This window comes from Marinobacter iranensis (assembly GCF_029207565.1).
Lineage (GTDB): Bacteria > Pseudomonadota > Gammaproteobacteria > Pseudomonadales > Oleiphilaceae > Marinobacter > Marinobacter iranensis.
The window spans coordinates 115,343-173,013 of record NZ_JANCMW010000009.1; the positions used below are offsets into that span (position 1 = coordinate 115,343).

Sequence of the window (57,671 nt, forward strand, 5' to 3'; positions counted from 1 at the left end):
TTATTCCCTCCATCATTCTTATGAAGCTGAGCGGCGATGAGTACCTGGGCAGTGTTATGGCCCTGGTGATCGGGCTCGCCTTTCCATTGGGTTGGGGGTTGTTCGAGTTGGTGCGCTATCGCAAGTACAATTTTATCGCGGTACTGGGCATCATCAGTGTCGGTCTCACCGGTGGTATCGGGCTGATGGAACTGGACGCCGGCTGGCTGGCCATCAAGGAAGCCGCGGTTCCCGCCGTGATTGGTATTGCAGTGCTGGTCTCTACGCGCACCAGGTATCCGCTGGTGCGAACGCTGCTATATAACCCGTCCGTGCTGAACGTGGACAAGATCCAGGCTGTTTTGAAAGAACGGGGAAGCGAGGACGAGTTCGAGGCGCGCCTGCTCAAGGCCAGCTATTTCTTCAGCCTGACCTTCCTGTTTTCCTCCATCATGAATTTCATACTGGCCAAATGGATTGTCACCAGTCCGTCCGGCACCCAGGCCTTCAATGAAGAGCTGGGAAGAATGACCCTGGTAAGCTATCCGATGATTGCCATCCCGTCGATGATCATGATGATCGCGATTTTCTATTACCTGTGGCGTACGATTCGCCGGTTGACTGGCTATACCCTTGAGGATGTCATGGCCCCGCACCTTGCAGACCAGCACGGTGGCAAATCCTCGGACTCGTCCTCAGGCAATCGTAATTAACCGTTCCCTGGAACCGGAAAATTCAATAAGATATTGAATTAAAAGAAAAAAGGCGACCATTTGGTCGCCTTTTTATTTGCCCTGATACCGGGCGCCAGGAGCATCTGTTTGGTCAGATGTCCAGGTTGGTCACTTCCAGCGCGTTGTTCTGGATAAACAACCGGCGAGGCTCCACATCGTCACCCATCAGCGTGGTAAAGATCTGGTCAGCCGCGATAGCGTCCTCGATGGTTACTTTCATCATGCGGCGGGTTTCCGGGTCCATGGTGGTTTCCCACAGCTGCTCCGGGTTCATCTCACCCAGCCCCTTGTAGCGCTGGATGTTCAGGCCACGCTGGGCTTCCTTCATCAGCCAGTCCAGGGCACCTTCGAACGACAGAACCGCCTGCTTGCGCTCACCACGCTGGATATAGGCACCGTCTTCAATCAGGCCATCCAGTGTCTCGCCCATCCGCGCAATGGCACCGTACGACGAAGATTCGAAGAAGTCGTGACTGAATACGTGATTATGGGGAATACCATGCACGTAAATCACAACCTTCGGCAGGTAGAGGTTACGCTCGGTGTCCTTCTCCACAGAGAAGGTGTACTTGGTGCCCGTGCGGGTATCCAGCTGCAGACCGTCACCCAGGCGGGCAACCCAACGGGCAACTTCCGCCTCTTCCTTCAGGTGTTCCGGCTTCAGGGTTACATTGTCCAGCATTTGCTGGAGTACCTTGGCCGGGTACGCACGCGAGAGCCGCTCAATCATCGACATCACCGCCTGGTAATCCTTGACCATGGTTTCCAGGGCGGAATCCTTGATCGCCGGTGCATCAGGGTTTACATAAAGCTGGGCACCTTCGAGAGCTGTCTGAGTCAGGTAGGCTTCCTTGGCTTTCTCGTCTTTCAGATACTGCTCCTGCTTGCCACGCTTGACCTTGTACAGGGGCGGCATGGCAATGAATACATGGCCCCGCTCAATGATTTCGCGCATCTGGCGGAACAGGAAGGTGAGCAACAGAGTACGGATGTGGGAACCGTCCACGTCCGCATCGGTCATGATGATCAGGGAGTGATAACGGAGTTTCTCCGGATTGAACTCTTCCCGTCCAATACCGCAACCAAGAGCGGTGATCAGGGTACCCACTTCCACTGACGACAACATCTTGTCGAAGCGCGCCTTCTCCACGTTCAGGATCTTACCCTTGAGGGGCAGGATAGCCTGGGTTTTACGATCACGGCCCTGTTTGGCGCTACCACCGGCGGAGTCACCCTCCACAATGAACAGTTCGGAAAGGGCGGGGTCCTTTTCCTGGCAGTCAGCCAGCTTTCCGGGCAAACCGGCAATATCCAGTGCGCCCTTGCGGCGGGTCATATCACGGGCCTTGCGTGCGGCTTCACGGGCACGGGCAGCTTCGATCATCTTGTTGACGATCAGCTTGGCCTCGTTCGGCTGCTCCTGAAGGAAATCCGCAAACGATTGGTAAAGCTCCTGCTCAACCGCAGTCTTCACTTCGGAAGAGACCAGTTTGTCCTTGGTCTGCGAGGAGAACTTGGGGTCCGGAACCTTCACACTGATAATGGCCGTCAGGCCTTCCCGGGCATCGTCACCGGATGTGCTGACTTTGGCTTTCTTGCCCAGGCCTTCATGCTCAATGTAGTTGTTGAGCGAGCGGGTCAGGGCCGCACGGAAGCCCGCCAGGTGAGTACCACCATCCCTCTGCGGGATGTTGTTGGTGAAGGTGTAGATGTTCTCCTGGAAGGCATCGTTCCACTGCATGGCCACTTCCACCACAATGCCGTCCTCGCGCTCTTTAATGAAGTGGAAGACCCGGTTGATCGGTGTCTTGTTGGCGTTCAGGTGCTCGACAAAGGCACGCAAGCCGCCTTCGTACTCAAACACCTCTTCCTTGCCGGAACGCTCGTCCTGCAGGCGAATACGCACGCCACTGTTCAGGAACGCCAGCTCCCTCAGTCGCTTGGCCAGGATATCCCAGTGGAATTCAATGCTGGTAAACGTATCGGGGGAAGGAATAAAGTGAACCTTCGTGCCACTGGCATCGGTGTCGCCCACAACATCGAGGGGCGCTTTGGGAACGCCATTGTTGTAGACCTGCTCGTAAACCTTGCCATCACGGCGGATGGTCAGGGTCAGCGAGGAGGAGAGGGCATTAACCACGGAAACACCGACACCGTGAAGCCCCCCGGATACCTTGTAGCTGTTGTCATCGAACTTACCGCCGGCGTGGAGCACGGTCATAATGACTTCCGCCGCAGATACACCTTCTTCCTGGTGCAGGTCAACCGGGATACCCCGCCCGTTGTCCTTCACGGTAACCGACTCATCCGGGTGGATGATCACCCCGATTTCGGAGCAGTGCCCGGCCAATGCCTCATCGATTGAATTATCCACCAATTCGAAGACCATATGATGCAGGCCGGTGCCATCGTCGGTATCGCCGATGTACATACCAGGCCGTTTGCGCACCGCATCCAGTCCTTTCAACACCTTGATACTGGACGAATTGTAGTTCGATTCACTCATTAGGGTACTCCTGAAGGGTGATTTCCCGGCCTGAAGCCATTGCCCTTGTTGCGTTAAAGGGATGAGGGTAGATCATCCGGGTTTTATTCTTCCGTCAATTTTCCATGTTCCACGTGGAACAATCTGTATTCCGGCATGGTATGCCGCCATAGTTCCTCAGGTTTGGGCGCCTCTATCGATGTCACGAACACCTGACATCGTAATTCGTAGAGTTTCTGGGCAAGCATTGCCCGGTGGCCCACGTCCAGTTCCGCATTAATATCATCAAGCAGAAAGGTAACCTGTTTGCCCTGATCACTCAGCACCATGCCTTGAGCAATTTTCATCAGTATGACCAATGTTTTCTGCTGGCCCCGGGAGAACGTCTCCGCAACCGGGCGCCCTTGAAACCGTAACCGGATATCCGCCCGGTTCGGGCCATAAAGTGTGTGGCCCATCTTCTGTTCCTGATCCCGGTGGGAGCGAAGTACCTCGAACAGTGGCTGTGATGAATCCCAGCCGACATAATAGTCAAGCTTGAGCCCATCGACCCAGGGCGCGTCGATCTCGCCGAGCAAGCTGTAAAAGGCCTTGGTGAACAGCTGAAAGGTGTCCTTCCGGGCTTGTGTCAGACGCTCTGCCAACTCCGTGTATTGTGAGTCCCAGACCTTCATCAGAGCGTCATCTATTCTACCATTTCTCAGGATCTGATTCCGCTGTGATGTCACTCTTTGACACTGTTGCCAGAGAGATGCAAAGGAAGGTTCCACGTGGAACACTGCCCAGTCGAGAAACTGTCGACGCTTGCCTGGCCCGCCGGCGACAATATCAAATACTCCAGGGTCGATGACTGAGACGGGAAGATGCCGGGCCAACGAGGACAAATTACGAACCGCTTCGCCGTCGACCCGCAGCGTGGTTTCCTTGGCAGTCACATCTCTGGCAATCCCCACCCGGTGACTGAGTTCATCCGCCGGTGAGGAGCCAACCGTGGCCATACCCTGATCGAGACCGCCAAACACCGTCAGTTTCTGTTGACCATGGCTGACCACGGCCTGGTGACGACTTACGCGAAATGAACGGCCAAGCCCAAGGTAACCAATGGCTTCCAACACGCTGGTTTTTCCACTTCCATTGGCGCCATACAACAAGTTTATAGAAGAAGAAAAGCTGACCGGCGCCGGTGAAAGATTGCGGAAGTGTTCCGTTTGAAGTTTAACGAGCGCCATAGGTCACAATAGGTTATCAGCCTGCCAAAGACGGGAACAAAAAAGGCAGCGTGCCGGATCGACGACGCTGCCCCAGTGTACAAAACCTTGTCGTTGAACGCGATTAATGCAGCATGTTCAGGCGCTCGTCCATAAACACGTCCATTTCTGGTGCCAGGATATGCACATAACGGTCAAAATACAGGAACTGCTTTAGCAGCAGCGCGAACTCCCGGGGGAAGTGCAGGCCGTGGCCCTCACCAATCCGCACCATATCCATCAGGATATTGTTTACGTCATCCTCGGCTTGCTCCGCCTGATAGGGAACGTGATCCGGAACCATAGTGTCCATCTGTTGGTAAAGGCGCCGCAGGTCATTCGCCAGTTCACTGACCTGGACTTTTTGGTGGGTGATCCCAATACGGATCATGGCATCCGCCATGCCGTCAAAGTTGCCCACCATTACCGCGGAAATAAAATCACTGACCGCCTGCCAGGTATCCGGGCGTATCCGCCCGACAATGCCAAAATCAATGAACCCGACACGGCCATCTTTCAACACCATAAGGTTGCCTGCGTGAACATCTGCGTGGAAAAACTCGCACTGGGTCAGGCTGGAGAACCAGGTATTCATCGCGGTGATCAACGTGCGCTCCGGATCCCGCGCGTAACCGCGAATACTCTCCAGGTCCGTCAGCGGCACACCGTGGAAGCGCTCCATGGTGAGGATACGGCGGGTGCTGCAGCTCTCGTAGACCCGGGGAACAGTGGCGTCCTCATTGTGGGTATTATGGAGAAACTCCCGGAACACCTTGAGATTGTTCGCCTCCTTGATGAAGTCGCATTCCTCCATCATGGTGCGCTGGATTTCTTCAACAATTCCGGACATCGACGTCCAGGACAGTTTTGGCGCCAGTGTCTCCAGAACTTTCGCGGACAGGTACAGGAAGTTGAGATCGGTCAGCAGGATGTTCTCCACGCCCGGCTTCTGTACCTTGATCACCACGTCCTCACCGGTAACCAGTTTCGCGGCATGCACCTGTGCGATGGATGCCGAGGCCAGTGCCACCGGGTCAATGTCGGAATACACCTCCTCGATAGGACGGCCGAGTTCATCCCGAATGATTTTCCTGATCACGCTGAATGGCAAACTGGGCGTACGGTCCAGGCAGTACTGGAATTCCTCAACGTACTCCTTGGGGAAAAACGTCGGGGAACTGGCAATGAACTGGCCCAGCTTGATGTAGGTGGCACCCAGGGACTCAAAGGTCTGCCGTAGCAGGCGCGGAGCCGGAGGGCGGTCGCCGCGAACCCAGTTCACCCCGGTTCGCCCGAGCACCGACAAGGTCTGACCGATTCGAAATGCACCCTTGAGGCTGTTTGTCACCGTTCCCATGAACATCTTCCTTTCTGAACCAGTAAATATCTACCCAGCGACCCTCCGTTTACAGCCGCATGGGCATGACCACATAAAGACAGCGATTGTCGTTCGGGGCTTCGATCAATGCACTGCTGTTGGGATTAGCGAGCGTGATCTTGACCTGATCCTCGTCCAGCGCATTCATCACGTCCACAAGATAGCCTACATTAAAGCCGATCTGCAGTGATTCGCCCTGGTACTCCACCGGAAGCGCGTCTTCGGCCTGTTCCTGGTCCGGGTTGTTGGCGAACACCTGGAGTTCGTTGGGCGCCAGGTTCAGGCGTACTCCGCGAATATTTTCATGGGACAGGATACCGGCGCGCTGAAGTGTGTTCTTCAATGTGGCGCGGTCTGCCAGTACGATCTTGTCGCCACCACGGGGAATCACCCGGTTGTAGTCGGGAAACTTGCCTTCGATCAGTTTGGAGGTAAACGTATAGGAACCGACCGTCGCACGCAGGTGATTGTCTCCGATCACCAGGGTGACTGGCGTTTCCACGTCGTCCAGCAACCGAGCCAGTTCCAGTACACCCTTACGGGGTACAATCACCTGGCGGGGCTCCGCGCACCCGGTTGGCAAATCAAAATGCGCCATGGCCAGGCGATGGCCGTCGGTAGCCACCGTACGCACATGATCCTTGTCCACTTCCAGCAACAGGCCATTCAGGTAGTAACGAACATCCTGTTGCGCCATGGCGAAGGCTGTAGCGTCGAACATACGGCTGAGTTCCTTCTGGGGCAGCTCGAGGCTGAAACTCTCGGCATCGTCCTCCACGTTGGGGAAGTGTTCCGCCGGCAACGTTGACAGGGTGAAATGGCTGGCTCCGCAACGCAGGTGCAGCCGATCACCTTCCAGGCCCAGTTCGATGGGGGCCTCATCACCCAGCGCCCGACAGATATCGGACAGCTTCCGGGCCGGTACCGTGATCCGCCCGGGCTGGTCCACATGTACCGGTGAAACCCGGCCAACCAGTTCCACTTCCATATTGGTTCCGGTCAGCGTGAGGGTATTATCCTCCGCGACCAGCAATACGTTGGACAGTACCGGCATTGTCTGTTTTCGCTCCACCACACCGGCAATGGACTGCAGGGGGGTAAGCAGAGATTCTCGGCTGATCGTCAGTTTCATGGCACTCAGCATTCTTTTTTGGAAGGTGAATGTTTATTGGCTGCCGCAACCCGGTCAGGTTGTCAGTAACCGCATAAAGTTCTGATAATCCTCACGGATACCCGGATCCGTTTCCTGCAGCTCTATAATCTTCTTGCAGGCATGCAATACCGTGGTGTGATCACGGCCACCAAACGCATCGCCGATTTCCGGCAGGCTGTGATTGGTCAGTTCCTTGGCCAGGGACATGGCAACCTGCCTTGGCCGGGTCACGGTGCGGGTGCGCCGTTTTGATAGCAGGTCGGCCACCTTGATCTTGTAATACTCCGCCACCGTGCGCTGGATATTGTCAATGCTGACTTGCTTCTCATGCAGTGCCAGCAGGTCCTTGAGGCTTTCGCGGATAAACGGCGGGGTGATCTCCGAGCCGGTGAAGTGAGCATTCGCTATCACCAAACGCAGCGCCCCTTCTAGTTCCCGGACGTTAGACCGAATCTTCTGGGCAATGAAAAACGCCGCCTCGCTGCTGAGTTTGACGTTCACCTGCTCCGCCTTTTTCATCAGGATGGCCACCCGGGTTTCCAGTTCCGGCGGCTCCACCATGACGGTCAGCCCCCAACCAAAACGGGACTTGAGGCGCTCTTCCATATCCACAATTTCTTTCGGAAAGCGATCACAGGTGACAATAACCTGCTGCCCACCCTCCAGCAATGCATTGAAGGTATGGAAAAATTCCTCTTGGGAGCGCTCCTTGCGGGCGAAGAACTGAATATCGTCGATCAGCAACGCATCCACTGAGCGATAATAGCGCTTGAACTCATTGATCGCGTTGAGCTGGAGCGCCTTGACCATATCGGCCACGAAACGTTCAGAACGCAGATAGGCCACTTTGGCCCTTGGGTTGCGGCGAACAATGTCATTGCCGATGGCATGCATCAGGTGGGTTTTACCCAGGCCAACGCCGCCATACAGAAACAGAGGGTTATAGGCGCCACCGGGATTCTCCGCCACCTGCATGGACGCCGCCCGGGCCAGCTGGTTGGATTTACCTTCAACAAAGGTATCAAAGGTAAAGCCCTCATTGAGAAAGCTCTGGTGCTTGATGTCACCTTCAACCTGGACCGACCGTCGCTCGCCCGAGTTCTTCGCCCTTACCGTTGGCGTCGTCGCAGCAACGCCCTTTTCCTCTTCCGTCACCCGGCTTCCAGTTTCTTCATGTTCAGCCGCCACACCGCTGACCGCATTTTCAGAACGAACCACCAGGTCGGAAGACCTCGGTGCCGAGCCTACCTTCATGTCGATCCGCGGCGCCTGGCCCCCGTGGAGATCTTTTAATACTTCTTCAATTCGTCTGAGGTATTTTTCATTGACCCAGTCCATCACGAAACGGTTGGGCGCAAACAGCATCAACTGGCCCTCGCGGTGATCAGATTGCAGGGGTCTCAGCCAGGTATTGAATTGCTGGGCGGGAAACTCGTCCCGGAGTACTTCCAGACACTGATGCCATATGTTGTTCGGCACGACAGTCTTGCCTCCGATGCCTCAGAAATTTCTCGTCACGGATCTCCATGACCCGACGAAAGAGATGACCAAGGATTCTAACCTGAGCACCTCCCAAGTGAAAGAGCCAAAACCATTTAATGAACAGCCTGTGGAAATTTATTTTCTTATATTTCAAATTTTTACAGACTTACCTACAGGCTTGTGTACAGAAAATAAGGCAACAGAAAGTTACCCACAGCCATGTGTGCACAAAGCGCCTTCAACCCTGTGGATGACACCCTAATCTTCCGTGGATAAGTCCCGCTCTGAGGACAACCTCAAGTTACCCACATTTCCTGCCTCGGATATACACAGGCCTCATGCCCACTTCTCAACCGCTTTGTACAGTCCGCAATTCCCTGTTTTCGAGCCAGTTTCATCAATTGTCCACAGAAAACAGCCTGCGTAATAACAGTAATAATAGTCTTTAAAGAGAATACAAAAAGACCTAATGAATTAGTTACTGAGACCTCACACCGCCCCTCCAGCAAATAACCCTGGCCCACACTGCGATAACCATTGAATTCCCTGGCCACATTGCATAGAATGCCGCTCCTGTTTTGGCTGTTCATTTTCCAGCCAACCATTGAATTTCCAATACCTGTAATGTGAGATCGACACCATGAAAAGAACGTTTCAACCAAGCGTACTGAAGCGTAAGCGCGTTCACGGATTTCGTGCCCGCATGGCTACTGCCAACGGCCGTAAGGTAATTTCCCGTCGTCGTGCGAAGGGCCGTGCCCGTCTGTCTGCATAAGACACTGACCGCCTGATGAAGGCTTTGACCTTTCCAAAATCGTCCCGGCTGCTCAAGCCCAGTGATTACGGCAAAGTCTTCGATGATGTACAGCTCAGGGTTCCACACCGGAATTTCCTGATTCTGGCGACGCCCAATTCTCTCGGGTACGCCAGGATCGGGCTGGTGTTTTCAAAGAAGAACCTCAAACTGGCGGTGCAGCGCAATCGCGTAAAACGCCGGGTTCGGGAGACATTCAGGCATCAGAGGGACTATCCAGCCCTGGATATTGTCGTTCTTGGAAGGAAAGGGTTGGCCGAGCTTGATAATCAAATGCTCAATGCTACCCTGACGGAGCTCTGGACGCGCCTCAGAAAAAAGAACCGTCAACTCCAGAAACCAACCACATCGGAACTTTCCGGTACCGGCAAAGGAACGGGTTAATGCGCAAACTGTTGCTCCTGCCCATCCGAGTCTACCAGTACGCAATCAGCCCGATGATGGCCAGCCACTGCCGTCACTATCCCACCTGTTCCCAATACGCTGTCGAAGCCATTACCACCCATGGCGCCGCCAAAGGACTTTTTCTTTCAGTGAAACGTCTTCTGAGGTGTCATCCATGGGCAAAAGGCGGTTATGATCCCGTTCCGGGCACTGACGTCTGCAACGAGGTAACAGCCTCCATCTGCTGCGGGCCGGCCAGCCAAACCCATAACACTAACCAGACCAAACAGTAAGTTTATGGATATTCAACGCATTGTATTATTTGCCGGCCTTGCCATTGTCAGTTACATGATGGTGCTTGCCTGGAACGAAGACTATAACCAGCCGCAGACAGGGCAAGCCATTGAGCAGGTGAACACAACCACCCAGCCGGCTGCCAGCGATGGCATGACGCTGCCTGCTGAGTCCTCCACCGGGTCCGATGCCTCCGGGGAGGAGTTCACAACCCCGGAAGGTGACAGCCAGGCAATTGCCAGCGCCGAAAGCGGCTCCGTCGATGTCAGCGACCAACTGATTACCGTCCGTACCGATGTCTATGAGCTTAAAATCGACCGGGTCGGCGGTAACCTGATTGAAAGCTCCCTGCTACAATATGATCGTTCACTGGACAGTGAAGAGTCACTGAGGTTGCTGACCAACACCAGCACCCGCACCTACATCATGGAAAGCGGGCTGATTGGCCGTGATGGAATTGACAGCAAACGGAACGATGGTGCACCGGTTTACAACACTTCAGCAACAGAGTTTGAACTTCAGGAAGGTGAAAATACCCTTACTGTCGATCTCACCTATACCACCGATAACAACATAGAAATCACCAAGCAATACCTCTTCAGCCGTGACAGCTATGAGATTGATGTTCGATATCTGATCAACAACCAGTCCGATAGTACCTGGAAAGCGAACATGACCGGCAAGATTGTTCGTGATCAGTCACCGGATCCCACCGCCCAGAATAGCCTTGGTATCCGTGCGTTCCTCGGTATGGTGGTCAGTTCCCCTGAAGATCCCTACGAAAAGTTTGATTTTGACGACCTCTCCGAAAATCCCGTTAACCGGTCTGTAACCAATGGCTGGTTGGCGTTCCTGCAGCACTACTTCCTGACAGCCTGGGTTCCGGAAAGGGACCAGCCAGCTCAGTTTCAGTCAACGCGGCGGGGACCACTCTATGTGATGGGCTTTGTCTATCCCGCCACAATCGTGGAGCCTGGCGAAACCGCTGAGGTATCGGCACGGGCTTACGTCGGCCCCAAGATCATCGAGCGCCTGGAAGACGTCGCTCCCAACCTGGATCGGACAGTCGATTTCGGCTTCCTGTTTTTTATAGCGCTGCCGCTGTTCATCATACTTGACTGGTTCCATGGCCTGGTGGGCAACTGGGGTGTTGCCATCATACTGTTGACCGTTCTGGTCAAGGCCGTGTTCTTCAAACTCTCAGCCACCAGCTATCGCTCCATGGCAAGAATGCGTGCGGTTGCCCCTCAACTGACCCGGTTGAAAGAACTCTACGGCGATGATCGCCAGCGCATGTCCCAGGAAATGATGGCGTTGTATAAACGGGAAAAGATAAACCCACTCGGTGGTTGTCTGCCGATACTGGTACAGATGCCAGTGTTCATCTCCCTCTACTGGGTGCTGTTCGAAAGTGTCCAACTGCGACACGCACCCTTTATGCTATGGATTCAGGATCTGTCGGTCATGGACCCCTACTTCATCCTGCCGATTCTGATGGGCGCCAGCATGATGTTGCAGATGAGCCTGAACCCGACACCACCGGATCCCATGCAGGCCAAGATCATGAAGCTTATGCCGCTGATCTTTACGGTGTTCTTCCTCTGGTTCCCGGCAGGTCTGGTGCTGTACTGGCTGGTTAACAATATCCTGTCCATCAGCCAGCAGTGGTACATTACCCGCAAGATTGAAGCGGAAGTTGCTGCCAAGAAGAGCTGACCGGATGCCAGTCGGAAACAAGTAATCGCTGAGGCTCCTTCCGGGAGCCTCTTTTGTGTCAGGGGATAACGATGATGTTCAACGCTGCCGATACCATTGCCGCCATTGCCACGGCGCCGGGCCAGTCCGGTGTGGGCATTGTTCGGGTGTCCGGCCCGCAATCCGCAGCGATCGCCCGCCAGATGTTGGGGTTTGATCCCAGGCCGCGCTACGCACACTACGGACCCTTCCTCGATACCGGGGGCGAATTGATTGATGAGGGTATCGGGCTGTATTTTCCCAATCCCCATTCGTTTACCGGCGAGGATGTCTTTGAGCTACAGGGCCACGGCGGCATCGTTATCCTCGACCTGCTGCTGAGAACCGTGTGTGAACTCGGGGCCCGTTTGGCCCGGCCCGGTGAATTTTCCGAACGTGCCTTCCTGAATGACAAACTCGACCTCACCCAGGCCGAAGCCATTGCCGACCTTATTGACAGCAGCTCGGAGCAGGCCGCCCGCTGTGCGGTTCGCTCCCTGCAGGGGGTGTTTTCCCGCCGGATTGATGCCCTGGTAGAAGCCGTCACTCACCTGCGTATTTATGTCGAGGCCGCCATCGATTTCCCGGAAGAGGAAATCGATTTCCTGGCGGATGGCAAGGTTGCCAATGACCTGCAGGCCATCATCCGGGACCTGGAGATTATCCTTGCGGAAGCCCAGCAGGGCACCATTCTCAGGGATGGTATGAAGGTCGTCATTGCCGGTCGCCCCAATGCCGGCAAGTCCAGCCTGCTCAATGCCCTCGCCGGCCGGGAAGCGGCGATTGTCACCGCGGTGGAAGGCACCACCCGGGATGTCCTGCGGGAACATATCCACATTGACGGCATGCCCCTCCACATCATTGACACCGCCGGCCTGCGGGACAGCCCGGATGAAGTGGAACAGATCGGTATTGCCCGAGCCTGGGATGAGATCCGTCAGGCCGACCGTATATTATTGATGGTGGATGCCACCACCACACCAGCAACCGAACCCCATCAGCTGTGGCCGGATTTTATCGACCAGTTACCACCGGGTGCTCCCCTCACGGTCATTCGCAACAAGGTGGACCTGACGGGCGAACCGGCGGGTATCGAACAACCAACAGCCGATGCAGCACCGGTTGTTCGCATTGCCGCCAAATCAGCCGATGGCCTGGAAGTCCTGCGGGATCACCTGAAGCAATGCATGGGCTTTGCCAGCACCACCGAGGGCGGCTTCATTGCCCGGCGCCGTCACCTGGATGCCCTGGAACGGGCGCGGGTTTCGCTGCTGCAGGGTGACGACCAGTTGCAGGGCTACGGTGCCGGCGAGCTGTTGGCGGAAGACCTGCGCGCTGCTCAGGATTCACTTGGCGAGATCACCGGCGCTATGACACCGGATGATCTGCTGGGGAAAATATTCAGCAGTTTCTGCATCGGAAAATAAGCCAGGAAAGGAAACAGTTTGAACCGGCCTTCTTCCGTGTAAAACTATTACTTCGATCGACTGCTGAAAACGGCTAGTGAGTTTAGATGTATCGTCCGTATTCCTGTTTTCTGATCATTCTGTTCCTCAACGGATGCGCAAGCATTGACGGTGATCGTTTGTCTGAAGCCTCCTCGGACTTGTTGGAGCGCACTGGACAGGTGATGAAAAAGATCGTTAACCGATCGGAAAGGGATCCGTACCAACGGGAACAGCAGGCGCTGTTCGACCAGCCCTACATTGATCCACTGACAAAGTACCTGGCCGAGCACCAGGGCGATCCGGCGCGGGAGTCAGTACTCCAACAGGTAAGGCAGGAACGGGATCTGCGCTGCAACGCTGTTGCCGGGCAATACGCCAGTGAGCCGGCCACGGAGGCTGTGCTTGAACGCTACGACGCAGGCTATTCCTATTCCTGCCCGGAGCAGGTTGCTGCTTTTGAAGAACGGGTTAACCGGCAGGCGTCGGAGCCAGAAGCGGAAACGGCCAAGGTTGATCCCGCCAATGACAGTGGGGTTTCCGACCAGACCTTGAGTGATTGCTACCTGCTGACCACCATCCGCAACTACAGTGCAGCCAGAAAAGTCTGCCACGAACCGGCCAACAATGGCGATGTGCGCTCCCAGGCCAATATGGCCATGATTGCCCATGCCTTCGAAGATTACACCAGTGCGCGCGAATGGGCGGAAAAGGCGGCGCCCGCTTCCGGCGCAGCCGCTTTCCTGCTGGGGCAGATGTATTCAACTGGCCGCGGTGTCGGGCAGGATTTGGATCAGGCGGTATACTGGTACAATGAGGCTGCCAGACAGGGGCACAAGGAAGCCCAGGCGGCTCTTGATCGCCACCTTGAAGACCCGCCTGCCGGCGATACCTGATCCACTGCCCGAGGATACCCTTTCATGCCGGGGACGTTTGCCAGCCGCCGGATTAACCGTAAAAGCCCGTCCTCTCGCCAATCCATCATGTGGATGCTGGGGTTGCTGCTGCTGGTGTTTATCGCCGGTATGCTGCTGCTCTCCGGCCTGAACCTCAGTTATTCCCGGGATGCTCTGTCTGACCTTCGCCGCCAGCAGATCAACGAAGTCGTCAATGCGGGGCTGTCGCGAATCAATGCCCGCCAGTCTGCACTGGCCAGCTACACCATCACCCTGGCGAATGTCGGCGAAAGTTTCCATGAAATGGTGGAGAGTGGCTTCTCCGGGATTGACCGTTCCGTGCTCCGGGCCCGGCTGGAAAACTCCCTCAGAGCCCACTTGCAGGATTTCGAGGGGGCAGCTGGCGCCGGCCTCTGGTTTGAACCGGGTGTATTGTCTGAACCGGGCACCAGCTACATGCCCTATTTTCTCCTGGATACGAACGATGGCAGCCTGACCAGGATGGACACCGAATCCCGGTTTGATCACTATCGCAGCGCCCCCTGGTTCGGCAGGACGCTTGAGTCGGGCTGGCCTGACGCACCCGCCAGTGCGGGTGAGGTGTACTGGTCTCCGGTCTATTTCGATCTCAACATCGAGAGAGCGGTGCTGACCCTGGCGAGCCCGATGTACGATCGTCAGGGAAACCTTCTGGGGATGGCAACAACGGCCTGGGGGGCGGACCAGATGGTTGATGTTGTCAGCCGTATCACCGTCACCGAACACAGTTTTACCTTTCTGAATGACCGCGACAACCGCAATCTTTCGAGTCTTAGTCAGGGCGAGGATACCCGGCAGGAACAGGCGCTGATCGATGCCATCCTCGCCCTTGATCTTGCCGGGGATGTTAACAGTCAATCATCGCCCAATCCGTCAGGAGCCCTGACCACCCGTCGTCTTACTGTTGGTGAAGAAGATTTCGAGCTCTATTTCGCGGCAACCGCCGGAGGCATGGTCTACGGGGCAGGTGTTCCCCGTGACGAGATCAATGCGGTACTGCGTCCCATGGAGCGCACCAACTATCGAATTCTGGTGGGGACTGTGTCGGCCATGCTTTTGCTGAGCCTCTACCTGCTGTACCGGATTATCCAACTGATTCGTGAATTGCAGGCGTCCTATACCGACAACCTTACCGGCCTGCCCAACCGGGTTCGTCTGTTGCGGGATCTCCAGAACCGCGAGGCCGCTGCCTTGTTGATCATCAATCTGGACCGCTTCAACCAGATCAACAGTCTGTTTGGTAATGTCTGCGGCGACCATGTGCTGTTGGCGGTGACCACTCGACTGACGGCGTTCAGTCGCGAACACAACCATGAGGTTTTGCGGGTGTACCGGCTTCCCGGTGACGAGTTTGCCATTCTGGCACCGGTAATGGCGCCGGAGGCCGCTCACCAGCTTGCTGCGCAGGTTCGACACCTGGTTACCAGTGACCGGGTCTACTGGCAGCAACAGCGACTGACGGTCGATGTCAGTATTGGCATCGCCCTGCGCAGCAAACGAAAGCCGGAAGACGCCGCCGATCAGTTGGTCAGTCAGGCAAAGGTGGCCGTGCTTCAGGCCCGTGAACAGGGACGTCATCACCTGTTGTATGACCCCACGGTCGGGATTGAGGAGAATTATGAGAATAACCTACATTGGGCCAACCGCCTTAAAGAGGCCATCGACCATGACCGCCTGGTACCCTGGTTCCAGCCCATCCATGACAATCAGAGCGGCCGCATCACCAAATACGAGTGTCTGGTGAGGATGGTCGAACCCGATGGCAGTGTCATCAGTGCCGGCCGGTTCATGGATATTGCCAATAAATTGCGGTTGAACCGGCGGATTACCGAACTGATGATCGAGAAGTGTTTTGTCTGCTTTACCGGGCGCGATGAGTCGTTCTCGATCAATCTCTCATACGGCGATATCACCGAGCCCGAAACCGTTGGGCGGATATTGTCGGCACTGGAGTCATCCGGCATTGGCGATCGTGTCATATTTGAGATTCTGGAATCCGATGGCATTACCAACTATGACGATATCCGTGCCTTCATCGAACAGGTCAAACCTTTTGGCTGCCGTATCGCCATCGATGATTTCGGGACTGGTTATTCCAATTTTGCCCACCTTCTGAGCCTTAATGTCGACTTCATCAAGATTGATGGCAGCCTGATTCGTAACCTCCATGAAGATCACACAGCGTTCCTGGTCACCAGTGGCATTGTCCAGTTCGCCCGTAGCCTGAACATGCAAACGGTGGCAGAGTTTGTCCACAACGAACCGGTGCAGGCCAGGGTTCGTGAGTTGGGCATCGATTTTTCCCAGGGTGAGTACTTCAGCATGCCTGTGCCCAGCCCCGGGTTGGCTAACTGAATACATCCGGTTCATTTCCTTACGAAAACACACAGTTTTATTGTCAAATACCGCTCAAGCCTGGGGTAGACTTCGGCGACACAGAGAGTGACGCCATCCCGTGGCGACCATGCATACCAAGGAGATAAACCGTGCGGCACCTGACACCTCTATTCTTAGTTGCCCTGGTCATGATGGCCAGTGTTTCCACCGCCCAGGCTTCTGACAAGCTGTACCTGTACACCGAAAACTTTCCCCCGTACAACATGAGCGCCACCGGCCGGGCGTTCGAGCACAACGGCACGAACATTGACGGCCTGTGCTCCGAGATGGTCAAAGCTATTCTCAACAACACGGATCTTGATTACGTGATCAAGTTGCGGAACTGGGATTATGGCTACAACCGGGCCCTCAACAAGAGCAATCATGGTATTTTCTGCACCACCTATACCGAATCCCGTGCACCCCGTTTCAAGTGGGTGGGGCCGTTGACCCGTAATCTCTGGACCATCTTTGCCCCCGCAGGTACGGACCTCCAGATTGACCGCCTTGAAGATGCCCGGGGCCTTCGCTTTGGTGGCTACCGCAACGATGTCATGACCGAGTACCTCCTTGAGCGCGGCTACGAGGTTTCTGCACTGGACAGTGATGACCTCAATCCCAAACGCCTTGAACTTGGCCAGATTGACCTGTGGATAGCCGATCGCCTGGCCGGTCCCTATTTTGCGTCGCAGCAGAATGTGGAAGGGCTGGAGCCGGTCTACTCCTTCAACGACACCGAGCTTTTCCTGGCGATCAACCTGGACACCCCCGATGCCACGGTCGAAAAGCTGAATGCCGGGCTTAGAAAGGTCCACGAATCCGGTATGTTTGAGGCCATCGAAACCAAGTACGGCCTGTAAGGCCATACCAGGCCCGGCACGCGCCTCAGTCGGTGAAGGCCATGTGCTCGGCATTCAGTTGCATCAGGTTCTTGCTGGGGCTGAGCATGCTGGTGGCGTGGGCCTGGGCCCGGGGCAACAGGCGCTCATAGTAGAATTCCGCAGTGGCCAGCTTGGCGCGGTAGAAATCCTCCGAGTCGGCGCCACCCTTGTCCAGCCTGTCCGAGGCAACCGCCGCCATCCGCGCCCACATGTAAGCCATGGTGACGTAACCGCTGTACATCAGGAAATCGTTGGCCGCTGAGCTCACCACATCCCGGTCCTTGCGGGCGGCCAGCATCAGGCGAACCGTCAGTACATTCCACTGCGCCGTGAGTTTGAGCAATTCCACCGAGAACGGGCGCACGCGTTTGTTCGTCAGTGTCTTGCGGGCAAAGTTGGCCACCTTCAGGGTGAATTCCCGCACAGCTCCACCCTGGGTCATCAAAAGGACCTTTCGTCCCAGCAGGTCCAGTGCCTGGATGCCGGTGGTGCCCTCGTAGAGAGTGGCGATACGGGTGTCGCGGACAATCTGTTCCATACCATGTTCGCGAATGTATCCGTGACCACCGAAGACCTGTACACCGAGGTTGGCGGCTTCATTGCCCAATTCCGTGAGGAAGCCTTTGAGAATGGGGGTGAGGAAACCGAGCTTGTCGTCATAGGCATCGGCTTTTTTGTCGTCGCCGGTGGTGTGGCCCTCCACCATGTGATCGGCCAGCCGCGCGGCGTAATACAGCATCGCCCGGCCACCCTCGGCAATGGCTTTCTGGGTCAGCAGCATACGGCGAACATCGGCATGGTGAATCAGGCTGTCGGCAGCCTGATCCGGTTCCTTTTTGCCGGAAAGAGCGCGCATGGAGCGGCGCTCCTTCGCATAATCCAGCGCCCATTGGTAAGACAGTTCCGCCGGGCCCACGCCCTGGATGGCGGTGCCGATCCGCGCTGTGTTCATAAAGGTGAACATGCAGTTCAGGCCTTCGTTCTCCGGGCCGATCAGGAAACCGGTGGCGTCGTCAAAGTTCATCACGCAGGTGGCCGAGGCCTTGATGCCCATTTTCTTTTCCAGGCTGCCGCAGGTGACGCCATTGCTCTGGCCAATGCCGCCATTACCGTCGGGCAGGAACTTGGGCACGATGAACAGGCTGATGCCACGGGTACCCTTTGGGGCCTCCGGCAAACGGGCCAGCACGATGTGGACAATGTTTTCAGTCAGGTCGTGGTCCCCGGAGGAGATGAAGATCTTGGTACCGGAGAGCTTATAGCTGCCATCTTCCTGAGGTTCCGCTTTGGTTTTTACCTGCCCCAGGTCGGTGCCGCACTGGGGTTCGGTCAGGCACATGGTGCCGCCCCAGCGTCCCTCGGTCAGGGGCACCAGGTAGGTCTGCTTCTGGTTCTCGGTGCCGTGGAGGAAAATGGTGTTCATGGCCCCCATCGACAAACCGGGGTACATGGAGAACGGCCAGTTGGCGGTGCCCATCATTTCCTGTTTGAGCAGTCCCATGGATGCCGGTAATCCCTGGCCGCCGTACTCTTCCGGCGCGGACAGGCCTTGCCAGCCGCCCAAGGCGTATTGTTGATAGGCCTTGCGATAACCCTCCGGGGTGGTCACCTCGCCATTTTCCAGCTTGCAGCCTTCTTCATCGCCGCTCTGGTACAGGGGGCTGAGCACTTCCTCGCAGAACTTCCCACACTCATTCAGTATCGCGTCGACAATGTCCGGCGTCGCGTTTGCACCGGTCTTTAGCCGGGTGTAGTGGTTGGGATAGTCAAAGACCTCGTTGAGCAGGAATTTCATGTCGCGCAGGGGCGCCTTGTAAACCGGCATAGCAATACCTCTGTGATTCTGTCTCTACCGTTGGGCAGGCTGGCAGCCTTCCGTTGCCCGATGTTTTACGGCATTGCCGGCGTTCTGCCATTGACGGAAACCACCACTGCTGCTGTCAGAAAGGACAATTGGCTGAAATGACGCAAGCGCTGACGGGCAGCCTGCCTGATGATCGATAACTGCCTTGTTGGCGTATCTGAAAGGTCATTTATCGATTTCAAATCGCCAGGGAGTGTAAAAGTCATGCAAATTTCAATGGGAACCAGTGTGATCACTGGCCTGCCCCGCTATCTGTGGGTATTGTTGATGGCAGCTATACTTGCCGGTTGTGCGGGGCCGGCCCTGGAGGCTTACAGCGGCCGGAAACCAGTGCTGACACCGCAGACGTTCTTTGTTGGCGAACTTTCTGCCCGTGGTGTGGTCAAGGATTTCTCGGGTGAAGTGATACGCACCTTCGATGCCGACATATCCGCCAGTTGGGACAGTGATGGCGTCGGCACCCTGGATGAAGAGTTCCGTTTCGACGATGGCGAGGTCCAGACCCGTGTGTCATACGGCGATGACTCCATTGATGTCCGCATGGACGACTGGATGTACCTGATCACCCCGGACACCCTGATCAACCAGACCACCATGACAAAATGGGGTATTGAAGTCGGGGAAATTGTGCTGGTGATCAGTAAGCGGTAACCCTTTTTGTGCCTTCAGCCCGGGCGTGGGGATAATCAAGCAGACGGATAACGCATTATGGTAAAGCAATGGTTGATTGCGCTGGTCCTCGTAGCCCTGGCAGCCGGGGGTGCCTTTTCCTGGCAGTACCTGGCTCAGGAGGAGGCGGAAGGTGCCCAGCAGGAACGCCCGGCAAGCAAGGTGAATGCCGTCAGGCCCGAGATGGAGCAGGTCAGTGATACCGTCAGGGCGGTGGGTAGTCTTCGGGCCAGGGATCAGGTGGAATTGACCACCGAAGTCAGTGGCCGCGTTGTGGAGATGAATCTGGATGCCGGAAAGCGAGTCCAGGCCGGGGATCTGCTGCTGCGCCTGGACGATCGCCAGGCCAGTGCCGATTTGCAGGTTGCGGAGGCCACCCTCGCCGACGCCCGCCGCCAGTTTGATCGTGCCCGGAAACTTCAGGCCAACAACAGTATTTCCCAGTCCCAGGTGGATGAGTTGCGCACCGCCGTCGACGTGGCGGAAGCCCAGCGTGAGGCCGCTCGCACCCGCCTCGACAATCACCGCATCGAAGCGCCGTTCTCCGGGGTTATTGGTCTCTCGGATATCAGCCTGGGAGCCTATTTGGGCGCAGGCACCTCAGTGGCAACCCTGGACTCCACGGAGCAGATGGAACTGGGGTTTGCGATCCCCGAGCGGTTCCTGGGCCAGATCAACATCGGCCAGATGGTACGGGGCACTTCGCCAGCCTACACCGGAGAAACCTTTGGCGGTAAATTGGTGGAGTTGGGGACGCGAATTGATGAACTGAGCCGGACGTTACCGGTGCGGGCCCTGATCGACGATCCGGACGGAAAACTCAGGCCCGGCCAGTTCATGTCTGCCACCCTCACACTCCGCGAACGTGAATCCCTGGTGATACCCGAGCAGGCGGTGATGATCCGTGGGGATGAGAAATACGTGTTCGTGGCGGAAGATGGTATCGCCCGACGGGTGTCGGTAACCCTGGGTTCCCGCATGCCTGGACTGGTTGAGATCGTCGATGGGTTGGAGTTGGATGATCAGGTCATCGTTACCGGCCAGGATCGCCTGAGCAGTGGCGACAGGATCAGTGTGGTGGAAGGGGAAAATGTTATCCCTGACAACCGCTTCGCGAAATCCATGGAGTCCTGAGCGTGATCCTGTCCGATGTCTCCATCAAGCGGCCGGTATTCGCAACGGTCCTCAGTCTTCTCATCGTTGTGTTTGGTCTGGCTGCGTTACTGGGATTGCCGGTGCGGGAGTACCCGGACATCGACCCGCCAGTGGTGTCGATATCCACCGATTACACCGGTGCCGCCGCAGAAGTGGTGGACACCCAGATTACCCAGGTGGTTGAAGGGGCCATCAGTGGCATAGAAGGCATCCGCTCTATTGAGTCCTCCACCGAACAGGGGGAATCCCGCACCAGTATTGAGTTCACGATCTCCCGCGACGTCGACATAGCGGCCAATGATGTCCGGGATGCCGTCTCCCGAATTGCCGACGAGCTACCGGAAGAAGCCGAAGCACCGGTGGTCCAGAAGGCGGATTCCGACGCCCGCCCGATGATGTGGGTCACCCTGCGCAGTGATGTCTGGGACAGCGCGGAACTGAGCGATTTTGCCGAACGGGTGCTCGCTGACCGGCTGTCCGTGCTTGATGGTGTTGCCAACGTGCGCATTGGCGGCGAACGCCGCTACGCCATCCGGGTGTGGCTTGACCGCGAGCGTCTGGCAGCGCGTGATATTACCGTGGCGGAAGTGGAACGGTCGCTAAGGGCCAATAACGTTGAATTACCGGCCGGCTCGGTGGACTCGTCCACGCGGAACTTTACGGTTCGCGCGGAGGGCCGGCTGACCAACGTCGAGCAGTTCCGTGACCTGGTGATTCGTCGGGACGGTAATGACCTGTTGCGCCTGGGCGAGGTGGCCAATGTCCAGATGGGTGTGGAATCCGATGTCAGCCGCCTGAGGGCCAACGGCAAGACCGCCATTGGCATGGGGATCATTCGTCAGTCTAAAGCCAACACGGTGGCGGTGTCTGATGCCGTGCGGGCCGAGCTGGAAAAAATCCGCGAGACCCTGCCCCCGGAAGTGACGATCGCCGAAAGCTACGACGAGTCCATCTTCATCCGGGCCTCGATCAAGGAAGTTATCGTTACTCTCTCTATTGCGGTGTCCCTGGTGATTCTGGTGATCTTCCTGTTCCTGAGATCCTGGCGGGCAACGTTGATTCCGGCGGTCACCATTCCGGTGGCGGTGATCGGTGCCTTTATCGGCCTCGGTTTCCTGGGCTTCTCCATCAACGTGCTGACCCTTCTGGCGGTGATTCTGGCCATCGGCCTGGTGGTGGACGATGCCATCGTCATGCTGGAAAACATCCAGCGCCGGATTGATGAGGGCGAGCCGCCACTGCTGGCGTCATACCGCGGTGCCAAGCAGGTAGCCTTTGCGGTCATCGCCACCACGCTCACCCTGGTGGCGGTCTTCGTGCCGATTTCATTCATGGGAGGCAACATCGGGCGATTGTTTGCCGAATTCGGCTTTACCCTGGCGGCGGCCGTGGTGTTCTCCAGCGTGGTGGCGCTGACCCTGGCGCCCATGCTGTGCTCCAAATGGTTGCGCCACAGCCCCGAATCCGCAGAAGGGCACCGGTTGTGGGCGGCCAGCGAAAACGTGCTGAATGGACTTACCCACGGCTATGAACGCATGCTTCGGTTTTCCCTGAACCAACCGGGACTGTTGCTGGGCCTGGGGCTTGTAGGGCTTATTGTTGCCATTGTGATTTTCCCGAGGTTGCCGCAGGAGCTGGCACCGACAGAGGATCGTGGCGTTATCATCATGCCCACCAGTGCACCCCGGGGGTCTACGGTTGAGTTTACCGACCATTACGTCCGCAAGGCGGAACAGGAATTGATCCCCTACCTGGAAGACGGTGTCGCCAACCGGTTGCTGTCGATTGTTGGCTTCCGCGACGAGGAAGACAACGCCTTCATGATCATGGGGCTGTCCCCCTGGGAAGAACGCGAGGTGAAGCAACAGCAGATTACCAGCGAACTGCGGGGCAAGCTCAGTGAGATTACCGGTATTCGGGCGATCGCCGTTAATCCGCCGGGGCTGGGCCAGCGTGGTTTCGACCAGCCGGTGGAATTCGTGGTGGCAGGGCCTGACTATGAGAGTGTCCAGGCCTGGAGCGAAGAGATCGTGGCACTCGCCAAGGAAAACCCGAACCTGCTGAATCTGGAGACCGACTTCGAACTGACCCGCCCGGAATTGCGGGTGTCTATCGACCGGGAGCGGGCGGCAGATCTTGATGTCACCATTGAGGATGTGGGCCTTACCCTGCAGACCATGCTGGCCTCCCGTCAGGTAACGACCTATCTGGACCGGGGAAGAGAGTACGACGTGATCCTGCAGGCGGCGGACGCGGACCGCGCAACCCCGTCGGACCTGGAGCAGATCTTTCTGCGCCCACGGGAGGGCGGCACACTGATACCCTTGGAGGCTTTGGTGTCTGTGGAGGAAATCGGCGCCAACCCCGACTTGCGGCGAATCGACCGGTTGCCGGCCGTGGTGATCAGTGCCTCCCTGGCCGACGGCTACGACCTGGGCTCTGCGCTGACCTATCTGAACAATCTGTCAGTGGACAACCTGCCGCCGGAGGCGAGGGCCAGCTATAAAGGCCTGTCACGGGAGTTCCAGGAGTCCTCCTCGGCCATCTATGTGACCTTCGGGCTGGCTTTCGTGATTGTCTTCCTGGTACTTGCCGCGCAGTTTGAAAGCTGGATCCATCCGCTGATTATCATGCTGTCGGTGCCTCTGGCGGTGACGGGTGCCTTACTGGGACTCTGGTGGACCGGCATCAGCCTGAATATCTACAGCCAGATAGGCATTATCATGCTGCTGGGGCTGATGGCGAAGAACGGCATACTGATCGTCGAGTTCGCCAACCAGCTCCGGGACAAGGGCTATGAAGTGAAGGATGCCATCCTTGAAGGCGCAAGCCTGCGCTTCCGGCCGGTACTGATGACCACCATTTCCACGGTCTTCGGTGCGGTACCGCTGGTGCTTGCGTCAGGAGCCGGGGCGGAAAGCCGGGCTTCTATCGGCATCGTCATTCTTGGCGGGCTGGTGTTCGCCACCACCCTGACGTTGTTTATTATCCCGGTGCTTTACAACCTGCTGGCGCGGTTTGCCAAGTCCACCAACGCGATTGCCCTGGAGCTGGAAAAACAGGCCAGTCAGTCTGCCGGGGGTCGGGGCATGGCGGCTGCACCGCAATCCAAAGAGATGGATCAGTTCTGACATGGCCGGGTCCAGGCCTCCAGATTGTGGATAAATAGTTGGATAACCTTCGGATAAGCTTTGGTTACTATTGGAAGAAACGTTTTAAAACAAAGTGTTAATAAGTTATTTCGGTCCTTTGTAAGCTGTCAGGGATGTGGATAACTTTCTTGAAAAGTTTTCTGAGAAGGTGTCCACAAGCCGCTGAAATTTTTCGGATTTCGGTTTTCCACTATCTGTGAAACCCTGCGGGAAACGTCCGACATTGGGGCCGTGGTGTATCAGGGGTTTCTCTGACCAATCCATCTGGTTAAAATTTGCACATTCTGACTGCAATTTTCCGGGTGAGGCGTTATACTCCCCGCCCTGATTTCCAGGCTGTTTTCTATTACCCAGAATTTTTCTGATACCCCGTTTTCCGAGGTGATGTTGTGGATTATCCGACCCGTTTCGATGTGATTGTCATTGGTGGTGGCCATGCCGGCACTGAAGCCGCGCTGGCGGCGGCACGCATGGGTTCCCAGACCCTGCTGCTGACCCACAACATTGAGACCCTGGGCCAGATGTCCTGTAACCCGGCGATAGGTGGCATTGGCAAGAGCCACCTGGTGAAGGAAATCGACGCCCTGGGTGGCGCTATGGCCATGGCGACCGACAAGGCCGGTATCCAGTTCCGGGTGCTGAACTCCCGCAAGGGCCCGGCGGTCCGTGCCACCCGCGCCCAGGCGGACCGGGTGCTGTACAAGGCGGCTATTCGCGAAATCCTCGAGAACCAGCCCAACCTGACACTGTTCCAGCAGGCCGCGGACGATCTGATTGTCGAAGGTGAGCGCATCACCGGCGTGGTGACCCAGTCCGGTATCCGCTTCCGTGCACCCACGGTGGTGCTGACCACCGGCACCTTCCTCGGCGGTGTTATCCACATTGGCATGCAGCAGCACTCCGGCGGCCGTGCCGGCGATGCACCCGCCAATGCCCTGGCACAGCGCCTGCGGGAGCTGCCGTTCAATGTCGGTCGCCTGAAAACCGGTACCCCGCCCCGTATCGATGCCCGTAGCGTTGATTTTTCCGTGATGCAGGAGCAGTGGGGTGATGACCCGGCGCCGGTGATGTCATTCCTGGGTTCCCGCGACCAGCACCCAGAGCAGGTGTGCTGCTATGTGACCCGTACCACCGAGCAGACCCACGACATCATCCGTAGCGGCTTTGAGCGTTCGCCCATGTTTGCCGGCAACATCGAAGGCATCGGGCCGCGCTATTGCCCGTCCATCGAGGACAAGGTTAACCGCTTTGCGGACAAGGACTCGCACCAGATTTTCGTGGAGCCCGAAGGGCTGACCACCAACGAGCTTTACCCCAACGGCATCTCCACCAGCCTGCCGTTCGACATCCAGCTCGCGGCTGTGCGCACCATTCCCGGCTTTGAGAATGCCCACATTACACGGCCCGGCTACGCTATCGAATACGATTTCCTGAACCCGCAGGACCTGCGCCATACCCTGGAAACCAAGTTTATCCAGGGCCTGTACTTTGCCGGCCAGATCAACGGCACCACCGGTTACGAAGAGGCTGGTGCCCAGGGACTGCTGGCGGGTATCAACGCGGCATTGCGTGCCCAGGAAAAGGACGAGTGGTACCCTCGCCGTGACGAAGCCTATCTCGGGGTGCTAGTGGACGACCTGATTACCATGGGCACCTCCGAGCCCTACCGCATGTTCACCAGCCGTGCCGAATACCGGTTGATCCTGCGGGAAGACAACGCCGATCTGCGGTTGACGGAAACCGGGCACAAGCTGGGGCTGGTGGACGAGAACCGCTGGCAGGCCTTCAACACCAAGCGCGAAGCCATCGCCGCCGAGCGTAGTCGCCTGGAAACCACCCGGATCCATCCGGGCACTCCCGGTGGTGAGGCCGCCAACAGCTTCCTGCGCCAGCCGATGAACCGTGACCAGACCCTGGCGGAGCTGCTGCGGCGCCCGGAGATCAACTACAGTCATATTGCCCAGATGGCCGAGGGCATTGCAGACGATCCGGTTGTTGCGGACCAGGTGGAAATCGAGATCAAGTACGAGGGCTATATCTCCCGTCAGACCGATGAAATAGAACGCCTGCGCCGGAATGAGAATACCCGCCTGCCGGACGACATCGATTTCGACGCCATTGGCGGCCTGTCCAATGAGATCAAGCAGAAACTCAAGGAAGTCCGGCCGGAAACCGTGGCCCAGGCCTCGCGCATCCAGGGTGTAACGCCGGCGGCGATCTCCCAGGTGCTGGTGCATCTCAAGAAGCGCGACCTGCTGCGCAAGCAATCCGCCTGAGTGCGCCCATGAGCGACGAACTCTGGCAACGCCAGCTCACTGAGGGCCTGGTCGATCTTGGTCTGGAACTCGATGATGCCCGCCAGCAACAGCTGCTGGCGTTTCTGGCACTGCTGAACAAATGGAACCGGGCCTACAACCTGACGGCCGTGCGCGAGCCGCGGCAGATGGTGTCGCGCCAGTTGCTGGACAGCCTCAGCATCCTGCCGTATGTCATCACAGACCATTTGCTGGATGTGGGTGCCGGTGGCGGGCTGCCGGGTATTCCCCTGGCCATCGCGCTACCCCAAAAGCGTTTTACCCTGCTGGACAGCAACAGCAAAAAAACCCGGTTCCTGACCCAGTGCGTGCTGGAGCTGGGTCTTGAAAACGTTGACATCATTCACGGCCGTGCCGAAAGCTGTGATCCTGCGGTCCAATACCGCCAGATCAGCAGTCGCGCCTTCACGGCACTGGACAACCTTGTTGCCTGGTGTGGGCATTTGCTCGCGGATGAGGGCGAGTTCCTTGCCATGAAAGGCCAGTTTCCGGATGATGAGGTGGCTGCCCTGCCAGCGGGGTGGCAGGTAACATCCCGGCAGTCGTTATCGGTGCCCGGCTCGGACGGCGACCGGCACCTGCTGGTGATCGGGCGGGATTGCAGCCATCAGAATTTCACGACAGGAGGCTAGTCATGGCGCGTGTGATTGCAGTGACCAATCAGAAAGGCGGCGTGGGGAAAACCACCACCTGCGTCAACCTGGCTGCCTCCCTGGCCGCGACCAAGCGTCGCGTGCTCCTGGTGGACATGGACCCGCAGGGCAACGCCACCATGGGCAGCGGTGTGGATAAAAACGCCCTGGAGCTCTCCGGCTACGACATGCTCACCAAGCGGTCAACGGCGGCCGAGGTGATATTCCGGGCGGAGGCCTCCGGCTTCGACATCCTGCCGGCCAACGGCGACCTGACCGCCGCCGAAGTGGAACTGATGAACGAAATCGGCCGCGAACACCGCCTGCGCCTGGCCCTCAACAAGGTTCGGGAAAACTACGACTACATCCTGATTGATTGCCCGCCTTCACTCAGCCTGCTCACTGTCAACGCGCTTTCGGCGGCCGACACCGTGCTGATACCCATGCAGTGCGAGTATTACGCCCTGGAAGGCCTGGCAGCACTGATGAACACCGTTGAGCAGATCCAGGAAACCGTCAATCCGGACCTCCAGGTGGAAGGCATATTGCGCACCATGTACGACCCCCGCAACAGCCTGACCCTGGATGTTTCAGGCCAGCTCAGCGAGTTTTTCGGCGACAAGGTGTACCGGGCGGTTATCCCCCGCAATGTGCGGTTGGCGGAGGCGCCCAGTTATGGCGTGCCGGCTCTGAAATACGACCGCACTTCCAAGGGAGCGGTGGCATACCTGGCCCTGGCTGGCGAAATGGTCCGGCGGCATGGTTCACAAAAGACATCCGCGGCTGTTGCCGTGTAAACTACCTCTCCTTTGCACACAGATTTTTCATCGGGAAGAATGACAAACACCATGGCGGCGAAGAAACGAGGACTGGGTGAGCGCGGACTGGGCGCTCTGTTGCAGGGCTCCAGGGTCAACCTGGACCAAGAACTGAAGGATCACGACGGTGAGCTCCGGGAAGTTCCGATTGACCTGATCCAGCGTGGCCGGTTCCAGCCCCGCCGGGATATGGACCCGGCAGCCCTGCAGGAACTGGCGGACTCCATCCGTCAGCAGGGCGTGATGCAGCCCGTGGTAGTGCGCCCGATTGCCGAAGGCCGCTTTGAGCTGATCGCCGGTGAGCGCCGCTGGCGTGCCACCCAGATGGCCGAGCTCGACCGTATCCCCGCCATTATCCGCGACGTGCCGGACGATGCCGCCATCGCCATGGCGCTGATCGAAAATATCCAGCGCGAAAATCTCAATCCCATTGAAGAAGCGTTTGCACTGCAGCGGCTGCAGGATGAATTCGGATTGACTCAGGCCCAGGTGGCGGAAGCGGTGGGCAAGTCCCGAACCACTATCACCAACCTGCTGCGGCTGATCAGCCTGTCAGAGGATGTCCGGCTAATGCTGGAGCATGGTGACCTGGAGATGGGCCATGGCCGCGCCATGCTCACGTTGCAGCCGGAACAGCAGATGCAGGTGGCCCGGCAGGTGGTGGCCAAGTCCCTGTCTGTTCGCCAGACCGAAGCGCTGGTTCGCCGGGTGCAGCAGGAGACGCCAGGTCGCAAGAAAGCAAAAGGGGAGCTTGACCCCAATATCCGCGCCCTGCAGGATGATCTGGCCGAGCGCCTCGGTGCACGGGTATCGATCGACCATGGCCAGCGCGGTAAGGGTAAGCTGGTGATTGAATACACGTCCCTCGACGAGCTGGATGGCATTCTGGGCCATATCAAATAAAGGCGTACATCCGTTTCGCCGCCTTCACCGTTAACAATTTGGTATCGGAAATCCGCGACCAACGGCGGAGTACCAAAGACCACTTTTGACTAGGTACCACTACATATAGTGCTGCCCGTTCGTGCCGGTGTCTATTTGTGTCCTCCTTTCTTCAACGCCAGTTTTTCTGCGTGTTCCGGAGCGGAGGGGCAGTTCCGGTTTTGTTGATTCGTGCAGATTGAACACATATAATCTGCGGCGCTTGTATCGGTGCAATTGTCTAATTATTAAACGTCACCGAACCAAAGCGGTGTGGCAACCGGGAAATCACATGACGAAGGCTGAACAGGGTGGAATCCAGCGTCCGCCCATCGCACGATGGATTGCAATAGAAAGTGTGGTTTTGGTCGTCGTCAGCCTGGCATTCCTCATTAAAAGCCAGGTGGCCGGTTACTCCGCGGTACTTGGGGGGCTTATCTTTCTTCTGCCCCACGGATATTTTGCTTTCAAGGCTTTCCGCTATTCCGGCGCGCGGTCTGCCAGGCAGATAATGAGCTCTTTTTACCAGGGTGAGGCCGGCAAGCTCATCCTGTGTGCCATCCTGTTTACGATGGTGTTCAAATGGATTCAGCCGCTTGATGTTGCGGCACTTTTTTTATCATTTGCGATCATGTTGGTCACCAATTGGTTGACTCCGCTCCTTGCGGGCCGCAGAACGCAGCGAAGCTAACAGGACCTGAGAGAACGTTATGGCAGGCAGCGCATCAGAGTATATCCAGCACCACCTCCAGAACCTCACCTATGGAAAACTTCCGGCCGGCTACGAGCGTGCCGACGGCTCGGTGATGTCAGAAGCTGGCTGGACCATGGCCCATAACGCCCGTGAAGCCTCCGACATGGGTTTCTGGGCCGTTCATGTGGATTCTCTCGGATGGGCCGTTGCGCTGGGTGTGTTGTTCCTGTTTATCTTCCGCATGGCGGCGAAGCGCGCAACCTCTGGCCAACCCAGCGGTTTGCAGAATTTCGTGGAAATCCTGATTGAGTTTGTCGACACCAGTGTCAAGGAAACCTTCCATGGGCGGAACAAGGTTATTGCGCCACTGTCGCTGACCATTTTCTGCTGGGTCTTCCTGATGAACCTGATGGACCTGGTGCCAGTAGACTTCCTGCCGCAGCTGTTCCATCTGATGGGTCTGGAATACATGAAAGTCGTGCCAACCACGGACGTTAACGTGACGTTGGGTATGTCTCTGTCGGTGTTTTTCCTGATTATCTACTACAGCATCAAGGTGAAGGGCGTGGGCGGTTTCCTTGGCGAGCTGACACTGCACCCATTCTCCTCCGACAACCTGTTCCTGAAGATCCTGCTGGTGCCGGTCAACTTCCTGCTGGAAGGTGTGAGCCTGCTGGCCAAGCCGATTTCACTGGCACTGCGTCTGTTCGGTAACCTCTACGCCGGTGAGTTGATCTTTATCCTGATTGCCCTGCTGCCGTTCTGGGCGCAATGGGCGCTGTCGGTACCCTGGGCCATTTTCCACATTCTGATCATTACGCTGCAGGCGTTCATCTTCATGATGCTGACGATTGTCTACCTGAGCATGGCTCACGAAGACAGTCACTGATCGGAACTATTAAACCGTAGTTTTAAAACCAAAACCCTTAAACTGAAAACCTAACTGAAAACTGGGAGTTATCATGGAAACTGTAGTTGGAATGACCGCGATTGCCGTTGCACTGCTGATCGGCCTGGGCGCCCTGGGTACTGCTATCGGCTTTGGTATCCTCGGTGGCAAGTTCCTGGAAGGCGCAGCGCGTCAGCCGGAAATGACTCCGATGCTGCAGGTTAAAATGTTCATCGTTGCAGGCCTGCTGGACGCCGTAACCATGATCGGTGTTGGTATTGCTCTGTTCTTCACTTTCGCCAACCCGTTTGTCGGCCAGATCGCCGGTTAATCGAGTCGCCGCCGGGGTTTTCCCGGTCTGATGATTCTTTACACAACAGGCGAGAGGTGAAGACGTGAACATTAATTTGACGATGATTGGTCAAGCCATCGCGTTCTTTATCTTTGTCGTGTTCTGCATGAAATACGTGTGGCCGCCGATTATGGCCGCACTGCAGGAACGTCAAAAGAAGATCGCTGACGGACTGGCTGCCTCAGACCGCGCCGCGCGCGATCTGGAACTGGCTCAGGAAAAGTCAGCTCAGGAACTGCGTGAAGCCAAGCAGCAAGCGGCTGGCCTGATCGAACAGGCCAACAAGCGTGCGGCCCAGATTGTGGAAGCGTCCAAAGACGACGCCCGCAAGGAAGGTCAGAAGCTGATTGAGCAGGCCAAGGCCGAAATTGAGCAGGAGCGCAATCAGGCTCGTGACGCGTTGCGTGCAGAAATTGCTGCCATCGCGGTTGCCGGTGCTGAGAAAATCCTGGAAACCTCTGTCGATGCCAACAAGCACAGTGAGATGCTGGACAAGCTGGCAGCAGAACTCTAAACGACGAGGTTCATCATGGCACAACTGAGAACGCTGGCCCGCCCCTACGCAAAGGCAGCATTTTCGGCCGCTCAGGACCAGAAGCAACTGGCTGAATGGTCTGAAGTGCTAACCGTTGCCGGGCAGATTACAGCTAACGAAGACATTCGACAGCTTCTCGCCAGTCCAGGCACAGAAGAGCAGAAGAAGGCGGAAATGATTCTTGAGTGCGTTGGAGACAACGTAACCGAGTCGGTTCGCAACTTCCTGATGATTCTGGCGGACAATCGCCGGTTGAGTCTCCTGCCCGAGATTGCAGCGCTCTTCAACACGTACCGGGCTGACTTTGAGCGCACTGTTGATATTGAAGTCACCTCGGCATTCGAGCTGACGGACGAACAACAGCAGAAGCTCGCCCAGGCACTATCGACCAAACTCGAGCGCCAAGTGTCACTCGCAGCGTCAATGGACAAGTCTTTGATCGGCGGTGTGATCGTACGCACCGGCGATATGGTGATTGACGCATCTGTACGCGGAAAGCTGACCAAACTGGCCGACGCTCTGGGCTCCTGATTTCAGCACAAGGTTTGAGGATAAAGGCATGCAGCAACTGAATCCATCCGAGATCAGTGACATCATCAAGAAGAGAATCGAAAAACTCGATATCTCTTCCGATGCAAAGAACGAAGGTACGATCCTCTCCGTTTCCGACGGTATCGTACTGATTCACGGTCTTGCCGACGTTATGTACGGTGAGATGATTGAATTTGCCAACGGCATATTCGGTATGGCCCTGAACCTGGAGCGAGACTCCGTGGGCGCGGTTGTGCTGGGTGACTACGAAGATCTGGCGGAAGGCCAGAAGGTTCGTTGTACCGGGCGTATTCTGGAAGTTCCGGTTGGCCCGGAACTGATGGGCCGTGTGGTTGACGGTCTGGGTAACCCCATTGACGGTAAGGGCGAGCTGGGCACATCCCTGACCTCCCCTGTCGAGAAGGTTGCACCAGGTGTAATCGCACGTCAGTCTGTTGATGAGCCGGTTCAGACCGGTCTGAAAGCCATCGACACCATGGTGCCAATCGGTCGTGGCCAGCGTGAACTGATCATCGGTGACCGTCAGATTGGTAAGACCGCCGTTGCCATAGACGCGATCATCAACCAGAAGAACTCCGGCATCAAGTGTATCTACGTTGCGGTTGGCCAGAAGCAGTCTTCCATTGCCGCGGTTGTGCGCAAGCTGGAAGACCACGGCGCCATGGACCACACCATTGTTGTGGCCGCCGGTGCCGCCGATCCCGCAGCGATGCAGTTCCTGGCTCCCTACTCCGGTACTTCCATGGGTGAATACTTCCGTGACCGTGGTGAAGACGCCCTGATCATCTATGATGATCTGTCCAAGCAGGCTGTGGCTTACCGCCAGATCTCCCTGCTTCTGCGTCGTCCGCCAGGCCGTGAAGCTTACCCGGGTGACGTCTTTTATTTGCACTCCCGTCTGCTGGAGCGTGCGTCCCGGATTAACGCCGACGAGGTTGAAAAGCTGACCAACGGCGAAGTGAAAGGCCAGACGGGTTCCCTGACTGCGCTGCCAATCATCGAGACCCAGGCCGGTGACGTTTCCGCGTTCGTACCGACCAACGTGATCTCGATCACCGACGGCCAGATCTTCCTGGAGACCAACCTGTTCAACTCCGGTATCCGTCCGGCGATGAACGCTGGTGTATCGGTATCGCGGGTGGGTGGTTCGGCCCAGACCAAGATCATGAAGAAGCTCGGCGGTAACATCCGTCTGGCACTGGCCCAGTATCGTGAACTGGCCGCTTTCGCACAGTTCGCTTCCGACCTTGACGAAGCGACCCGTAAGCAGCTGGAACACGGTCAGCGGGTTACCGAACTGATGAAACAGAACCAGTACAGCCCGCTGTCCGTGGCTGAAATGGGCACGGTTCTGTTCGCAGCCAACGAAGGCTTCCTGGACGACGTTGATGTCGACAATGTAGTGAAGTTCGAAGCACTGATGCTCGACTGGATGCGGTCCGAGCAGAAAGAACTTCTCGACAAGATCAACGAGAAAGGCGATTACAACGATGAAATCGCCGCGAGCCTGAAAGCTGCACTTGAGAAATTCAAGACCACTCAGAGCTGGTAACGAATGGGCCTGCGATGCGTTGCGGGCCGATTTTCGAGCAACGAGTGTCTAACTTGAGAAGGCAGTGAGTTATGGCCGTCGGAAAAGAAATACGTAACCAGATATCCAGCATCAAGAGCACGCAGAAGATCACCAGCGCCATGGAAATGGTGGCGGCGAGCAAGATGCGTAAGGCTCAGGAACGCATGAAGGCAACACGCCCTTATGCGGAAAAGATGCGTCAGGTTATTGGGCACATTGCCAAGGCGAACGTCCAGTACAAGCACCCGTTCATGGTCGAGCGCGACGTTAAGCGCGTGGGCTATATCGTGGTGTCTACGGACCGTGGCCTGTGTGGTGGCCTGAACATCAACCTGTTCAAAGCGCTTGTCCGTGACATGCGAGCGTGGAAGGAGAAAGGAGTAGAGGCTGATCTGTGCGCCATCGGGCAGAAAGGTGCTTCTTTCTTCAGGAGCTACGGCGGTAACGTCGTTGCGGCGCTGACCCATCTGGGGGACAGCCCGAGCTCTGAAAAACTCATCGGCAACGTCAAAGTCATGCTGGATGCGTTCTCGGAGGGCAAGATCGACCGTCTTTACCTGGTCAGCAACGAGTTCGAGAACACCATGACCCAGACCCCGCAGGTCGAGCAGATTCTGCCACTGCCTCCGGGGGAAGACGAGGAAGAGATCAAGAATCAGTGGGATTATCTCTACGAGCCCGATGCCAGGCAGATCCTCGATGGCCTTCTGCCACGTTACATTGAATCCCAGGTTTACCAGGGTGTGGTAGAGAATCTGGCATGTGAACAGGCCGCCCGTATGATTGCCATGAAGAGCGCAACTGATAACGCCGGTGGCATCATCGACGAGCTTCAGTTGGCTTACAACAAGGCGCGTCAGGCAGCCATCACCCAAGAGATTTCGGAGATTGTCAGCGGCGCGGCTTCGGTCTGATCCGCCAGCAATCCAACTGGTTTTATTGACTATCTAGATAACGAGGAACCGAGCATGAGTAGCGGACACATCGTTCAGATCATTGGCGCGGTTATCGACGTGGAATTTCCACGTGACTCCGTACCCAACGTATATGACGCACTGCTGCTTGAAGGTGGCGAAACAACTCTGGAAGTCCAGCAGCAGCTGGGTGACGGCATTGTTCGTACCATCGCCATGGGCAGCACCGAGGGCCTGAAGCGAGGCCTGAAAGCAGATAATACCGGTAAGGCAATTTCGGTACCGGTCGGCACCAAGACTCTGGGCCGTATCATGGATGTTCTGGGTCGTCCTATCGACGAACAGGGCGAGATCGGCGAGGAAGAGCGTTGGGGTATTCACCGTAAGGCTCCGGGCTACGCCGACCAGGCCGCTTCCGCGGATCTGCTGGAAACCGGTATCAAGGTTATCGACCTGATCTGCCCGTTCGCCAAGGGTGGTAAAGTTGGTCTGTTCGGTGGTGCCGGTGTTGGTAAAACCGTCAACATGATGGAGCTGATCAACAACATCGCGAAAGAGCACTCCGGTCTCTCCGTATTCGCGGGTGTTGGTGAGCGGACCCGGGAAGGTAACGACTTCTACTACGAAATGAAGGAGTCCAACGTTCTTGATAAGGTGGCCATGGTTTACGGCCAGATGAACGAGCCCCCCGGAAACCGTTTGCGTGTAGCTCTGACCGGTCTGACCATCGCCGAGAAGTTCCGGGACGAAGGCCGTGACGTATTGTTGTTCATCGACAATATCTACCGTTACACCCTGGCGGGTACCGAGGTATCAGCACTGCTGGGTCGTATGCCTTCCGCGGTGGGTTACCAGCCGACACTGGCCCAGGAGATGGGTGAGTTGCAGGAGCGTATTACTTCCACCAAGACCGGGTCCATCACGTCCATCCAGGCGGTTTACGTGCCGGCGGATGACTTGACCGACCCGTCACCAGCTACCACCTTCTCGCACCTGGATGCGACCGTGGTACTGAGCCGTGATATCGCCTCCAAGGGTATCTACCCGGCGATCGATCCGCTCGATTCCACATCACGTCAGTTGGATCCGCTGGTCATTGGTAACGAGCACTATGAAGTGGCCCGTGGCGTGCAGACCAACCTGCAGCGCTACAAGGAACTGAAAGATATCATCGCCATCCTGGGTATGGACGAGTTGTCAGAAGAAGACAAGCTGACCGTCGCCCGGGCCCGTAAGATCGAGCGTTTTCTTTCCCAGCCGTTCCACGTTGCTGAAGTCTTTACCGGTTCTCCCGGTAAGTACGTTTCCCTGAAGGAAACCATCAGCAGCTTTAAGGGCATCCTCAACGGCGACTATGATGATATGCCTGAGCAGGCGTTCTACATGGTTGGTACCATTGAGGAAGCGGTCGAGAAAGCGAAGGAAATGAAGAGCAAGGCGAAGAAGTAATCTAAGCCTCAGCGCTTGTTTCCGGATCGATCAAAGAGGCAACAACATGGGTATGACCGTGCATTGTGACGTGGTAAGTGCCGAAACAAAGATCTATTCCGGATTGGTGGAAATGCTGATCGCAGCGGGTTCCGAAGGTGACCTGGGTATTGCCCCGGGCCACACGCCGCTGCTGACCCAGTTGAAGCCGGGTCCCATCCGGATAATCAAACAGGGCGGTGAGGAGGAAATCCTTTACGTCTCTGGTGGTTATCTGGAGGTTCAGCCAAATCTGGTGACGTTGCTCGCGGACACTGCTGTCCGTGCCAAGGATGTGGACGAAGCAGCGGCGATCGAGGCTCAGCGTGAAGCTGAGAAGGCACTCGCCAACCAAACGGGTGAATTTGAGTATTCCCGTGCCGCCGCCGAGTTGGCCGAAGCTGTTGCCCAGCTTCGAACCATCCAGCAGCTGCGCAACAAGATGCGTTAAGCATTTCTGTTCGGGACTGCCGATCACCAAAGCCGCATCCTGAGTGGTCTGGGAACAGCTTAATGTTGTCAGGCGACCAAGGATGCGGTTTTTTTATTTTCAGATTTTGAAACTGGCTACCGATCCGGAGCGTGGTACCCATATGACTCCCCTTCACGTTGTGATTCTGGCTGCTGGCCAGGGTTCAAGAATGAAATCGTCACTGCCGAAGGTCCTTCACCGGCTGGCAGGCAAACCCATGCTCCATCATGTTATCGATACAGCCCGTCAGCTGGGGGCGTCCGGTATTCATGGCGTTATCGGCCATGGTGCGGATCAGGTCCGACAGATCACGCCCGCCGAAGACTTGACCTGGGCACTTCAGGAACAACAGTTGGGGACGGGGCATGCCGTTGCCCAGGCCCTGCCCGGACTACCGGACGAGGCAAAGGTTCTGATCCTGTACGGCGACGTTCCGTTAACAAAGGCGGAGACCCTGAAAGCACTGGTTTCGAAAGTGAGTGATCATTCACTCGCGTTGCTCACGGTGAACCTGGAGGTGCCGGACGGCTATGGCCGAATCCTGCGCGACGACAGCGGCAAGGTCTGTGCAATCGTCGAACAGAAAGACGCCACCGAGGCACAGCGACTGATCCGCGAAGTGAATACCGGCATCCTGGCGGTGTCGGCGCGTCACCTGAAGGACTGGTTACCGCAACTGTCCAACCGTAATGCCCAGGGCGAGTACTATCTCACCGACATAATCGCCATGGCGTCCGAGCAGGGCGTCGATATCGCTATTGCCCAGCCGGAAAACGAGTATGAAGTCCAGGGAGTTAACAACCGGCTCCAGCTTGCCGAACTTGAACGCTGGTTCCAGCGTCAGGAAGCGAACCGATTGATGACAGCAGGCGCTACGCTGGCTGATCCTGCCCGCATTGACGTGCGTGGTGAACTGTCAGTGGGCCAGGACGTGTTGATCGACGTGAATGTTGTCTTTGAGGGCGAGGTATCCTTGGCTGATGGCGTCAGCGTGGGGCCGGGCTGTGTGATCAGAGACAGTCATATTGCAACTGGTACCAGAATCGAGGCGCACTCGTTGATTGAGGGCTCTGAGGTCGGCCCTGGCGCTAGTATCGGCCCGTTTGCGCGGCTTCGCCCAGGCACTCGCCTGGCGGCTAACACCAAGGTTGGCAACTTTGTCGAAACCAAGAAGGCCGACGTGGGTGAGGGTAGCAAGATCAATCATCTCAGTTACGTCGGTGATGCCTTGCTTGGCCGTAACGTAAATGTGGGTGCAGGAACCATCACCTGTAATTATGATGGGGTGAACAAATCCAGAACGGTGATTGGCGACGATGTGTTTGTCGGCTCGAATACGTCTCTGGTTGCGCCGGTAACCGTAGCGTCCGGCTCTACCATCGGGGCGGGGTCTACTATTACCCGGGACGTGGCAGAGAGCGAGTTGGCGGTGGCCCGGGGTCGACAGCGCAATATTTCCGGCTGGGAACGGCCGAAGAAAAAGTGAGTTAAACGTTCATAACGGACAGGTGACAGCAGCATGTGTGGGATTGTAGGTGCGGTATCAGAAAGGGATGTTCAGGGAATTCTTCTCGAAGGCCTGCGCCGTCTGGAGTACCGGGGTTACGACTCTGCCGGTATGGCTGTGATTGACGGCAAGCACGCCATCCACCGGGCGCGGGAAGTGGGCAAGGTGGCAGCCCTCACCGATGCCATCACCGGCAACGGGCTCGAAGGTGCGACCGGCATTGCCCACACCCGTTGGGCCACCCACGGCGAACCCTCCCAGATCAACGCACATCCGCACATGTCTGGCGAACGACTGGCCATTGTCCACAACGGCATCATCGAGAACTATCAGGAGTTGCGGGAAGAACTGAAAAAAGAAGGGTTTGAGTTCACCTCGCAGACCGACACCGAAGTGGTCGCACACCTGATCGAAAAACAGTTCCGCCTGAGCAACAACCTCTATAAAGCGGTCAGCAGTGCCATTGAGCGTTTGCGCGGTGCCTTTGCCCTGGCCGTAGTCCATGCCGACGAGCCGGATCACATGGTTGTCTGCCGTGAAGGTAGCCCTCTGGTGGTGGGTGTGGGTATCGGAGAGAATTTCATCGCGTCCGATCAGTTGGCATTGCTGCCAGTGACGGACCGTTTTATGTTCCTGGAAGAGGGCGATATTGCTGACATTCGCCGTGATCGCATCGAGGTCCATGACCGTGACAAGCAACCGGTGGAACGTGCGGTTACCCGTTTTGAACACAGCCAGGATGCGGCTGAAAAAGGCGAATATCGCCACTTCATGCTCAAGGAAATCCACGAGCAGCCCAGGGTCATCCGCGCCACCACCGAAGGCCGGGTCACCAACACCCGGGTGTTGGAACAGGCCCTCGGTACCCAGGCCGGCAACCTGCTGGAGAATGTGCGCCACGTCCAGATCATCGCCTGTGGCACCAGCTACCACGCTGGTATGGTAGCGCGTTACTGGATTGAGGACCTGGCAGGCGTGCCCTGTTCCGTGGAAGTGGCTTCCGAATTCCGTTACCGCAAGCACGTAATACAGCCCGACACCCTGTTCCTGTGCATCTCCCAGTCCGGTGAAACCGCCGACACACTGGCTGCCCTGCGCCAGGCCAAAAAAGCCGGCTTCCGCGCCGCCATGGCTATCTGCAACGTGCCCGGCAGTTCCCTGGTGCGGGAATCCGACCTGGTGATCATGACCCAGGCCGGCCCGGAAATTGGTGTGGCGTCCACCAAGGCGTTCACCACCCAGTTGACAGCCCTGCTGATCTTCACCCTGGCACTGGCCCGCCATAACGGGCTTGAAGAGTCGCGGGAAGCGGAGATTGTTGAAGCCATCCGTCTGATCCCCCGGCAGGTGGATCAGGTGCTGGCACTGGACGGAGAGATCGCCGAGCTCTCAAAGTCGTTCATGGATAAGAACCACAGCCTGTTCCTGGGCCGTGGCGCCATGTTCCCGGTGGCCCTCGAGGGTGCACTGAAGCTCAAGGAAATATCCTACATCCACGCCGAAGCCTACCCCGCCGGTGAGCTCAAGCATGGCCCGCTGGCCCTGGTGGATGGGGAAATGCCGGTAGTCACGGTGGCCCCCAACAACGAGCTACTGGAGAAGCTGAAGTCCAACCTGGAGGAAGTCCGTGCCAGAGGCGGCGAGCTGTTTGTGTTTGCCGACCAGGCAGCGGATGTTAAGGCCCAGGAAGGTATCCACCTGATGCAGCTGCCGTCCGTACATCCGATAACCTCCCCGATCGTCTACACCGTGCCGTTGCAGTTACTGTCTTACCATGTGGCAGTGCTCAAAGGCACCGATGTGGATCAGCCGCGGAATCTGGCGAAGAGTGTTACCGTCGAGTAGCTTGAGACAAACACGAGGACCTTGTGTCTGAGTATGGTAAAGTTTTTAGGAATCGCGTTATTTGCTATGGTCCGAATTAGACAGGTATTCATAGCAAAATAGACGTGTCAGCGGGAGAGACCGAGTCGCAGAACCTTGCGATCGGCGCCGAAGGAGCAACTGCCCCGGAAACTCTCAGGCAAAAGGACCGCTGACATGAAGACTTTCCGAAGAGCTGTCGACGATTGCGTCCGTTGGCACACCGAAGGAGCAAGCGGCCGGTTTCTTTGAAACGGCGCGTGAATCTCTCAGGTCCAGTGACGGAAGGGGTGCTTTCTACCGCTGTGTAGATGTGCTGTGGAGAAAGGAAACCCTGGACGCCCCCTGGAGATGGCTATGAAGCGAATTGCAGTTATTGGCGGTGGTGTCACTGGTATCACCACTGCGTACACCCTGGCCAAGCGGGGCCTGGACGTCACCGTTTATGAGAAGCACCGTTATGCGGCGATGGAAACCTCCTTCGCCAATGGCGGGCAGCTGTCGGCCTCCAACGCTGAGGTCTGGAACAACTGGCAGACCATCATCAAGGGCCTTAAGTGGATGTCCCACAGAGATGCGCCGCTGCTGGTCAACCCCAAGCCCTCCTGGCATAAGCTGAGCTGGTTTGTCGAATTTATTGCCGCCATTCCCCAGTACGAAAAAAACACCACCGAAACCGCCCGCCTCGCGATTGCTGCCCGCGATTATCTGTTTGCCTGGGCGCAGGAGGAAGGGATCGACTTCGACCTGAAGAAGCAGGGCATCCTCCATATCTACCGCGACAAAGCCGGTTTCGACCATGCTGCCAACGTTTCCAGGCTGCTGGCTGCCGGAGGCCTTGAGCGCCGGCCGGTCACCCCCGAGGAAATGCGCTCTATAGAACCCACGTTGGCAGGCAGCTATTACGGAGGCTTCTACACCGAAAGCGACTCAACCGGAGACATCCACAAGTTCACCAACGGCCTGGCGGATGCCATCCTGCGTCTCGGCGTCAAAACCTGCTATGAACACTCGGTGACCGAACTGAGTGCGGACCAGTCCCATGCCTGGGTCACCTCGTTTGATGGTGAAGAGCAAACCCGTGACACCTTCGACGGTGTGGTGATCTGCGCCGGTGTCGGTAGCCGAGCGCTGGCTGCGAAACTGGGTGACCGCGTCAACATTTACCCGGTCAAAGGGTATTCCATTACCGTTGAGCTGGACGACCAGGCGTCTCAAGAGGCGGCGCCGACCGTCAGTCTGCTGGACGATGCCACCAAGATCGTGACCAGCCGGCTGGGTGATGACCGCTTCCGTGTTGCGGGTACGGCGGAATTCAGCGGCTATAACCGCGATATCCGGGATGACCGTATTCAGCCGCTCACCCGCTGGGTGGAGCAATGTTTCCCCAGCGTCTGTACCCGGCGGGTTGTGCCCTGGGCAGGGCTGCGCCCCATGCTGCCCAACATGATGCCGCGAGTCGGGCCGGGTCGTCTGCCCACGGTGTTCTATAACACCGGGCATGGTCATCTGGGCTGGACCCTGTCGGCGATCACGGCCGAGATGCTGGCGGAAGCCGTTGAGACGTCGTCGTCAGGCACCACAGTGAGTGCTGCCGGCTAGTGTTTGGTGATCCTGCCGAATCAGCGTCATTCGGCATGCAGGATTTCCTGGCGTTTGGCCGCGAGTACGGGATCAACTACCGCTTTCCCGGCATCGATCATCCCGAAGCCCTTGCTGGCGACCTCACCATCGCCCGGGGGCGGATCAATGAAACCCCCTTGCCCTCCGGATTTCGTTTCACCTATTCCGACCTCACGATCTTGCACAGCTACGAATCCGTATCACTGGGCCATGCGCCCCTGTTGATGGTGATCGTACTTGAGGGGCAGGTTCGGCTATCGGTCGGCGCCGTTCAGCGTGAATTGCGCAGCGGTATGGCCGCCAGCCTGCAACTGCGGCCCGAGTACGCCCTTGAAGCCTATCAAGCTGCTGGCCAGCGATTAAAAACCGTCGTCCTGGCTTTCGACCCCGGGGGACAGATTCCCGCGCAGATCGAACAGGGCTCCCTGCGGACATTGCTCAGGGGCGTCCACGATCCAGTGGTTCTATGGGAGGTGCCGCCATTCCTGATGGCCATGCTGGACCAATCTCCCGGTGTCACTTTACCAGCGCTCCAGAGAATCCTTGTACTTGAAGGCCTGGCAATGCAGCTAACGGGGTTTGGTTTGCCGGAGCAGGTGCACCCGACCGGGCGAAAAAGCCGTACTTCGTCCCAGCAGCATCAACGCCTGGAAGCCGTTCGCCAGTTGCTGGAATTCGCCCCAACGGAAGATTACTCCCTGGCGGACCTTGCCCGCCGGGCCGCGATGAGCCCCAGCAGTTTGCGCAGCAAATTCCGCGCAACCTACGGGTTGTCGGTGTTCGGCTACTTACGCAAGTGCCGGCTGAACCTGGCCTGGCATTACCTGGAGCAGGGCTACTCCGTGCAGCAGGCGGCCCACCGGTCGGGCTACCGGCATGCCACCAACTTTGCGACCGCGTTTCGGCGCCAGTTCGGCGTTTCCCCAAAAAGCGTGGATTGAACAACAGAGTTTGTCGTTATTCATACAAAACCTGTCATTCGGCATATTTATTCCTGGATCTAAAAGCGAATAATTCGCATTAAATTATCGTTAGATCCAAGTGAGGTTTTCATGTCCCGATACACCCGTTTGTCTTTTGCCGTCGCCGTGGCCCTTGCCGGTGTCACAGGTACGCCGATGACTGCAGCCCAGGGACAGGGCGAGCCGGAAATGCTGGACGCGTTGACCGTGACAGCAACCCGCAGCGCTACGAAAACCGATACCCCTGTCATTGAAACCCCGCAATCGGTCTCTGTGATTGATCGGGAGGAGTGGGAAGAAAAAGGCGCCCGCAGTGTTCAGCGTGCTGCCAACTACACCCCGGGCGTGGGCACCAACCAGGTGGGCTCCTCCAGTCGTTACGACTACATGATCCTCCGTGGGTTTTCCGATGGCAGTATCAATAACACCTATCTGGACGGCCTGCGGGTAATGAACGACGGTGGCTCCTACAGCTCCTTTGCCATTGATCCCTGGTTCCTTGAGCGCATCGAGATTGTGAAAGGCCCGACGTCAGTGCTTTATGGCCAGGGCTCACCCGGGGGCATCGTCGCACTGACCAGCAAGCGGCCGGAATTCCGCGACCAGGGCGAGATCCGGGTCAGCCTGGGCAACAATGCCCAGCGCAGCTTTGCCTTTGACATCACCGGGCCGGTGGGTGAGGAGCAACGGGTGGCCTACCGACTGACCGGCATCGCCTCAGCCGCCGACGCGCAACAGGACCACGTGGAACTGGATCGCCGCGCCATCGCCCCTTCGCTGACCTGGGACATGACCGACAACACCAGCCTCACCTTGCTGGCCTACCTTCAGCGCGACCCGGAAGGCGGCTACCACAGCGGTCTGCCCTACGAGGGCACGGTGGAGTCCCGCAACGGCCAGAAAATCGATAATACTTTCTTCGAGGGCGAGCCGGACTATGACCTGTTCCGGCGCGACATGACCATGGTGGGCTACGACCTGGAGCACCGCATCAACAACAACTGGTCCGCCCTGCAGAAGGCCCGCTACCTGGATTCGGACGTTGAGTTGAAGCAGGTCTACGCCTATGGTTGGGCCACGGACACTGAACTCCTTCGTTACTACTCCGGCGGCGATGAGGACCTGCAGGCGGTCACCATCGATAACCAGATCCAGGGCGAGCTGACCACCGGCGTGGTGGACCATACCGTATTGGTGGGTGTGGACTATCAGCAGCGTGAGAATGATGTGGTCTGGCCATCAGGTGCTTTCCCGAACATTGATGCTTTCGACCCGCAGTATGGAGCCGAACCCTCCGCCCTATACCCTCCAGAACGCAACCTCCGTAAGCAGAAACAGACCGGGGTTTACCTTCAGGACCAGTTGGCTGCCGGCGGCTGGCGCCTGACTCTGGGTGGTCGTCATGACTGGGTGGAAATCGAGAATACCAACCGTGATAACGGTTCAGTCGTGGAACTGGACGAGACCCAGTTCAGTGGTCGTACCGGCCTGCTCTACCTGTTCGATAACGGCATTGCACCTTACGTGTCCTACTCCACGTCGTTTTCTCCCAGCGCTTATACCGATCAGAACGGTGACCTTCTGGAGCCCAGCGAAGGCAAGCAGATTGAAACCGGGCTGAGATACCAACCGGTGGGAACCCGTGATCTTTATACGCTCTCGCTGTTCCGCATCAACCAGGAAAACCTGGCCACCAAGCTGCCGCAGGAAAACTTCTATCGCGGCATTGGTGAAATCGAGTCACAGGGCGTGGAACTGGAGGCCAAGGCACAGCTCACCGAGAACCTGAACGTCCAGGCCGGGTACGCCTACACCGACGTCACCTTTGAGAAGTCGGAGGCCTATCGGGAGGGCAAGAGTGCCAGCCAGGTGCCGGAACACCAACTGACCCTGTGGACGGGCTATCGATTCTCTCGGGGAGCGCTTGATGGCGCCAACGCCGGGTTGGGTGTGCGTCATATCGCCGATATCTACGCCGATGACGCCAACACCAAAAAGGTACCGGATTACACCCTGGTGGATCTGGCCCTGGGCTATGACCTCGGTAAGCTCGGCCTGGAGGGCGTTTCCACCCGGCTTAACGTGAACAACCTGCTGGACAAGGAATACGTGGCGTCGTGCTACAACAGCCTGGAGTTCTGCTACTTTGGCGCGGAGCGGAACGTGACGGCGTCTGTGTCGTATCGGTTCTGAGTTGCTGTCTCACGACCGGGTATTGAAAGCCTGACTACTGAAAATAGAGTCGATTCCGGCTCTGTTTTTAAGTAATATTACGAAACTCTTTTGGAGTGGTCGTCCGGCCACTCTTCCTTGTCGTGTAGGACCAAATAGGCACTCACCCGGTACCTTTGGGGGATTACCGAGTACATAAATATCAAGGAAGATGCGGGCCTTCTGCCACACAATACCAACTAACCGTTTACTCAGAAGACTCCTGCAATGCCCGCTACCGTGCTCTCCGGCTTTACCCACAATTTCCTGGGTAACGCACCCACCTGGTACAAACAGGTCATTATTCTTTTCCTGATTGCCAACCCGCTGATTGTCTGGACCCTGGGGCCTGCCGTGGCGGGCTGGGTACTGGTGGGAGAATTTATCTTCACCCTGGCCATGGCGCTGAAGTGCTATCCATTGCTGCCGGGTGGGCTACTGGCCATAGAAGCCCTGCTGATCGGTATGACCACCCCGGATGCGGTGTATCACGAAGTGCTGGTGAACTTCCCGGTGATCCTGCTGCTGATGTTCATGGTAGCCGGCATTTACTTCATGAAAGAGCTGCTGCTGGTAACCTTCACCCAGATCCTTGTGGGCGTGCGTTCCAAATCCGCGCTGTCACTGCTGTTCTGCGCAGCGGCAGCCCTGCTATCCGCCTTTCTGGATGCGCTGACCGTAACCGCCGTTATTATCAGCGTTGCCGTAGGCTTTTATTCGGTGTATCACAAGGTGGCGTCCGGAAAGGGGTATCACCATGCCGATCACAATGCCAACAGTGATGAACAGGTGATCGAACTGCACCGGGAGGATCTGGACAAGTTTCGGGCATTCCTGCGCAGCCTGTTGATGCACGGTGCTATCGGTACCGCCCTGGGCGGGGTAGCGACCATGGTGGGGGAGCCCCAGAACCTGCTGATTGCCAAGGTAGTGGGCTGGGATTTTGCCAGTTTCTTCCTGCATATGGCGCCGGTAAGCCTGCCGGTGCTTGCGGCCGGCCTGACCACCTGCTGGCTGCTGGAGAAGCTGCGCTGGTTTGGTTACGGCGCCCGCCTGCCGAAACCAGTGCGCCAGGTGCTGGAAGAGTTCGCCGACAACGAACGCATAAAGCGTACAAAAGCTGACCAGGCGGCCCTGTGGGTGCAGGCGATGGCGGCACTGGTTCTGGTCATCGGCCTGGCATTTCACCTGGCGGAGGTAGGGCTGATTGGCCTGCTGGTGATCATCCTCATCACTGCATTTACCGGCATTACCGACGAACACCAGATAGGTAAGGCCTTTCAGGAATCCCTGCCGTTCACCTCACTGCTGGTGGTGTTCTTCGCCATTGTTGCAGTGATTCACGAGCAACACCTGTTCAAGCCGATTATCGAATTCGTACTCAGCCTGCCTCAGGACCAGCAACCGGGTATGTTCTTTATCGCCAATGGGCTGCTGTCGATGATCAGCGATAATGTGTTCGTGGCTACGGTGTACATCAGCGAAATCAAACAGGCCCTGGATGCAGGCAGTATCGACTACGAACATTTCCAGGAACTGGCTATCGCCATCAATACCGGCACCAACCTGCCCAGCGTAGCCACACCGAATGGCCAGGCGGCATTCCTGTTCCTGCTGACGTCGGCCATCGCTCCCCTGGTGCGCTTGTCCTACGGGCGAATGGTGATTATGGCGTTTCCGTACACCATTGTTATGGGTTCGGTTGGCCTGTTCTGCGTTATTAATCTGGTGTAAAACCAAACCGTGTAGACGTATGCGCTACCGGTAATTGTTGCCCGGCATTCAGTGCAATCCCGTGCAGGTCTGTTACTCTTTTCAGAAACTTGTAAAGACAATGGCCTCCGGCAACGATGACAATAACAGCCAGAATTCCGACCAGACGTCACGGCAACTTCCCTCTTTTCGAGCGGTTTCCCAATGCCCGTCGCGTGTTCCTGACCTTGCTCATTAGTCTTTGCCTGGCCGCTTCCACCCAGGCCCAGGACGTTCGCGATACTCTCACGGTAGGCTATGTGGATGTGCCGCCACTGGCATTCCAGGGTGACGATGGCCGTGCCGAGGGCGTATTTATCGAGCTGACCCGCCGTGTGGCGGAAGAGGCGGGGTATGACCTGGATTTCCAGTACCTGCCGGTAAGCCGCGCCTACTTCTATCTGCGCACGGGCGGTATCGACATCTGGCCCGGTGTCACCGGAGTACCGGCGCTTGAGAACGAAGTGCTGGAAAGCTTTGTCAGCCCATTGCCGTTCCAGCTCAGTGCCTGGGGCATGGAAGATGTGCCCTCGATTTCGCACTTCAGCGACCTGAACAATAAAACCCTGATTCTGATTTCCGGTTATACCTACGGTGGCCTGGCTGCCCGCCTGGAATCCACGCCCGGTATCACGGTAACCGAGGCCCCCAATCACGAGGCAGCGGTGGCGATGCTAAAACGCGGGCGGGGCGATTACCTGCTGGACTACCAGGATCCCGTGAGAGCTGTCCTGAAAGAATTTCCGGTACGTGGCATTCGTGAGTATCCCGTACGTACCCGTAACGCTGCCTGGATATTCTCTCTTGCCAACCCGAAAAGCAGCCAGTTACGTGATGAATTTGATGACGCCTACCTTCGTCTTGCCGCTCGGGGTGAGGTCCCGGAGCCCCGAACGCTGAGCAAGGGGTTTTTGCTACCCGGACTACCAGAGCTGCCTTAGGGCCTGATCAGGCTGACATCACCGTACCAGGCCGTTGCGGACTCTCCGGTATTGTCTGAATCAGACATGATCGCCACGCCTACCAGTCTTGGTGGTGTTTGGCCAAAGGCCTCGCGGTAGTCTGCGACAATGTCCCGCTCCACGGTAACCCATTCGCCGGTGTTCTCTGCCCCGGAATTCGCGGCCACCATCATTGTGGTATCGGTAAAGGGGTTGGCGACGATTTCTCCAACCGGCAAACGATTGGCCCAGATGTAGTTCAGGGCGTTGCCCGGCAGCTCCTCCCCAAACACCATTTCCACTGCCTTGCGCTTGGCACGTTCGAAAAAACCGGCGCCCTCGGGCTCGAACTCGAACGCCACGTATACACGGGCCGGGTAGTCATCGCCTTCTTTTCTTCGTGCATTTCCCTGCTCAAATACATTCGACACCTTCCAGCGCCAGCGCAGAATCAGTGAATCCCCGGGTTCCACAGAAACCCGTGCAATCAGTCCGGATGCGCTGTTGTGGGTGGTTGCCTCAACAACCTGTTTACCGTTCTCGGTTATCAGCTGATAGCGGCTGTGGCGTTCGATATCCGGAAATATCAGTGGCTCCCAGCCTTCGTTGAGCGACGACATGGTCGAAAAAGGCTGGATGGTTGCAGACGGCTCGGCGACGGATGCGAATGAAACCAGCATCAGAACAGTTAGCAATAGGGGTCGCATCATCGATGTCCCTCGTCGTGCCTACGTCTGGCATGTTGTCAATCGGAAATCAGTTTTTCCCACTCGGAGGCATGAATGCGCCGATTAGCAATGTAGTAAATCCTCGCGCCGGCCTGGATCGGGAAATCAACAGTGGGGTTGATCTCGATAGTCTTGGCCGCCCGCGGCAGCACGCCGATGATCAGTGCGTCGAAATGCGCTTTGAAAGGCCGTAGCAGATCGCCCACGGTATGGTCGGTAGTGTTTTCGGGCACTGTCAGAGAAAACTGGGTCATACCACCGGCTACGCTTAACAAATCATGGTGCAAGGTGCTGGAGCCGGGATCGGCTGCGGATTTTGCAAGCATCTCTACTGCAACTGACGGTGTGCACTCAACGGTTGGGCAATGATGTGTCAGCAGCTGGCTCAGCCGTTCATTGTTGAAGTAAGCGATCATATGCGCCTTGGGGTTCAACTGGTAGCAGAGCAGCGAACAGGTGAGTGTAATGTCGTCTTCCGGTGTGTCGACAATGATACAGCTGGCGCGTGCCAGGCCGGTTCGATTCAGTTCCAGCTCGTCGGTGTACTGTTTCAGCCTGACAAAGTGAACTTTCTCCGGCATCGGGTTTTCTTCGGGGCTGTCGCCCGCCATAACGATGGTCCTGCCTGACTTGCTGAGGGATTCCTCTTTCAGCAGAAGTTCCAGCAGGTGCAAAGTGCGGGTATCGTTCCATCCGATAACCACGATGTGGCCGGTCAGTGTCTGGAAATCCTTCAAACCTTTCACTCCTTTCTGCCAGTGATGCACCGCAAACGCGCCCACGCGACCAATGGTGATCGCAAACAGGCTAAGACCTGCTGGAACGATAAAACCGGCAGTCCACGCGCGTCCGGCTGTGGTTGATGGCGAAAAGTCGCCGTAGCCAACGGTGGACGCAGTGACCACCAGCCAGTAGAAAAACCGTTCTGGCTGAATCAACGCGGTTTCGCCGGCCAACATAAGCCCGATCCAGGACAGAATGGTATAACACAGGAGCATCGCCATCAGGTTGTAGCCCGAAAGTTCGGTCAGATAGCCGGCGAACAGCTTGCGCAGTTTTTGGATGATCGGCATCTGGCAATGAGGCTCCGGTAAAACAGGACTCTGTACTTCGCCCGAAACAGCCAAACGTGTCAAGGTAACGACGGGCACCGAACACTGGGTTGTTCCATCAGGAGTTTAAGAATATAGTGTCAAGATCCTTGGTTATACACTAGATGTTGTGTTTATCTTATCCACAACGCTTGGTGTAGGGAATCCGGTGAGACTCCGGAACTGACGCGCAGCGGTATTGGGGAACAAGCGTGGCATAAAGACACTGGCTAACGCCGGGAAGTCGTCACGTAAGGCCGAACCACACGGTTCACGCCCCTGAGTCCGAAGACCTGCCAGGGAAACAACTGCACCTTCGCGTATAAGGTGAGCAGATCGGAATGACACCACCCGTAGGTCGGATTAGGCAAAGCCGTAATCCGACAACCTGGTAAACGTTGGCTTCATTGTCGGATTACACTTTGCTAATCCGACCTACGGTGCCGCGTGAAGCACGGTGATGCCCCCGATTCTCTGCCTGCGCGAAGGACATGGAAAACCACGCGTATTCAGGAGAACCGATATGTCCACCGCCACCCTGGCCGAGCCCGGCCAATCTGCCACATCCAATACCGCTTCCCTGCAGGTGATTAAACGCAACGGCACTCTCGTTGGCTTTGACCCCGCCAAGATCAGTGTTGCGGTGACCAAGGCTTTTCTTGCCGTGGAAGGTGACGAAGCCGCCGGCTCTGCCCGTATTCATGACTCGGTCGAGCGGGTTACCCATCAGGTCATACAGGCCATCAGCCGCCGCCTGAAGGCCGGCGGCAAGGTGCACATTGAAGACATTCAGGACCAGGTGGAACTGGCGTTGATGCGGGCGGAGGAACAGAAGGTGGCCCGTGCCTACGTCCTCTACCGGGAAGCCCACGCCCAGGAGCGCGCCAGCCTGGCGCCGGTGGAAGCGCACCCCACGCTGACGGTAAAGAAAGCCAACGGGGAAGTGGCACCGCTGGACCTGGGACTGATGAAATTCCAGGTGGAGCATGCCAGCCAGGGGCTGGAGGGTATTAACGGTGAATCCCTGGTGGAAGGGGCGCTGCGGAATCTGTACGACGGTATCGCCGAGGAAGAAGTCCTCTCTGCCCTGATCATGACCGCACGCGGTCGCATAGAACAAGAGCCGGACTATAGTGCGGTAACCGCACGCTTGCTGCTGGAGCAATTGCGGCTGGAAACGGCTACCGCCCTGGAACTGCCCCTCAGCCTGCCGTTGACGGAAATTTATCCCCAGACGCTGAGTGCCTTCATACACCAGGGTATCCGCTACGACCTGCTGGACGAGGCCATGGCGGCTTTTGACCTGGAGCGGCTGGGTGCTGCCCTCAAGCCGGAGCGGGACTACCAGTTTGGTTTCCTGGGCCTGCAGACCCTCTACGACCGCTATTTCGTGAACTGGAAAGGCGACCGCCTGGAGTTGCCCCAGGTGTTCTTCATGCGTGTGGCCATGGGCCTTGCCCTGAAGGAGGACGACCCCAACGCCCGCGCCATCGAATTCTATGACCTCTTGTCGTCCTTCGACTACATGGCTTCCACGCCAACTTTGTTTAACAGTGGCACACAGCATTCCCAGCTTTCCTCCTGCTATCTCACCACCGTGCAGGACGACCTGGAAGGGATCTATGGCGCCATCCGCGACAATGCCATGCTCTCAAAATGGGCCGGCGGCCTGGGCAACGACTGGACACCGGTGCGGGCGCTGGGCTCCCACATCAAGGGCACCAACGGCAGCAGCCAGGGCGTGGTGCCATTCCTGAAAGTGGTCAATGATACCGCTGTGGCGGTGAACCAGGGCGGCAAGCGCAAAGGCGCTGTCTGCGCCTACCTGGAAAGCTGGCACCTGGATATCGAGGAATTTCTCGAACTGCGCAAGAACACCGGGGATGAACGCCGCCGCACCCACGACATGAATACCGCCAACTGGGTGCCGGACCTGCTGATCGAACGCATGCGGGAGGACAAGGACTGGACCCTGTTCTCCCCCAATGAAGTGCCCGACCTGCACGACCTCTACGGCAACGCTTTCCGTGAGCGCTATGAGCATTACGAAGCGTTGGCGGAGCAGGGAAAAATCAAGCTGTCCAAGAAAATCGCCGCCAAACAACTCTGGCGCAAGATGCTCACCGTGCTGTTCGAGACCGGCCACCCCTGGATCACCTTCAAGGACCCCTGCAACCTGCGCTCGCCACAGCAGCACCGGGGTGTGGTGCACAGCTCGAATCTATGCACCGAAATCACCCTGAACACCAGCGCCGATGAAATCGCCGTGTGCAACCTGGGCTCCATCAACCTGGCGGCCCATATCCGCGATGGCGAACTGGATGTGAAGCGCCTGGAGCGTACGGTGAACACGGCGGTACGCATGCTCGATAACGTTGTCGACATTAACTACTATGCCGTGCCCCAGGCAAAGAACTCCAACTTCAAGCACCGCCCGGTGGGGTTGGGCCTGATGGGGTTCCAGGATGCGCTATACCAGCTCAACCTGCCCTATACCAGCCCGGAAGCGGTGGAATTCGCTGACCTGGCCATGGAGCGGATCAGTTATTTCGCCATTCGTGCCTCCGCCACACTGGCTGGTGAACGCGGCGCCTACGACAGCTACGAAGGCTCGTTGTGGCAACAGGGGATCCTGCCCATCGACTCCGTCAATCTGTTGAAGGAAAACCGCCGGGACGGGGACCTGAACCTCAACACCAACAGCCGCCTGGACTGGACCCCGGTGCGTGAGCTGGTCGCGAAGAACGGCATGCGCAACAGCAATGTCATGGCCATCGCGCCCACGGCGACCATCTCCAACATCGTGGGCGTGTCCCAGTCCATCGAACCGGCGTACCAGAACCTGTTTGTGAAATCGAACCTCTCCGGTGAGTTCACCGTGGTCAATCCCTCACTGGTCCGCGACCTCAAGGCCGAAGGCCTGTGGGACAACGTCATGGTCAATGACCTGAAATACTTCGACGGCAGCGTGCAGCAGATCGACCGCATTCCGAATGAGCTGAAAGCCCGCTACGCCACTGCGTTTGAAATTGATCCGCGATGGCTGGTGGAAGCCGCCGCAAGGCGCCAGAAATGGCTGGACCAGGCCCAGAGCCTGAACCTCTATATGGCTGAACCCAGCGGCAAGAAGCTGGACGCCCTATACCAACTGGCCTGGGAACGGGGCCTGAAAACCACCTACTACCTGCGTTCCCTGGGTGCTACCGGTGCCGAGAAAACCGCCACGGTGACGGCGCCGCAGCCCCAGGTATGCAGTATCGACGAGCCGGATTGCGAGGCCTGCCAATAAGCCGAAGGCCGCACCCCGTAGGTCGGATTAGCAAAGCGTAATCCGACAACCGAGCCAGCGTTCACCAACAAATGTCGGATTACGCTTCGCTAATCCGACCTACGAAGACCAAGATTCAGAGGTAAAACATGCTCAACTGGGACGACGAACCAACTACCCAAACCAGACCGGCCGCCCCCGAAGGCCCGGCCCCGGTCAACGTCGACGACAAGCGAGTCATTAACGGCGAAACCGACATCAACCAGCTGGCCCCGTTCAAGTATCCCTGGGCCTGGGAATACTTCATGAACGCCAACAAGAACCACTGGACGCCGCTGGACGTCAACATGGCCCAGGATGTTCACGACTATCACCATCGCCTGTCGGCACCGGAGAAGCATGTATACGAAAACGTGCTGGCGTATCTCACCACCTCCGACATCCTGGCCATGCGCAACATCGGCCTGGCGGTAATGGAGAAAATGAGCGCCCCGGAACTGCAGATCTACCAGGCCCGGCAGGTGTACGAGGAAGCCATGCACACCTGGGCCTACCAGCACTGCATCGAAACCCTCAACCTGGACCAGAGTGAGATCTATAACCGCTACCGGGTGGTGCCCGCCATCAACGGCAAGATCCAGATGGCCAACCGCCGGCTGGACGCGGCCATGCGCTCTGACCTGAATCTGCGCAACAAGGACGACCTGCAGGAATTCATCATGTCCTACCTGTTCTTTGCGGCGGTGTTCGAGGGCGCCTGGTTCTACAACGGCTTCAGCCCCATCTTCGCCCTGCAGCGCCGCGGCCTGATGCGCGGCACCGGCGAACAGCTGCAGTACATCCTGCGGGACGAAGCCATGCACTTCTCCTTTGGCCTGAAAGTGGTGAACCAGATCCTGGAGGAGGAAAACATCACCCTCGACCCCAAAGCCGTGCGCGACATGTGGGACGAATCCGAGGCTGCTGAAACCGCCTACGCCAACTACATCCTGCGGGACCCGATCCTCGGCTACTCCGCCGAGTATCACAGCGAGCAGTTTCGCTTTGTGGCGAACCGCCGCGCCAGAACCGTGGGCCTGGAAGAGCCATTCCCGGGCGCAAAGAATGTCTCGCCCTGGCTGGACGAGCAGGCCACCATGCGCAAGGAGAAGAACTTTTTTGAAACGCGGGTGATTGAGTACCAGACTGGGGCGCAACTGGAATGGTAGAAGGCTTTCAGGCTGGTATTTGGTACACTCGCCATAGAAACCAGCAAACCCAAAGTCTACGGCTGGCGCCAGAAAGATCCCGAGGCAAACAGCGTCCTTAAACGCTATTTCTGCTGGGATGTGCGCCCTTACGTTCCCAAAGGCTAGGTGGTAGCCAGGATGTTATGAAAGTGATTGAAGGCAGCTTGTGTTCACTGGCACCGCTGCGCTTTCTTTGCGATGAAATGTTGAACGGCCTGGCGCAATGGCTACGGGTTGCCGGCTACGATGCGTCATTGCCCGCCAGGGGCTCGCCAGACAGGCAGTTGGTGGATCAGGCCCGTGTCGAGCAGCGATGGATCGTCACCGCCGATGCGGATCTGCTGGAGTTCGCCTGTGCGCCTTTTTACGTTCTTCATCTGGCGGGCCGGGATGAGCAGGCTCGCCTACGGGAACTGACCCGAAGGCTGGATCTGGATTGGTGCTTCGCCCCGTTCAGCCGTTGTAAGAACTGCAATACGCCGCTTTACCTGGCCAGCGACCGGGAGATCCGGAACTTCCACCCCGGTGTGCCCGAGAATGGCGCCCGGAAGGTGTTGGCATGTTCCACCTGTCGCCAGCTCTATTGGGAAGGAAGCCATGTCCAGCGGATGCGCCTCAGGCTGGAAGCGATGAATTCCTGGCGGGATGCACGTTGACGGGCCATGGTGCCTATGCATAGGGAAAACGTGGTTTGGGTCCACCGCCATACATGAACATTTGTTCACAGTGTCAACCCTGAGTGCTATGTTGAAAGGAAGGATCGTCCTCTTCTACGCTCCGTTTTTGTGGCGTTCGGGAGAAGCCCTTTGTTTGGAGGCTGACGCGTATGGGAACGGAGGGAAACTCTGATCGCGAGGTTATCGCTCGGCTTCGTGAGAACGTCGAGCGGTTGGAATGTCTTGAAACCAGGCTTGAGGCGTTGGAGCAGGAACGCAATGTACTGATAGACAGCAAGAAGCAGCTGTCCAGTCAGCTTGCAAACTACCACCGAAGCCTTAAAGAGTGGGAGTGGTTCTTTGAGCATTCCGTTCAGATGCTCTGCATCGCCGGGATGGATGGCTATTTCAAGCGGGTTAATCCGGCGTTCACAGATACCCTGGGTTACACCCGAGAAGAGTTGATGTCCCGCCCGTTCATTGATTTTGTGCATCCGGACGATGTGAGCATAACGGTCCACGAACTGGAAGGGCTGGGGACCGGTCGCGACAGCATCAGCTTTGAGAATCGTTATCTGGCAAAGGATGGCAGTTGGCGGTGGATCGCCTGGTATTGCCCCGCCATCAGTGATGCCACCACCAAACTGTTTGCCATCGCCCGTGACATCACCGAAGACCGACGCAAGGAAGCGGAGATCCTTTACAAGGCATCCCACGACTCGTTAACGGGTTTGCATAATCGCTCCGCATTCGAGGAAACCCTTGAAGATGCCATGGCCCAGCAGCGTCGGAAGCATAAGGGTGAGGTAGTGCTCTACGTGATCGACATCGACGGTTTCAAGGACGTGAATGACCGATACGGCCACATGACAGGGGATCATTTGCTCCAGGTGATCGCGAACCGGCTTCGGGATATCCAGCGGGCGGGCGAAATGGTCGCGAGAGTGGGAGGCGATGAATTTGCCTTCCTGGTATCTGGAAACATGGAGAATGCCGGCTACTATCCCTATGAGCCGCTTGCCGAACGCATCATTGCCCAGGTAAAAGAGCCGGTGGAGCTGAGCAAGGGGGCGGTTACCGTCGGCTGCAGTGTGGGTGTTGCCACCTTCCCGGGTACTGCCAATGATTTCTGTTCGCTGTTATCCCAGGCCGACAAGGCCATGTATGCCACCAAGAGATCCGGAAGGAACGGTTTCCGTAAGTTTGATCCTTCGCTGGCCTGATATGGAATAAATCCCTTCCTCAACCGTCCTCCTGATGAAAGCCACCCGAAACGGGTAAAAACAGGAGGACGTAACCATGACAAAGCACGTACTGACACTTGCAATCTGTTCCATTCTTTCCACCGGCGCTTTTGCCGCCGAAGGTTCCGGCTCGGTCAACGCCAACGCGCAGGCTGAGACCAACATGAGCGCGGAAGCCAGCACCCGGAACGGTGTTTCCGCGAACGGTGGTGCCTCCGCGAGCGTAGAGGGTAAGGTCAACGGCGAAGCCGCCCGTGACGAAGCTGCCGACCAACGCCAGGTGGTGAGCGAAGAGGTCCGCGGAAGGGCCAGTCAGGCGGTCAGCACCGGTGTTGAAACCGGCCAGAAAGTGCAAGCAACCGCTGATGCCACGGCGGAGACTACTCGTGATGAGGCTGGTGAAAAACGCCAACAGGCACGGGAGCGCATGAACGAGGCCCGAAATGCCGAGATCAGGGCTGAAACCAGTCAGCAAATCGGCACGTCTGTTTCTGAAAGCGTCAGGAGTGAAGTGCAGAACACCGTCAAGGGGACCGTGAAAGGTGCCGGCAGCGGCGGCCTGCTATAACCACTCCTTCAGACTCGCCGGGCCTTATGGCCCGGCTTTCTTTTGGACGCCCAACTTAAAGGAGCAGACATGCAGTTGATTCCACGCATTTTGACCTTGCCGCTGGCCATTGGCCTGGCGTCACCAGCATTAACAGTTCAGGCGCAGGAGAAGGCTTCGGCGAACGGTTACCTTGAAGGCGGTTACGAGCACGACAGCAACGTGACCGTGGACGAATTGAACACGTCCGCCGATGAGAGCGATCAGGCCTGGGTTTTCGACGCCGGTCTTGAGGGTATCCTGAAACCCACCGAGCGGTTAAACGTGACGCTCGGTTATTCGCTCTCGGGTAGACGATACCAGAACCTCGGTGAGTTCGATCAGGACATTCACCTGTTGTCGGCCGATGTCAGCTATGACGTCGATCCGGTCACCGTTGGCACCAGCTATTATTATTCCCACGCAACCCTGGGGTCTGACCCGTTCCTCGATTTCCGGCGCGCCAGTGTCTACCTGGGCAGCCTGCTCGGGGAGGACGTTTATCTGCGGGGCAGCCTGCAGGACAAGCGCAAGGCGTTCGATGACAGTGATGCGCGGGATGCCGAGATACAGGGCGCCAGTCTGGATGCATTTTTCTTTTTCAACCAGGCTCAGAGCCACTTCTTACTCGGCCTCGACGGTGATCGCGAAGATGCGGAGGCAAGCGCCTATGACAACGACCTGCTTCGGGTTCGGGCAGCGTTGGTGCATCGGTTTACCCTGGCAGGTGAGGATAACCGGCTGCGGTTTGGCTGGCGCTACGAGGACAGGGAGTATGAGGAGGTGACCGTAACGAGTTCCAGCCCACTTCTGAATGATCCTCTGGCCGGAGACCTTAGCGAACGTTCGACCAATGAGCGGGCGGACAGAGCGTGGATTCTGGAGGCAAGCTGGCGGATCGGACTCAACAAAGTGTTCAGTGTTGAGCCCAGTGTTTCCTGGGGCCAGTACACCTCGAACGTGGATTCCGCGGACTACGACAAGACGGTGGCCGGGGTGACACTCAGGGCGGATTTCTGAATCCCGCAGTCAGAAATCCAGAAAGCCATGACCAAAACGGGTGTCCCGGCCAGGCCTGCCAAGATCCGTCGCTTCGTTAATAAGGGTTTCAACCGCCTTGTCTTCCGAAAATTCGGTGCGTCGGCAGGCTAGCGCTGCGGCAACCACCGGAGACGCCAGCGAGGTACCGCTGTCTGCAACCATGCCGGCATCAGGGTGTGCTACCGGGACAGCTACTCCGTTGCTGGCAAACATCACCTGCTCACCCCGATTGGCCCAACGGTAGAGCTTCCCGGACCTGTCAGCCGCCGTTACACCGATCACATCGGTGTAGGCAGCCGGATATAACGGCGAAACAGAGGGTCCTTGATTGCCCACCGCTGCAACCAGCAGCATGCCGCGTTTCCTCAGGCGGGTCACAGCCGCGGCGAGAAGCTGGTTGTCCGGGCCTGTCAGGCTGATGTTGATAACGGATAAATCCTGACCGGCCAGCCAGTTCAGGCCTTCCAGCAAATGTCCAAGTGTGGCTCCAGAGAGAGTACGATCTCGGTCATAGAACACGGAGGCATTGAAAATCGTTGCCTCCGGCAGCCGTGCGGGCCATCGACCGGGGCTTTTGCCTACCAGCAGGCTGGCAACGGCCGTGCCGTGAACCGTAGGCTCAGTCAGTGTCCCATCCATTTCCGCGAATGCCAGAAAACGCTCCTGCACAATTT

At 57.3% G+C, this 57,671-nt stretch carries 47 protein-coding genes and 2 riboswitches (2 of these 49 running past the window's edge); of the genes, 38 read left to right on the plus strand and 9 right to left on the minus strand.

Going from position 1 to position 57,671, the window contains the following annotated elements; all coding sequences use genetic code 11:
* A protein-coding gene (locus NLU14_RS14535) for a VC0807 family protein (protein WP_275707714.1) crosses the window boundary here: on the plus strand, positions 1-692 show its 3' portion. Its footprint begins 73 nt before the window's first position; the window shows 692 of its 765 coding nt (coding positions 74-765); the start codon falls outside the window, past its left edge; its stop codon occupies positions 690-692.
* 112 nt (positions 693-804) lie between these two features.
* Here the strand turns inward: NLU14_RS14535 and gyrB are convergent, their stop codons facing one another.
* The 5 genes from gyrB to dnaA all read right to left on the minus strand — a co-directional run bounded on the left by gyrB (position 805) and on the right by dnaA (position 8,455).
* The gene (gyrB, locus tag NLU14_RS14540; protein ID WP_275707715.1) at positions 805-3,219 is read right to left on the minus strand and encodes a DNA topoisomerase (ATP-hydrolyzing) subunit B; all 2,415 of its coding nucleotides are present in this window, start codon (positions 3,217-3,219) and stop codon (positions 805-807) included.
* A gap of 83 nt (positions 3,220-3,302) precedes the next feature.
* Positions 3,303-4,427 carry a DNA replication/repair protein RecF gene (gene recF, locus NLU14_RS14545; protein ID WP_275707716.1) on the minus strand — a complete coding sequence of 375 codons (1,125 nt, stop codon included), beginning with the start codon at positions 4,425-4,427 and terminating at the stop codon, positions 3,303-3,305.
* 103 nt (positions 4,428-4,530) lie between these two features.
* Entirely contained in the window at positions 4,531-5,802 is a 1,272-nt protein-coding gene (locus NLU14_RS14550; protein ID WP_275707719.1) for an ABC1 kinase family protein, read from the minus strand.
* Between the two features lie 49 nt (positions 5,803-5,851).
* Positions 5,852-6,955, minus strand: a complete 1,104-nt coding sequence (gene dnaN / locus NLU14_RS14555; protein WP_275707721.1) for a DNA polymerase III subunit beta — start codon at positions 6,953-6,955, stop codon at positions 5,852-5,854.
* A gap of 54 nt (positions 6,956-7,009) precedes the next feature.
* Positions 7,010-8,455, minus strand: a complete 1,446-nt coding sequence (dnaA, locus tag NLU14_RS14560; protein WP_275707723.1) for a chromosomal replication initiator protein DnaA — start codon at positions 8,453-8,455, stop codon at positions 7,010-7,012.
* Positions 8,456-9,098: 643 nt separating this feature from the next.
* On the opposite strand from dnaA, the gene rpmH reads away from it, so the two are divergent.
* From rpmH to NLU14_RS14600, 8 genes are all read left to right on the plus strand, one after another.
* Positions 9,099-9,233, plus strand: a complete 135-nt coding sequence (gene rpmH, locus NLU14_RS14565; protein ID WP_008172542.1) for a 50S ribosomal protein L34 — start codon at positions 9,099-9,101, stop codon at positions 9,231-9,233.
* Between the two features lie 15 nt (positions 9,234-9,248).
* Positions 9,249-9,656, plus strand: a complete 408-nt coding sequence (gene rnpA / locus NLU14_RS14570) for a ribonuclease P protein component (protein WP_275707725.1) — start codon at positions 9,249-9,251, stop codon at positions 9,654-9,656.
* Positions 9,656-9,949, plus strand: coding sequence for a membrane protein insertion efficiency factor YidD (gene yidD, locus NLU14_RS14575; RefSeq protein ID WP_275707727.1), 294 nt, complete (start codon positions 9,656-9,658; stop codon positions 9,947-9,949). The genes rnpA and yidD overlap by 1 nt, the downstream gene beginning before the upstream one ends.
* 4 nt (positions 9,950-9,953) lie before the next feature.
* The gene (gene yidC / locus NLU14_RS14580; RefSeq protein ID WP_275707733.1) at positions 9,954-11,666 is read left to right on the plus strand and encodes a membrane protein insertase YidC; all 1,713 of its coding nucleotides are present in this window, start codon (positions 9,954-9,956) and stop codon (positions 11,664-11,666) included.
* Between the two features lie 74 nt (positions 11,667-11,740).
* Positions 11,741-13,111, plus strand: a complete 1,371-nt coding sequence (gene mnmE / locus NLU14_RS14585; protein ID WP_275707845.1) for a tRNA uridine-5-carboxymethylaminomethyl(34) synthesis GTPase MnmE — start codon at positions 11,741-11,743, stop codon at positions 13,109-13,111.
* 203 nt (positions 13,112-13,314) lie between these two features.
* Entirely contained in the window at positions 13,315-14,025 is a 711-nt protein-coding gene (locus tag NLU14_RS14590; RefSeq protein ID WP_275707735.1) for a tetratricopeptide repeat protein, read from the plus strand.
* A gap of 24 nt (positions 14,026-14,049) precedes the next feature.
* On the plus strand, positions 14,050-16,419 hold the full coding sequence (locus NLU14_RS14595) for a bifunctional diguanylate cyclase/phosphodiesterase (protein ID WP_275707737.1): 2,370 nt from the start codon (positions 14,050-14,052) through the stop codon (positions 16,417-16,419).
* Positions 16,420-16,550: 131 nt separating this feature from the next.
* Positions 16,551-17,300: a substrate-binding periplasmic protein gene (locus NLU14_RS14600; RefSeq protein ID WP_275707739.1), complete on the plus strand. Its 750-nt coding sequence runs from the start codon at positions 16,551-16,553 to the stop codon at positions 17,298-17,300.
* A 25-nt stretch (positions 17,301-17,325) separates the two neighbouring features.
* Here the strand turns inward: NLU14_RS14600 and NLU14_RS14605 are convergent, their stop codons facing one another.
* Positions 17,326-19,146, minus strand: a complete 1,821-nt coding sequence (locus tag NLU14_RS14605) for an acyl-CoA dehydrogenase C-terminal domain-containing protein (protein ID WP_275707741.1) — start codon at positions 19,144-19,146, stop codon at positions 17,326-17,328.
* 243 nt (positions 19,147-19,389) lie between these two features.
* Between NLU14_RS14605 and NLU14_RS14610 the strand changes: the two genes are divergently transcribed.
* The 23 genes from NLU14_RS14610 (at position 19,390) to NLU14_RS14720 (ending at position 47,154) form a co-directional block, all read left to right on the plus strand.
* Positions 19,390-19,836: a DUF3833 family protein gene (locus NLU14_RS14610; RefSeq protein ID WP_275707743.1), complete on the plus strand. Its 447-nt coding sequence runs from the start codon at positions 19,390-19,392 to the stop codon at positions 19,834-19,836.
* 57 nt (positions 19,837-19,893) lie between these two features.
* The gene (locus NLU14_RS14615) at positions 19,894-20,988 is read left to right on the plus strand and encodes an efflux RND transporter periplasmic adaptor subunit (RefSeq protein ID WP_275707745.1); all 1,095 of its coding nucleotides are present in this window, start codon (positions 19,894-19,896) and stop codon (positions 20,986-20,988) included.
* Positions 20,989-20,990: 2 nt separating this feature from the next.
* A complete protein-coding gene (locus NLU14_RS14620; protein ID WP_275707747.1) occupies positions 20,991-24,140 on the plus strand; it encodes an efflux RND transporter permease subunit in 3,150 nt (1,049 codons plus the stop codon).
* A 410-nt stretch (positions 24,141-24,550) separates the two neighbouring features.
* Positions 24,551-26,437: a tRNA uridine-5-carboxymethylaminomethyl(34) synthesis enzyme MnmG gene (gene mnmG / locus NLU14_RS14625; RefSeq protein ID WP_275707749.1), complete on the plus strand. Its 1,887-nt coding sequence runs from the start codon at positions 24,551-24,553 to the stop codon at positions 26,435-26,437.
* An 8-nt stretch (positions 26,438-26,445) separates the two neighbouring features.
* Positions 26,446-27,108, plus strand: coding sequence for a 16S rRNA (guanine(527)-N(7))-methyltransferase RsmG (rsmG, locus tag NLU14_RS14630; RefSeq protein WP_275707751.1), 663 nt, complete (start codon positions 26,446-26,448; stop codon positions 27,106-27,108).
* Positions 27,109-27,110: 2 nt separating this feature from the next.
* Positions 27,111-27,905: a ParA family protein gene (locus tag NLU14_RS14635; RefSeq protein ID WP_275707753.1), complete on the plus strand. Its 795-nt coding sequence runs from the start codon at positions 27,111-27,113 to the stop codon at positions 27,903-27,905.
* A 51-nt stretch (positions 27,906-27,956) separates the two neighbouring features.
* The gene (locus NLU14_RS14640; protein WP_275707847.1) at positions 27,957-28,829 is read left to right on the plus strand and encodes a ParB/RepB/Spo0J family partition protein; all 873 of its coding nucleotides are present in this window, start codon (positions 27,957-27,959) and stop codon (positions 28,827-28,829) included.
* 310 nt (positions 28,830-29,139) lie between these two features.
* Complete coding sequence (locus NLU14_RS14645; protein ID WP_275707755.1) at positions 29,140-29,538, plus strand: F0F1 ATP synthase subunit I; 399 nt, start codon at positions 29,140-29,142, stop codon at positions 29,536-29,538.
* Between the two features lie 19 nt (positions 29,539-29,557).
* Entirely contained in the window at positions 29,558-30,430 is an 873-nt protein-coding gene (gene atpB / locus NLU14_RS14650; RefSeq protein ID WP_275707757.1) for a F0F1 ATP synthase subunit A, read from the plus strand.
* 73 nt (positions 30,431-30,503) lie between these two features.
* Positions 30,504-30,761: a F0F1 ATP synthase subunit C gene (atpE, locus tag NLU14_RS14655; protein ID WP_012138088.1), complete on the plus strand. Its 258-nt coding sequence runs from the start codon at positions 30,504-30,506 to the stop codon at positions 30,759-30,761.
* 64 nt (positions 30,762-30,825) lie between these two features.
* On the plus strand, positions 30,826-31,296 hold the full coding sequence (locus tag NLU14_RS14660) for a F0F1 ATP synthase subunit B (protein ID WP_036211711.1): 471 nt from the start codon (positions 30,826-30,828) through the stop codon (positions 31,294-31,296).
* Positions 31,297-31,311: 15 nt separating this feature from the next.
* Complete coding sequence (locus NLU14_RS14665; protein ID WP_275707759.1) at positions 31,312-31,848, plus strand: F0F1 ATP synthase subunit delta; 537 nt, start codon at positions 31,312-31,314, stop codon at positions 31,846-31,848.
* Positions 31,849-31,876: 28 nt separating this feature from the next.
* Entirely contained in the window at positions 31,877-33,421 is a 1,545-nt protein-coding gene (gene atpA / locus NLU14_RS14670) for a F0F1 ATP synthase subunit alpha (RefSeq protein WP_275707761.1), read from the plus strand.
* A 71-nt stretch (positions 33,422-33,492) separates the two neighbouring features.
* Positions 33,493-34,356 carry a F0F1 ATP synthase subunit gamma gene (gene atpG, locus NLU14_RS14675; RefSeq protein ID WP_275707763.1) on the plus strand — a complete coding sequence of 288 codons (864 nt, stop codon included), beginning with the start codon at positions 33,493-33,495 and terminating at the stop codon, positions 34,354-34,356.
* A gap of 54 nt (positions 34,357-34,410) precedes the next feature.
* A complete protein-coding gene (atpD, locus tag NLU14_RS14680; protein ID WP_275707764.1) occupies positions 34,411-35,805 on the plus strand; it encodes a F0F1 ATP synthase subunit beta in 1,395 nt (464 codons plus the stop codon).
* A gap of 46 nt (positions 35,806-35,851) precedes the next feature.
* Complete coding sequence (locus NLU14_RS14685) at positions 35,852-36,274, plus strand: F0F1 ATP synthase subunit epsilon (protein WP_007153013.1); 423 nt, start codon at positions 35,852-35,854, stop codon at positions 36,272-36,274.
* Positions 36,275-36,416: 142 nt separating this feature from the next.
* Complete coding sequence (glmU, locus tag NLU14_RS14690; RefSeq protein WP_275707766.1) at positions 36,417-37,781, plus strand: bifunctional UDP-N-acetylglucosamine diphosphorylase/glucosamine-1-phosphate N-acetyltransferase GlmU; 1,365 nt, start codon at positions 36,417-36,419, stop codon at positions 37,779-37,781.
* 33 nt (positions 37,782-37,814) lie between these two features.
* Positions 37,815-39,647, plus strand: a complete 1,833-nt coding sequence (glmS, locus tag NLU14_RS14695) for a glutamine--fructose-6-phosphate transaminase (isomerizing) (RefSeq protein WP_275707768.1) — start codon at positions 37,815-37,817, stop codon at positions 39,645-39,647.
* A gap of 101 nt (positions 39,648-39,748) precedes the next feature.
* Positions 39,749-39,847: riboswitch (glycine riboswitch) on the plus strand.
* 175 nt (positions 39,848-40,022) lie between these two features.
* Positions 40,023-41,267 carry a D-amino acid dehydrogenase gene (locus NLU14_RS14700; protein WP_275707770.1) on the plus strand — a complete coding sequence of 415 codons (1,245 nt, stop codon included), beginning with the start codon at positions 40,023-40,025 and terminating at the stop codon, positions 41,265-41,267.
* A gap of 35 nt (positions 41,268-41,302) precedes the next feature.
* A complete protein-coding gene (locus NLU14_RS14705; protein WP_275707772.1) occupies positions 41,303-42,229 on the plus strand; it encodes a helix-turn-helix transcriptional regulator in 927 nt (308 codons plus the stop codon).
* Positions 42,230-42,340: 111 nt separating this feature from the next.
* Entirely contained in the window at positions 42,341-44,443 is a 2,103-nt protein-coding gene (locus tag NLU14_RS14710) for a TonB-dependent siderophore receptor (protein WP_275707774.1), read from the plus strand.
* A 246-nt stretch (positions 44,444-44,689) separates the two neighbouring features.
* A complete protein-coding gene (gene nhaB, locus NLU14_RS14715; RefSeq protein WP_275707776.1) occupies positions 44,690-46,195 on the plus strand; it encodes a sodium/proton antiporter NhaB in 1,506 nt (501 codons plus the stop codon).
* Positions 46,196-46,311: 116 nt separating this feature from the next.
* A complete protein-coding gene (locus NLU14_RS14720) occupies positions 46,312-47,154 on the plus strand; it encodes a substrate-binding periplasmic protein (RefSeq protein WP_275707778.1) in 843 nt (280 codons plus the stop codon).
* Here NLU14_RS14720 and NLU14_RS14725 read toward each other — a convergent pair.
* Positions 47,151-47,864 (minus strand): DUF3047 domain-containing protein, encoded by a 714-nt coding sequence (locus NLU14_RS14725; protein ID WP_420845067.1) that lies wholly within the window; start codon positions 47,862-47,864, stop codon positions 47,151-47,153. The genes NLU14_RS14720 and NLU14_RS14725 overlap by 4 nt on opposite strands.
* Before the next feature lie 35 nt (positions 47,865-47,899).
* Entirely contained in the window at positions 47,900-49,033 is a 1,134-nt protein-coding gene (locus NLU14_RS14730) for an ion channel (protein ID WP_275707780.1), read from the minus strand.
* Between the two features lie 39 nt (positions 49,034-49,072).
* A riboswitch (cobalamin riboswitch) is annotated at positions 49,073-49,288 on the plus strand.
* A gap of 208 nt (positions 49,289-49,496) precedes the next feature.
* Between NLU14_RS14730 and NLU14_RS14735 the strand changes: the two genes are divergently transcribed.
* The 6 genes from NLU14_RS14735 to NLU14_RS14760 all read left to right on the plus strand — a co-directional run bounded on the left by NLU14_RS14735 (position 49,497) and on the right by NLU14_RS14760 (position 56,976).
* Positions 49,497-52,262 carry a ribonucleoside-diphosphate reductase subunit alpha gene (locus tag NLU14_RS14735; protein WP_275707782.1) on the plus strand — a complete coding sequence of 922 codons (2,766 nt, stop codon included), beginning with the start codon at positions 49,497-49,499 and terminating at the stop codon, positions 52,260-52,262.
* Positions 52,263-52,390: 128 nt separating this feature from the next.
* A complete protein-coding gene (locus NLU14_RS14740; protein WP_275707784.1) occupies positions 52,391-53,449 on the plus strand; it encodes a ribonucleotide-diphosphate reductase subunit beta in 1,059 nt (352 codons plus the stop codon).
* Positions 53,450-53,613: 164 nt separating this feature from the next.
* Positions 53,614-54,126, plus strand: coding sequence for a Mut7-C RNAse domain-containing protein (locus NLU14_RS14745; protein ID WP_275707786.1), 513 nt, complete (start codon positions 53,614-53,616; stop codon positions 54,124-54,126).
* Positions 54,127-54,296: 170 nt separating this feature from the next.
* A complete protein-coding gene (locus tag NLU14_RS14750; RefSeq protein WP_275707788.1) occupies positions 54,297-55,349 on the plus strand; it encodes a diguanylate cyclase domain-containing protein in 1,053 nt (350 codons plus the stop codon).
* A 76-nt stretch (positions 55,350-55,425) separates the two neighbouring features.
* Positions 55,426-55,938, plus strand: a complete 513-nt coding sequence (locus NLU14_RS14755; RefSeq protein WP_275707790.1) for a hypothetical protein — start codon at positions 55,426-55,428, stop codon at positions 55,936-55,938.
* Positions 55,939-56,007: 69 nt separating this feature from the next.
* Positions 56,008-56,976: a surface lipoprotein assembly modifier gene (locus NLU14_RS14760; protein WP_275707792.1), complete on the plus strand. Its 969-nt coding sequence runs from the start codon at positions 56,008-56,010 to the stop codon at positions 56,974-56,976.
* Positions 56,977-56,985: 9 nt separating this feature from the next.
* On the opposite strand, the gene NLU14_RS14765 is transcribed toward NLU14_RS14760, so the two are convergent.
* Positions 56,986-57,671, minus strand: the 3' portion of a protein-coding gene (locus tag NLU14_RS14765; protein WP_275707794.1) for a S8 family serine peptidase. It continues 649 nt past the right edge of the window; only the last 686 of its 1,335 coding nucleotides appear in the window; its start codon lies off the right edge, out of view — the gene reads right to left on this strand; it ends in the stop codon at positions 56,986-56,988.

Coding starts and splice junctions, on each gene's coding strand:
- gyrB (WP_275707715.1), bottom strand. CDS start 3,219: ATGAGTGAATCGAACTACAATTCGTCCAGTATCAAGGTGTTGAAAGGA.
- recF (WP_275707716.1), bottom strand. CDS start 4,427: ATGGCGCTCGTTAAACTTCAAACGGAACACTTCCGCAATCTTTCACCG.
- NLU14_RS14550 (WP_275707719.1), bottom strand. CDS start 5,802: ATGGGAACGGTGACAAACAGCCTCAAGGGTGCATTTCGAATCGGTCAG.
- dnaN (WP_275707721.1), bottom strand. CDS start 6,955: ATGAAACTGACGATCAGCCGAGAATCTCTGCTTACCCCCCTGCAGTCC.
- rpmH (WP_008172542.1), top strand. CDS start 9,099: ATGAAAAGAACGTTTCAACCAAGCGTACTGAAGCGTAAGCGCGTTCAC.
- rnpA (WP_275707725.1), top strand. CDS start 9,249: ATGAAGGCTTTGACCTTTCCAAAATCGTCCCGGCTGCTCAAGCCCAGT.
- yidD (WP_275707727.1), top strand. CDS start 9,656: ATGCGCAAACTGTTGCTCCTGCCCATCCGAGTCTACCAGTACGCAATC.
- yidC (WP_275707733.1), top strand. CDS start 9,954: ATGGATATTCAACGCATTGTATTATTTGCCGGCCTTGCCATTGTCAGT.
- mnmE (WP_275707845.1), top strand. CDS start 11,741: ATGTTCAACGCTGCCGATACCATTGCCGCCATTGCCACGGCGCCGGGC.
- NLU14_RS14590 (WP_275707735.1), top strand. CDS start 13,315: ATGAAAAAGATCGTTAACCGATCGGAAAGGGATCCGTACCAACGGGAA.
- NLU14_RS14595 (WP_275707737.1), top strand. CDS start 14,050: ATGCCGGGGACGTTTGCCAGCCGCCGGATTAACCGTAAAAGCCCGTCC.
- NLU14_RS14605 (WP_275707741.1), bottom strand. CDS start 19,146: ATGCCGGTTTACAAGGCGCCCCTGCGCGACATGAAATTCCTGCTCAAC.
- NLU14_RS14610 (WP_275707743.1), top strand. CDS start 19,390: ATGCAAATTTCAATGGGAACCAGTGTGATCACTGGCCTGCCCCGCTAT.
- NLU14_RS14615 (WP_275707745.1), top strand. CDS start 19,894: ATGGTAAAGCAATGGTTGATTGCGCTGGTCCTCGTAGCCCTGGCAGCC.
- rsmG (WP_275707751.1), top strand. CDS start 26,446: ATGAGCGACGAACTCTGGCAACGCCAGCTCACTGAGGGCCTGGTCGAT.
- NLU14_RS14635 (WP_275707753.1), top strand. CDS start 27,111: ATGGCGCGTGTGATTGCAGTGACCAATCAGAAAGGCGGCGTGGGGAAA.
- NLU14_RS14640 (WP_275707847.1), top strand. CDS start 27,957: ATGGCGGCGAAGAAACGAGGACTGGGTGAGCGCGGACTGGGCGCTCTG.
- NLU14_RS14645 (WP_275707755.1), top strand. CDS start 29,140: ATGACGAAGGCTGAACAGGGTGGAATCCAGCGTCCGCCCATCGCACGA.
- atpB (WP_275707757.1), top strand. CDS start 29,558: ATGGCAGGCAGCGCATCAGAGTATATCCAGCACCACCTCCAGAACCTC.
- atpE (WP_012138088.1), top strand. CDS start 30,504: ATGGAAACTGTAGTTGGAATGACCGCGATTGCCGTTGCACTGCTGATC.
- NLU14_RS14665 (WP_275707759.1), top strand. CDS start 31,312: ATGGCACAACTGAGAACGCTGGCCCGCCCCTACGCAAAGGCAGCATTT.
- atpA (WP_275707761.1), top strand. CDS start 31,877: ATGCAGCAACTGAATCCATCCGAGATCAGTGACATCATCAAGAAGAGA.
- atpG (WP_275707763.1), top strand. CDS start 33,493: ATGGCCGTCGGAAAAGAAATACGTAACCAGATATCCAGCATCAAGAGC.
- atpD (WP_275707764.1), top strand. CDS start 34,411: ATGAGTAGCGGACACATCGTTCAGATCATTGGCGCGGTTATCGACGTG.
- NLU14_RS14685 (WP_007153013.1), top strand. CDS start 35,852: ATGGGTATGACCGTGCATTGTGACGTGGTAAGTGCCGAAACAAAGATC.
- glmU (WP_275707766.1), top strand. CDS start 36,417: ATGACTCCCCTTCACGTTGTGATTCTGGCTGCTGGCCAGGGTTCAAGA.
- glmS (WP_275707768.1), top strand. CDS start 37,815: ATGTGTGGGATTGTAGGTGCGGTATCAGAAAGGGATGTTCAGGGAATT.
- NLU14_RS14700 (WP_275707770.1), top strand. CDS start 40,023: ATGAAGCGAATTGCAGTTATTGGCGGTGGTGTCACTGGTATCACCACT.
- NLU14_RS14705 (WP_275707772.1), top strand. CDS start 41,303: ATGCAGGATTTCCTGGCGTTTGGCCGCGAGTACGGGATCAACTACCGC.
- NLU14_RS14710 (WP_275707774.1), top strand. CDS start 42,341: ATGTCCCGATACACCCGTTTGTCTTTTGCCGTCGCCGTGGCCCTTGCC.
- nhaB (WP_275707776.1), top strand. CDS start 44,690: ATGCCCGCTACCGTGCTCTCCGGCTTTACCCACAATTTCCTGGGTAAC.
- NLU14_RS14720 (WP_275707778.1), top strand. CDS start 46,312: ATGACAATAACAGCCAGAATTCCGACCAGACGTCACGGCAACTTCCCT.
- NLU14_RS14725 (WP_420845067.1), bottom strand. CDS start 47,864: ATGATGCGACCCCTATTGCTAACTGTTCTGATGCTGGTTTCATTCGCA.
- NLU14_RS14735 (WP_275707782.1), top strand. CDS start 49,497: ATGTCCACCGCCACCCTGGCCGAGCCCGGCCAATCTGCCACATCCAAT.
- NLU14_RS14740 (WP_275707784.1), top strand. CDS start 52,391: ATGCTCAACTGGGACGACGAACCAACTACCCAAACCAGACCGGCCGCC.
- NLU14_RS14745 (WP_275707786.1), top strand. CDS start 53,614: ATGAAAGTGATTGAAGGCAGCTTGTGTTCACTGGCACCGCTGCGCTTT.
- NLU14_RS14750 (WP_275707788.1), top strand. CDS start 54,297: ATGGGAACGGAGGGAAACTCTGATCGCGAGGTTATCGCTCGGCTTCGT.
- NLU14_RS14755 (WP_275707790.1), top strand. CDS start 55,426: ATGACAAAGCACGTACTGACACTTGCAATCTGTTCCATTCTTTCCACC.
- NLU14_RS14760 (WP_275707792.1), top strand. CDS start 56,008: ATGCAGTTGATTCCACGCATTTTGACCTTGCCGCTGGCCATTGGCCTG.